Raw genomic sequence first — 57671 nt, 5'->3', positions numbered from 1 at the left:
TGCAGCGGTGGGTCAGCAACTCCGCAAGGCTCGTCGGCGTGCCGTGTTCCCTCAAATAGTCCGGCGAAGCGCAGATCGACAGACCGATCGGACCCAGCGAGCGTGCGATCAGGTTAGCGCCGGGTTCGTTGCCCGATCGGAAACCGACGTCGATCTTCGCGGTAACCAGATCGGTGAATTGGTCCTCGAACAACAGATCGAAATGAATATCCGGATAAAGCTTCTGAAACTGCCGGATCAGCGGAATTAGCTGACGATTGCCAAACGAGTGTGAGGCGGCGATCCGTATCAGTCCCGCCACTTCCTGCTTGCTGTACTGGGTCTGGTCCATCGCCTCGTCGAGCAGGCGCAGCCCTGCATCCGCGAGTTCGTAAAGTCGGCTGCCCTCGTCGGTGAGGCTCACCTTTCGTGTGCTGCGGTTCAACAGCCGTACCCCGAGATGATGCTCGAGCTGGGCAATGGCGCGGCTCACGGCCGGCGGCGTCAGCCCGACGGCCAACGCGGCCTGCGTAAAACTGCTGGTACGTGCAACGCTGAGGAATATTGATAAAACGCGAGTCTGATCCATGAAAATGCCAGTGTTACCGTTTTACAAACACATGTCGGTAGCCATGATAAATCGGAAGCGCCAACCACGGTTTTCAGCCTGGTCCGGACCCCACTCCGGCACGAGAAATCCGCTTGGCGGCGCGGCGCAGTAAAATGGCGCTCATTCCCCGGAGAACTCGATGTTTATTTGCAGAAACCAGCCCTGCGGCGCGCAGTGGCATCCGTCCGAAGTCGAGGTCCGCAACGAGGGGCAGGGCTATTTGTTCCGCTGCCCGCTATGCGGCTCGCGAAACTATGTCGAACGCGTCACGGCGGAGGACGGCACGGTCGCTTACCAGCAGCCGCGCGCCTGAGCAATGACCGATACGAACTCCAACATTCCGCTCAATAACAGGGCGGGCGCGCCGCGCGCGACCGAAACCAGCGGCAAGCCGGCCGCCGGAGCGCAATTCAGCACCCTGCCGCTCTCACCCGCGGTGCTCGCCAACCTTGAACAGCTCGGTTATCTGAGCATGACGCCGATCCAGGCGGCCACGCTGCCGTTCGCGCTCGCCGGCCAGGATTTGCTCGCGCAGGCCAAGACCGGCAGTGGCAAGACGGCCGCGTTTGCGCTTGCCCTGCTCAACCGCCTGAATCCGCGGAATTTCGCGGTGCAAGGGATGGTACTTTGCCCGACCCGCGAACTGGCCGACCAGGTCACGCAGGAAATCCGCCGTCTTGCACGCGCGGAAGAGAACATCAAGGTGCTCTCGCTGTGTGGCGGCACGCCGATGCGTCCGCAGATCAACAGTCTCGAACATGGCGCGCACGTCGTGGTCGGCACGCCGGGCCGGCTGATGGATCACCTCGAACGCGGCACGCTCGAGCTCGCCGCGCTCAACACGCTGGTGCTCGACGAGGCGGACCGCATGCTCGACATGGGTTTCTTCGACGATATCGCCACCGTCGCCCGGCAATGCCCGAGAGAGCGCCTGACACTCCTGTTCTCGGCGACCTACCCGGAAGGCATCGGCAAGCTGAGCCAGCAGTTCCTGCGCAACCCGCGCGAGGTCAAGCTCGCCGAGACGCATGCCGATACGAAGATCCACCAGCGCTTCTATGAAGTCCGTGACGACGAGCGGCTGCATGCGGTCGGCCTGCTGCTCAATCACTACCGCCCGGTTAGCACGCTCGCATTCTGCAACACAAAGCAGCAGTGCCGCGACCTTGTCGACGTACTGCGAGCGCAAGGCTTCGAGGCGCTTGCCCTGCATGGCGAACTCGAACAACGCGAACGCGACCAGGTGCTGATCCAGTTCGCGAACCGGAGTTGCTCGGTTCTCGTCGCAACAGACGTGGCGGCACGCGGGCTCGACATCGCACAGCTCGAAGCGGTGATCAATGTCGACGTGACGCCAGACCCCGAAGTGCACGTCCACCGGATCGGCCGCACGGGCCGGGCGGACGAGGAGGGCTGGGCCCTGAGCCTGGCGAGCATGAACGAGATGGGGCGCGTGGGCAATATCGAGCACGAGCAAGGACGCGAAGTCACCTGGCAACCGCTTGCCGAACTGACGTCGGCGAGCAGGGAGCCGTTGACGCCGCCGATGGTCACGCTGCAGATCCTCGGCGGTCGCAAGGAGAAGATCCGGCCTGGCGACGTGCTGGGTGCGATGACGGGCGAAGCGGGACTCGATGGCGCGCGGATCGGCAAGATCAATGTGACCGAGATGTCGACCTACGTCGCGGTTGAACGCGGCATCGCGCGCGAAGCGTTGAGCAAGCTCTCGTCGGGCAAGGTCAAGGGCAAGCGGGTGAAGGTCAGGCTGCTGCAGGACGAGTGATGTCGCTGCAGCACGACTCGGGCGAGATCAGAACGTCGGTGGTCGCGGGTGTAGTCCGGACATCGAGAGCGACGGTGCCACCGGTTTCGCCGGCGGCTGATGCCGCTTCCTTGCGTGGTCGGAAATCCTCGAGGGCCGGCCATACGCGGTTGCGTCCGAAGGCCTTGGCGCGATAGAGCGCTTCATCGGCTTTACGTACGAGGGACTCACGCGTTTCGTAGTACGGCGAGATCGAGGCCACGCCGATGCTCACGGTTACGCGTCGTTCGGGCTCGCCGGGCTCCTGGAGCAGCAGTATGCTGATCTGTGAACGCAGGCGCTCGGCCAGTATGACGGCACCTTCGAGTGTGGTGTTCGGCAGGATCACCGCAAACTCTTCGCCGCCGTAACGCGCGGGGGTATCGGGCGGACGCTTGCACGCACGGCCGATCGCCTTGGCGACGACCTTCAGGCATTGGTCGCCCGCCTGATGACCGTGGAGATCGTTGTATTGCTTGAAATGATCGACGTCGAGCATCAGCAGTGAGATCTCGAGCGCGTTCTCGCGGCGCGCACGGCGGTATTCGCGATCGAGCGACTCGTCGAAGAATCGCCGGTTGTAGAGTTCGGTCAGACCATCACGATGCGCAAGTTCGCTCAGGCGCGCATTGCTTTCTTCAAGCGCTTGCTCGACGGCCTTGCGCTCGGAGATGTCGCGGGTCGAACCGATGAACTCGATCAGGCCGCTCACCTCTCCCAGGGTGCCGGACTGTACGGCCCGCAGGCTCATCTCGACCCAGACTTCCTCGCCATCCTGCCTGAGCGCCCGATAGTTGAAGGTCTCGCGTTCGAGGCCCAGACGCACGCGTTCGAACGCGGCGCGCACCCGGGCGAGATCGCCGGGCGCGACGAGCGCCCACTTCGGCATCTCGAGCAGCGCGGAGGCTTGATAGCCGAACAGTTCCCGCACGGAAGGCGACACATAGGTGAGCCGCATCGATGAATCCATGCGCATGATCACGTCGGACGAATGTTCGGCGAGCGTGCGAAAGCGTTGTTCGCTGGCCTTGAGCTTGTCGGCGAGCCGCTGTCGCTGCAGTTGCAGGGACGACAGCGGAAATGTGAAGGCGAGCGCGGCAGCGAAGAACACCTGGAGCTGCTGGATCCGTTGTGTCACCTCGTCCATGCCCATGAATTGTCCCGAGCCATGCACGGTGAAGATGATCGCGATGACCATGCTCGCGGCGAGCCCGATCACGGCACCCGAGAATCGGGCGTTGAAAATCGCCACGCCGAGCGCAAGATAGATCATATAAAGCAGGGGTGCATGCTGCTGGGCAAACACGGCGACGGTCGTCACCATCAGGAAGGCCACGGACAGCACCGGCTTGAGCAGCCGGCGCGAGCGTAGCGTGCCGAGGTCGCTGGCGCCGCGCAGCACCATCGTGAGCGGGGCGAACATCGCGATGCCGAGCGCGTCGGCTGGAAACCAGCGCAGGAAAGTCGTGAGCGGCGCTGTTCCCGTATTGAAGTACAGCACGCACGCGGCGACCAGCGAGGCGGTGGCCGGTGCGACGACGATCGCGCAGAGTGCGAAGCGCAAGATCCAGAGGGGTTCGCCGAACTGGCGTTTGCTTACATCGGCCGAGCGGCAGCTGAGCACGGCCACCACGGTTTCGAGCGTATTGCACAGGGCGAGCAGCCAGGCGGAGAGCGCCGAGTCGCCGACAGCCACGCTGGCGAGCAGATTGCCGAGCAGGGACAGGCCGATCACGTGTGCCCATCTTCGCGGCTGGATGGTCAGCAGCATGCCGAGCACGACGCCGTTGGCCGGCCAGATCACCGCGAAGCGCTCGTGCGGCGGGGTCAGCCGCATGCCGACAAAACAAAGGAGAGCGATGGCGCCGGTAAACAGAAGGGCGCGTGCCAAGGCGTGCCAGTGCGGTTCGAGATCTGACTTGATCCGGTCGATGCGCAGGGTGTTCATGTGTGTCCTTGCCCGGCCGCCGACGTGGTGAGGACGGGATGCCGGTTATTCGTTTTTTTGGACTTTCGGACCTTGGCTGCGGGCGGACGGTCGTGCTCCCCCGTCGTCGTCCGCGCTTTCGCTTCAAGCAAAAGTGACTGCATCTTGAAGGGTCAGATTACATTTTAAAAGGTGGAACAGATGCCGACTTCGGGCTCAAATCGATCTTGATGAGGGCGCTCTGCATTGTTTAGCCACTAAACGCAGACTTTGGGAAAGGAGGCCGGAATTCTTTTGGTCGATGATGCGAAGGTTGTCGCGCGAACGCCTCTCGGAAGTGTCCATTGCGCACATGACACCACCGCAATGCGACAATGTTATTTAGGCATTCACTAAAAAGAAAAGCGTCGGCGAAGGCACACTGCTTCACACCGTTTGGGCACTCGAGGTCATGGTCAAGGAATACGTCCGTAAGCAGATTGAAGGGCAGGTGCTCGGCATTTCGATGCCCGCCCGCGCTCCGCTCAAGCTCGATTTCCTGAACCCGCCGGGCGATCCGGGATTGTTCGGACCGGGGTCCGCATGCTGGGAGGTGCATGGCGACTTCAGCGCGATGTTGATCGGCGGGATGAGTGCCCTGCTGCTACAGATGCTCGATCCACTGGCGCTCGCGGGTGTGCTCGGCCACTCGAATTTCCGGGAAGACATGCTGGGGCGCCTGCGCAGGACGGCGCAGTTCATCGCGGGCACGACTTACGGCAGCACAGTCGATGCCGAACGCCTGATCGCGCGCGTGCGGCAGATTCATCTTTCTGTAACGGGGGTGAGCACAGATGGGCGGCCGTACTCGGCAAGCGATCCGGACTTGCTGACGTGGGTGCACGTCGCTGAGGTCCACAGCTTCCTGCAGGCACACCTGCGCTACAAGAATCCGCATTTCCCGAGGGCCCGGCAGGATCAGTACTTCGATGAATATGCGCTGATCGCCGAACGCCTCGGCGCGCGTCATGTGCCGCGTTCGCAGCGGGCGATCGAACGCTATCTGGAAGAACGGCGCGCGGCGCTACATTGTGACGCGCGCACGCTCGAGGTCTACGACATCGTGATGGACGCCCCGGCGCCTGGGGCTTCGTCGCGTGTGGTCACCTGGATGGTCAAGCGAGCCGCGGTCGACTTGTTGCCGGTATGGGCACTTGAGCTGTTCGGTCGGAAGCCGTTGAACAGGGCGGCACGTGCCGGCCTGCACACGGCGACGCGGCTCTCCGTGCTGCCGATCCGGTGGGCTGTGCGCAACGGTGCGCCCGCACTCGCACGGCGCCGCGTGCAGGGGCAGGTCGAGGCGCGAACCGGAGCCTGAGGCGCGCGCTGAACGCGAAGCCGTCCTTCAGATCACCATTTCCGACGCATCGATGACGACCGGCACGGCCAGCTTCGAGCGGATCGAACCGGCAGGCGCCGTGGTCGGCAGGCAGTGCAGGGCAGTTTCGTCCTGACCTTGCAGCAGGGGGCAGCGTTCGAACATCTCCGCGACCCATTCGACGAACACACGCACCTTCGACGACAGATGTCGGCTATGCGGATAGACAGCGGAAATCGGCATCGGCTGCGGTTTCCACTGTGGTAGCACTTCCTTGAGCTGGCCCGAGCGCAGGTAAGGCAGCGCCATGAAACGCGGGGGCTGGATCAGGCCATAGCCGTCGACGCCGCATGACAGGTAAGCCTCCGCATCATTGACGGCGATCGTGCTCGGAATCTTGATCTCACAAGCCTGGCCGTTGACCATGAAGTCCATGTCGAGCACCCGGCCTGTGCGGCTCGAAAAGTAATTGACGGCGGTATGGTTCTGCAGATCATCGAGCGTTTGCGGTTCGCCATGACGCTCGAGATAGGCGGCGCTTGCGCACGTCACACCCTGGAACACGCCGATGCGGCGCGCAACCAGGCTGGAATCCTGCAGCGTGCCGACGCGGAGCACGCAGTCGACCCCTTCCTGGATCAGGTCGACCGGCTTGTCACCCATGCCGATCACGAGCTCGATGTCCGGATACCGCTCGCGAAACTCGCCCAGCGCGGGAATCAGCATCAGCCGTCCGATGCTCGGCGGCATATCGACGCGCAGGCGTCCGCGCGGTTTCTTGCTGCCTTCGTGGAACAGGGCCTCGGTTTCGTCGAGGTCCGCGAGAATCCGCACACATCGCTCGTAGTACGCAGCGCCGTCGGGAGTGAGGTTGAGGCGGCGCGTCGTGCGCTGCAGCAATCTGACCCCCAGAAACGCCTCGAGATTCTGAATCGTCGTCGAGACAGAGGCGCGCGGCATGTCGAGCGCATCCGCGGCGCGCGAGAAGCTATTGCTGTCAACGACACGCGTAAAAACCTGCATCGCTTGCAGACGGTCCATATCTTTTACTCCAGGATGCTTGTGACGCACAGGAATAACGGCGTCCCGCACAAAGCTTAGCCCAATGATTGTTCGCGGCAAGCGAATTGTGTTGCCGGAGTAGGGGCATTTATCATTTTTCCCGCTGAATGCAGAATGCGACGCATCGCAACATGAGGATCGCGTTTACGCAACCCCTCGATGGATTCAGCCACCATGGATCGCCAGCTCAAAGTCGAAGACGTCCGGATCGCAGGCTACGCGCAAGTGATCACATTGCGCGTGTACCGTCCTGTGCCACACCGCAAGGGCCTGCCCGTGGTGCTGTATTTCCACGGCGGCGGTTTCGTTCGCGGCTCGCTCGACGAGGCGAACGTGACCGCCTCGCGGCTTGCGCTCGACACGCCCGCCCTGGTGGTCTCGGTCGGTTATTCACTGGCACCCGCGTTTCCGTTCCCCGCCGCGCCTGAAGATGCCCACCGCGCGGCACGCTGGGCCTATGCCAGTGCCCGCTCCTACGGTGGCGCGCCGCAGCGCATTGGCGTGGCGGGTCACGATGCCGGGGCGAACATCGCAGCCAGCCTGACATTGATCGCGCGTGACCGCGGTGAAGTCCCGATCCACGCACAGGCCCTGCTCGCGCCGCTGATCGATCCGAGCATGACGCGCATCGCCGACGAAACCAAGCTGCGCGAGGCCGATACCGATGTGTCGGACTGCGCGCGCTGCTATCGCGCCTACTTGCCCGAGGCCTCGCAAAGGCTGCATCCCTATGCGGCGCCGCTCGAATCGACCCGCCTTGGCGGCTTGCCGGCCGCATTGATCGCGAGCGCCGAACACGACCTTCTGCATATCGAGGCAGAACGCTATGCGAGCAACCTGATCGCGGCAGGCGTGCCGACCCAGGTCCGCCGCCACCGCAGCGTCTCGCACTCGAAGCTGCCGTCACTGCCGGCGGTGCTCGAGGAAGTCTGCGCCTTTTTCAGGCAACGCCTGGGGATCACGCCGGCGGCGCCCGTTGCGCAATTTCAACAATAACCAACGATAACCCGGCACACTCGCCACGGAGCTTCAGACCATGTTATTCAAAGGCAAGCAACTCTTGATTACGGCCGCTGCGACACTTGCCGTCGTCGGTGTCGGCGCCTTCACCGCTCTTCATCTGGATCGCACATCCACGGCACAAGCCGCCCAGCCGATGCCTGCCGCGGAAGTCGATGTCGCGCCGGTTGTCGCACGCACGATCACGGATTGGCAGGGCTATTCGGGCCGCCTCGAAGCGATCGACAAGGTCGACATCCGGCCGCTCGTCTCGGGCACGATCGTGTCGGTCTACTTCAAGGACGGTGCGCTCGTCAAAAAGGGCGACCCGTTGTTCACGATCGATCCACGCCCTTATCAGGCTGAAGTCGACCGGGCGGCCGCGCAACTCGCCGCCGCGCAGGCGCAGAACAACTATGCATCGACCGATTTCGCGCGTGCGCAGCGTTTGATCGGCGACAACGCGATCGCCAAACGCGACTTCGATGAAAAGGACAACAACGCGCGCTCGGCGCTCGCAAATCTCAAGGCAGCCCAGGCCGCGCTCGAAACGGCGCAACTGAACCTCAGCTATACGCGTGTCGTCGCACCGGTCGCGGGCCGCGTGTCGCGTGCGGAAATGACGGTCGGCAATATCGTCACGGCGGGCGCGAACTCCGCAGTGATGACTACGCTCGTGTCGGTCTCGCCGATCTATGCATCGTTTAACGTCGACGAGCAAACCTATCTTCAGTACCTCGCCCATGACGGCAAGGATTCCGTGCCGGTGCATCTCGGCCTGGCCAATGAAGACGGCTATTCGCGCGATGGCGTGATCGACTCGGTCGACAACCAGCTCGACACGACCTCGGGCACGATTCGCGTTCGCGCGCGCTTCGACAACAAGGACGGCGCACTGCTGCCGGGCCTGTTCGCCCGCGTCGAAGTCGGCGGCGGCACACCGCATCCGGCGGTGCTGGTCGACGATCGCGCGATCGGCACGGACCAGGACAAGAAGTACGTCATGGTCGTCGACGCCCAAGATCACGCTCAATACCGAGAGGTGCAGCTGGGTACGCTGCACGAAGGGCTTCGCGTGATCGCCTCGGGCCTCAAGCCCGGCGAACGCATCGTCGTCAACGGTCTGCAGCGTGTGCGCCCCGGCGATCCCATCCGACCCAATGCAGTGCAGATGGCGGGTGCGCAACCCGCCGCACGAGGTTCCTGAGCCTATTTGAATAGTCGTGCGGGTTCGCGGCGCGCATCGGCGCCGCGAACCCGCACCACGAACAGGCGACGCTCTTTGAGACGGTCCCGAGGTGTCACGAAGGTGGCGCCGGGGGCAGTGTCGCCGTCATTCAGGCAGGAACCCAACTTAGCAATACCAGCTCATACAGGCGGGCAATGCTGTGAACCTATCCAAATTCTTTATCGACCGGCCGATTTTTGCCGGCGTGTTATCGGTGCTGCTGTTGCTGGGCGGCATCATTTCCCTGTTCAAGCTGCCGATTTCCGAGTATCCCGAAGTCGTGCCGCCATCGGTCATCGTCAATGCGCAGTACCCGGGCGCGAACCCGAAGGTGATCGCTGAAACCGTTGCATCGCCGCTCGAAGAGCAGATCAACGGTGTCGAGGACATGCTTTACATGCAGTCCCAGGCGAACTCCGACGGCAATATGACGACGACGGTGACCTTCAAGCTCGGCACCGATCCGGACAAAGCCCAGCAGCTCGTGCAGAACCGCGTGTCGCAGGCGCTGCCGCGGCTGCCGGACGACGTCCAGCGGCTCGGCGTGACGACCGTCAAGGCATCGCCGACGTTGACGATGGTGGTCCACCTGATTTCGCCGAACGACCGCTATGACATGACCTATCTGCGCAACTACGCGTTGATCAACGTCAAGGACCGGCTTGAACGGATCCAGGGCGTCGGGCAGGTCCAGCTCTGGGGTTCGGGCGACTATGCGATGCGCATCTGGCTCGATCCGCAAAAAGTCGCGCAACGCGGGCTGAGCGCGACCGATGTGGTCAATTCGATTCGTGAGCAGAACGTGCAGGTCGCGGCGGGCGTGATCGGCCAGTCGCCGATGCCGTCCAATGTACCGCTGCAACTGTCGGTCAATACACAAGGCCGCCTGCAGACTCCCGAGGAATTTGGCGATATCGTGCTCAAGGCGAGCTCGGATGGTGCCGTCACGCATCTGCGCGACGTCGCGCGCGTCGAACTCGCCGCATCCGAATATGGCTTGCGTGCGCTGCTCGACAACAAGCAGGCCGTCGCGATGGCGATCAACCAGCAGCCGGGAGCCAACTCGCTGCAGATCTCCGACGAAGTCCGCAAGACAATGGCCGAGCTGCAGAAGGACATGCCGCCGGGTGTCGAATACAAGATCGTCTACGACCCGACGCAGTTCGTGCGCTCGAGCATTCACGCTGTGATCCATACCCTGCTCGAAGCGATCGCGCTCGTCGTGATCGTCGTGATCATCTTCCTGCAGACATGGCGCGCTTCGATCATCCCGCTGCTCGCGGTGCCGGTGTCGATCATCGGTACGTTCTCGCTGCTGCTCGCGTTCGGTTTCTCGATCAACGCCTTGTCCTTGTTCGGGATGGTGCTGGCGATCGGGATCGTCGTCGACGATGCGATCGTGGTGGTCGAGAACGTCGAGCGAAACATCGCCTCGGGACTGAGTGCGCGTGAGGCGACCCATCAGGCGATGCGAGAGGTCAGCGGACCGATTATCGCGATCGCGCTGACGCTCGTCGCCGTGTTCGTGCCACTCGCGTTCATGTCGGGGCTGACGGGTGAGTTCTACAAGCAGTTCGCGATGACCATCGCGATCTCGACGGTGATCTCCGCGTTCAATTCGCTGACCCTGTCGCCCGCGCTTGCCGCGCTATTGCTCAAGGCTCATGACGAACCGAAGGACTGGCTCACGCGCGGCATGGACCGCATTTTCGGTGGCTTCTTCCGTGTGTTCAACAAGGTGTTCCACCGTGGTTCGGAGAACTACAGCAAGGGCGTGACCCGTGTGATCAACCGCAAGGCGCTGATGATGGGCGTCTATGCCTTGCTGCTCGGCGGCGCAGTGCTCATGAGCAAGATCGTGCCGGGTGGCTTCGTGCCCGCGCAGGACAAGGAGTACCTCGTCAGTTTCGCGCAACTGCCCAATGGCGCATCGCTCGACCGTACGGAAGATGTGATCCGCGAGATGAGCGAAATCGCATTGAAGCAACCGGGCGTCGAAAGCGCGGTCGAGTTCCCGGGCCTGTCGGTCAATGGTTTTACGAATTCGTCGAGCGCGGGGATCGTGTTCGTGACGCTCAAGCCATTCGACCAACGCAAGGGCAAGGCGCTGTCTGCCGGTGCGATCGCAGGTGCGCTGAACCAGAAGTACTCGGCCATGAAGGGCGCGTTCATCGCGGTGTTTCCGCCACCGCCGGTGCTGGGCCTCGGTACGCTCGGCGGTTTCAAGATGCAGTTGGAAGACCGTGGCGCACTCGGTTATCGGGCTCTCGACGCGGCTACGCGGGCATTCGTGAAGAAGGCCTCGCAGACGCCTGAACTGAGTCCGACCTTCTCGAACTACCAGATCGACGTACCCCAGCTCAATGTCGACCTCGACCGCGTGAAGGCCAAGCAGCTCGGCGTGCCCGTGACCGATGTGTTCGACACGATGCAGATCTATCTCGGCTCGCTGTATGTGAACGACTTCAACCGCTTCGGCCGTGTGTATCAGGTGCGGGTACAGGCGGATGCACCCTTCCGGTCACATGCGGAAGACATCGGCATCCTGAAGACGCGCAACCGCGATGGCGAGATGGTGCCGCTGTCGTCGCTCGTGAAGGTCACGCCGACGTTCGGTCCGGAAATGGTGGTGCGCTACAACGGCTATACCGCGGCTGACATCAACGGCGGCCCGGCGCCGGGCTTTTCGTCGGGCCAGGCGCAGGCTGCCGCCGAGAAGATCGCGGCTGAAACGCTGCCGCGCGGCATCAAGTTCGAATGGACGGACTTGACCTACCAGCAGGTGATCACCGGCAATGCGGCGTTCTGGGTGTTCCCTATCAGCGTGCTGCTCGTGTTCCTGGTTCTTGCCGCGCTGTATGAAAGCCTGACGCTGCCGCTTGCCGTGATCATGATCGTACCGATGAGCCTGCTGTGTGCGCTCACGGGTGTGTGGCTGACCGACGGCGACAACAACATCTTCACGCAGATCGGCTTGATGGTACTCGTGGGGCTGTCGGCGAAGAACGCGATCCTGATCGTCGAGTTCGCACGTGAGCTTGAAATGCAGGGCCGCACCATCGTCGAAGCGGCCATCGAAGCGAGCCGTCTGCGGCTGCGCCCGATCCTGATGACGTCGATCGCTTTCATCATGGGTGTGGTGCCGCTCGTGCTGTCGTCGGGTGCGGGTTCGGAAATGCGCCATGCGATGGGTATCGCGGTGTTCTTTGGGATGCTGGGTGTGACGCTGTTCGGCCTGATGCTGACACCGGTGTTCTACGTGTTGCTGCGCAAGCTCGCTGGCGGCGAACAACTGGTCGACAAGCATGGACACAACCCGCATATGCGTGGCGTCGATGCCTCGTTCGACGGTGCGCGCTGAAGCGCGCTGGAAACATCAAAACGAAAAAGCGCGATACGAATCGCAAGGCTGATGCATCGTGCGGCGCGCGGAGCTGACCGCTGGCCGCCGCACGACGCGCAAGGAAAAAGATGATGAACGACATACAGATGAAACGATGGGCGGGTGGTGTGCTGCTGCTTTCGGCATTGCTGGCGAGCGCCGGCTGCTCGTTGACGCCGGACTATGCGAAACCCGATCTCGGCTTGCCGAGCGCCTTCAAGGAAGCGCCGCTGAGCCCGCAGGACGCGGGTACCTGGAAGACCGCGGTGCCGTCCGAACAGCTTGCGCGCGGCGAATGGTGGGCCGTGTTCGACGATGCGACACTCAACGACCTCGAGGCGCAGGCGATGGCCGCGAACCAGAACATCGCGGCGGCCGCGGCCCGCGTCAAGGAAGCACGCGGTCTGCTGCAGGCTGCGCGCTCCGGCTTTTTCCCGACGCTCGACGGGGGATTCGGACCGACCCGCGAGAAAGTCTCGTCGGCTTCGCTGGGCCTGACGCAGGATCAATCGACCGCACCATTGACGCTGTGGCGTGCACAGGCATCGGTGTCGTATGAGGTTGACCTGTTCGGCCGTGTCGCGGCAAACGCCGCCGCTTCGAAGGCGGATGTGGAGCAGAGCGAGGCGCTTTTCCGCTCCGTGCTGCTTGCGCTTCAGGCGGATGTCGCCGAGAACTATTACACGCTGCGTGAACTCGATGCGGAAGCCGATGTGTTCACGCAAACGGTGGCCCTGCGCGAACAGTCGCTCAAGCTCGTCCAGCATCGCTTCGACGACGGCGACGTCAGTGAACTCGATCTCGCGCAGTCGAAGTCCGAACTGGCGACGGCACGCGCGGATGCACTCGGTGTCGCACGTCTGCGCGCGGCTTCGGAGCACAGCCTGGCCGTGCTGCTCGGCAGGACACCCGCTCAATTCTCGATGGCCGCGAACCCGCTCGAGGCGGTCGACGTGACCGTGCCGGCCGGCCTGCCGTCGTCGCTGCTCGAACGCCGGCCCGATATCGCCGCGGCCGAACGTGCCATGGCTGCGGCCAATTCGCGGATCGGCATTGCGCGCGCCGCGTATTTCCCGTCGCTGAGTTTGACGGGGGCAGGGGGCTTTGAATCGAGCACGCTCGGTGAACTGTTCAACTGGTCGAGCCGCGTGTTCCTGCTCGGGCCGCTTGCAGGCACCGCGCTGACCATACCGATTTTCGACGGCGGCGCTCGCAGCGGAAACCTTGCCAATGCGCGCGCGCAGTATGAAGAGGATGTCGCGAACTATCGGCAGCAGGTGCTCGTGGCGTTCCAGGAGGTCGAGGACAATCTGTCGAACCTGCGTCTTCTCGAAGATCAGGTCAAGCAGCAGGACCAGGCCGTCGCGGCTTCGTCGCGTGCGGCGCAGTTGTCGCAGACGCAGTACACCGAGGGTACGGTGACCTACCTCAACGTGATCGATGCGCTGCGCACGGTGCTTCAGGCGCGGCGTGCATCCGTACAGCTCGTCGGCGCGCAGATGGTGTCGCGGGTGGACCTGATCCGCGCGCTCGGCGGCGGCTGGGAAGGCTCGCCGATCGTGCAGGTCGATCCCGCAGCGTCGATCGCGCCGAAGGTCGTGGCGCGCTGAAGACCCGGAGATGCATAGTCTGCTGGCGCACGGTGTGTCAGCAGGTCAGCTCAGAACAGTACGGATTCAAGTCGAATGAAGCGGGGCAACGGTGCAGTGGCGCCTATTCCTTCGCCGCGGCAGCGTTCAACAGTTTGTTGGCCGCGATTGGAATACGTGTGTCGTCCCATTCGGCGAACCACCTGAGTTCCTTGTCCGTGAAAAAGCCGCCACGATTGCGCAACGCATACTGCACTACGTCGGTGATGTGATTGCGGATGATCTCCGGCGCGTCGCGATCGTGAAGGATCGAATGGAGTGCCTCGAGCGTGGACATGGGGGTCTCGATAAAAAGGCTGGATAGGCACAGACCCTATATCGGAGATGCCCAGCGGACAAGTGATCAATATTCGGCGTGCATTCCGGGCGGCGCGAAGCCGCCCGGAACATTGCGCCCCGGACGTTGCATCCGGGGTTTCGTCAGACCTTGACCGGGAACGGGTTGCGTTCGTCGAAGCCTTGTTGATGCCAGTACGGATAAACCGGCCGCACCCGGCTCGCTTCGTCGAGCGTGGCGATCTGCTCGGCCGTGAGGTTCCAGCCGACCGCGCCAAGGTTCTGGCGCAGTTGTTCCTCATCGCGCGCGCCGATCAACACGGTCGCGACCGTCGGGCGCTGGAGCAGCCAGTTGAGTGCGATCTGCGCGACGGTCTTGCCGGTTTCCTCGGCCACCTTGTCGAGCGCATCGACCACGCGATAGACATGCTCATCGGCGACCGGTGGTCCCATGTCGGCGGTCTTGTGCAGACGGCTGCCCGCATGCAGCGGTTCGCCGCGGCGGATCTTGCCGGTCAGTCGGCCCCAGCCGAGCGGGCTCCAGACCACCGCGCCGACACCCTGGTCGATGCCGAGCGGCATCAGTTCCCACTCGTAGTCGCGGCCGATCAGCGAGTAGTAGGTCTGGTTCGCGACATAGCGCGGATAGCCGTAACGATCCGACACGTCGAGCGACTTCATCAGGTGCCAGCCCGAGAAGTTCGATACGCCGATGTAGCGGATCTTGCCCGCGCGCACGAGGTCGTCGAGCGTCGAGAGGACTTCCGTCACCGGGGTCTTCGCATCGAAGCCGTGCAGCTGGAACAAGTCGATGTAGTCGGTGCCGAGGCGCTTGAGCTGCTCCTCGACACTGCGAATCAGGTGAAAGCGCGATGAACCGACGCTGTTCGGGTCGTCGCCGAAACGAAAGGTCGCCTTGGTCGAAATCAGGACCTTGTCGCGCTTGCCCTTGATCGCTTCGCCAAGCACGGCTTCGGACGAACCGCCCGAGTAGATGTCGGCGCTGTCGAACATGTTGACGCCCGCGTCGAGGCAGATGTCGATCAGGCGGCGCGCCTCGGCGACGTCCGTCGCGCCCCAGGCGTTGAAGAATTCACCTTTGCCGCCGAATGTGCCGGTGCCGAAACTGAGGGCCGGCACTTTGAAGCCGGACGCACCCAGATGACGATATTCCATGAAAGCTCCTTGAAAGTATGCAGGTCTGTCGAGGGTCGAACAGGAGTGATGCTGGCAGGACGGTCACGTGTCGTGTGTGCCGGGCGCGCTCGAACGCCTCCTCGAAGTGCAGGGAGGCGGTCGATTCCGGACCCGCGCTTCGGCTCGCTTCACGATGATCACGTCGATTGTAGCGACGTGCGAACAAACTTGCTTGAGGTGGCACGAATCCCCGCTAGCTTCGATGCGGCTTACGCCGACTCCGGAGCGGGCGCGGGGCGGGAGGCAGGTTTGCCCGGTTTGTTTTATCAGCGGTAATAGTGTGTTGCGCGGACGGGCGCCATTGCGAAGTCCATTCGCGGAGATAATGCACTTACTCGGCAATGATACCGATTGATTCCTGCGCCTAAACCAGATAGGAAGCTGCGACATGAAGAAGAGAACCGGTCAGCGCGACCCATGGTCGCACATCCTTGCACGCTTGTGCCTGATCACCTCTGCGGCTGCGAGCGGGCCTGCGATCGGCGCGACCATCGACATGGATGCCGACACCAAGGCGACGGTAGCCCTGGGCGCACGTGCACGTGAAATGAGCGAGCGCATGACGGTGCGCACGGCTGAGCGTAGCGTACCGGCCAGCGTGGCGCGGGCCGAACTCAGCGCGTCGACCGATCGCATCGTGCGGGCCGCGATGGCGCGCGTCGAGTCCGCGCTCCCGCCGCCCACGCGTTTTGTTAAAGTACTCGACAGGCCGAGCGAGCGGACTGTCACGATCTCGTGGCGCGAGTCGACACTGTGTCACTATAACGACCAGATCTGGCGGGCGGGCATTGCGAAGCATGCGGGCACGTGCGCGGCCAGCGGCATGCATATCGAACGCGGCGATTCCGTCTATCGTCCGATCCCGACCCGGCCTGCGCCGATCAATGCGAACGCAATGATCCTTTCGGCGGCGATCGCCGACCAGGCACTCGTTATGGAATAGTGCAAGCAGATGACAAGGACAGTTCCAGTCAATGTAGCCGCCGCGCTCACGCTCGTGCTGTCGTCTGCTCTGCCGTCGATCGCGCATGCGCTGGCACTCGACGATGCACTCTCGTGCGGTGAACACGCGCATGGCTATATCACGTCGCTGCAAACGCGACAGTTGATCCCCGACCATCCCCTGCATGTCGAAGACAATGCGATCAATGTGTTCTGGCCTGCACGTGATGCGGCCCTGACTGCGTTTGGCTTCAAGGTCTACGCCGTGATCGGTTATGAGCGGGACGACCCCACGTTCACGAGGGGAAGCGGCGAACCCATGAAGGGATCGCTCTATGGTGTCGTTGTCAGAGGTGGCACCGTCGCGGTCGCGAAGGCCGTGAGCGATGCCGGCAGCCCCGCCGAGAGCAAGCACGCCGGTCCCTTCCTTACTGCGATTTACTGTAGCGCTGAGTAGCCTTCTCTCTGTGGCCATTTCTCTGTAGCCACGTCTTATTCGCCTGTTCCCAGTAGTCTCTTCGCAGCTTCCCTCGTTACACAGTTTTACATATACGTCGAAATATTTCCGGGCTTCGGTGCTCGATGTGTAACTGTCATTGCGCTATTTCTTAGTCGCGAGTGCACGGCGCGTGGTGCATGAATTCTCTTGTAAGGTGTTGTGAGTTGTTGTGAGGCAACACTCGTTCGCCGTGCAACCGGACAATAACCCCAATCTGAGCGCACGTACTCAGCAACATGCCGGCAAGGTGACAAGCCTCATTCGCATTTGTTCCCGCTAAATGGCGCCGACTGTGTGAAGTCGCCAAAATCCGCTTGTTTATAGGGGTTTGCGCGTATTACGCAGGGTTGCAAAAGGGGTGTGTCGCGCTTCGCGGGAACCTTTTTTAGAGGTTCGAAGATGAACAGGTCTTCATGTAAGGGCGCGTTGCACGCCTCGATGTCGATCAGGCAATGTCGATTCCTGATTTTGAAATTCGCTCTTTCAAAATGTGCGCATAGTGCGCGCGATGCGTATCTCTAAACTCCAGCCTGGATCAACGGCCCGCACCGTCGGCAACCTTTGTGCGACGAGTGATACCCGTGGCACTCCCCTGTTGTTCCGCACTACCCCGAACTGTACTGGAGTTAAAAGGCATGAAAAAGACACTTCTAATTGCTGCTGCTGTCAGCGGTACATTTGCGATGACTGCGGCTCACGCTCAAAGCAGCGTGACGTTGTACGGCACGCTCGATGCAGGCCTGGTGTTCGCGAACAACGAAGGCGGCCATCAGAACTGGCAGCAAAGCAGCGGCGCGCTCACGGACAGCGTGTTCGGCCTGCGCGGCAATGAAGACCTCGGCGGCGGCCTGCATGCGGTCTTCCGTTTGGAAAGCGCGATCAACGTGAATAACGGCGCGACCTTCTACAACAACTCGCTGTTCGGTCGTCAGGCGTATGTCGGTCTCTCGAGCGATCAGTACGGTACGATCACCCTGGGTCGCCAGTTCGACTCGATGGTCGACTACCTTTCGCCGCTCGCCATGACCGGCGTGGACGGCTTGGACGGCGGCAACAACCTCGCGGCTCACCCGTTCGACAACGACAATCTGGGCAGCACGTTCTCGATCAACAACGCGGTCAAGTACACGAGCCTCGACTACAACGGTCTGCAATTCGGCGGCCTGTATGGTTTCAGCAACCAAGCGGGCGGCTTCGGCAACAACCGCGCATACAGCTTGGGCGCTTCGTACAAGAATGGCCCGCTGAATTTCGCCGCAGGCTATATGGAACTCAACAATGCGCCTGGCGGCAATACGACCGGCGCGGTCGCCCAAGGGACCACCAATTCCGCCATCACGGCGAGCACGCATCGTGAGTTCGGTGCTGGTTTGAACTACGCGTTCGGCCCGGCAACCGTCGGCTTCGTCTGGACCCACACGCAGCTCGAAGATATCTCCAACGTGACCCTCGACGGCGAGAGCCAAGCCGTCGCCGGCGGTACGAACCTGCGTCTGGACAACTTCGAACTCAACGGTCGTTATGCGTTGACGCCGGCGTTGAGCCTGAACGGTGCCTATACGTTCACGGACGGTCACGAGACCGGCACGGCGAATAGTAGCAGCCCGAAGTGGCAGCAAGGCACGCTCGAAGCGGATTACTCGCTGAGCAAGCGTACCGATGTGTATGTCGAAGGCGTGTACCAGCATGTCAACGGTGGTTCTGGCGCGTTCGCGAATGCCGCAATCAACACGCTGACGCCGTCGTCGACCGACACCCAGGTCGCTGCCACGGTGGGCCTGCGTACCCGCTTCTAAACCAGACGGGCGGTGCGCCGGGATCGCGCTGGTTCAAGGCGACCCGGCCATGGCAAACGCGAATACCGGCCGTCCTCCACTGGACGGCCATCGATTCGCGAGCAGTACATAGCAGCAACGTCAAGACGACTAGCAGTCAAGATGCCCCTCGCGGATCGGCCGGTTCGCGAGGGGCATTTTCTTTCATTTACGTTTCGTATTTCCCTCGTCGAATGGAGGGGCGGAGCCGGAGGTCGGTTGCCGCCAACGGCTATATATCGTAGGATACGTCGCACTCCCGAAAGCCGTGTGGCGGGGTTTGATACAAAGGAACAAACATGCTGAAAATGCTGCGCTCGCTCATCTCGATCGTCGGCGCGGGCATTGCATTGCTGGGTGCGGTCGCCGCACATGCCGATACGGTCAATGTGATGTATGCGGGCTCGCTCGTCCATATGATGGAGCAGCGCGTCGGACCGGCCTTCGAGAAGGCGACCGGCCTCACGTTCCAGGGCTATGCGGGCGGCGCGAACCAGTTGGCGAGCGAAATTCGCGGCAAGCTGCGGCGGGCCGACGTATTCGTCAGCGCGAGCCCCACGGTCAATGCGAGTCTCATGGGGGCGGCCAACGGCAACTGGGTCAGCTGGTATGCGGCCTTCGCCGAGTCGCCGTTGCTGATCGGCTACGATCCGCACAGCCGCTTCGCCCAGGCGCTCCTCACGCAGCGCTGGGACAAGGCGCTGACCCAGCCGGGCATCCGGATCGGACGCAGCGACCCCAAGCTCGATCCGAAGGGCGCTTTCACGATCCAATTGCTCGATAAAGCAGAGCGCCTGTATAAAGACCCGGGCCTGTCGGCACGTATGGTCGGCGACCCCGAGAACTCCGCGCAAGTGATGCCTGAAGAAACGATGGTCGGCCGGCTGCAATCTGGTCAACTCGACGCAGGCTTCTTCTACTCGACGGAAACGACTGATATGAGGATTCCGGCCGTGCGCCTGCCCGCGGATTTCGACAACATCAAGGCGAACTACACGATCACGGTGCTCAACGGCGCGCCGAATGAAGCCGGCGGCCGCCGTTTCGTGGCCTTCCTGCTCAGCGATGCCGGACGCCAGTTGCTTCGCGACTCGGGTATCGATGTCAAGACGCCGCAACTGAGCGGTGATGTCGCCACCATCCCGGCCGATTTGCAAACTGTGCTTGCGCGGCCTGTCGGCCCTTGATGACTTTGCCGCGGCCGCTGCGATGGTTGGGCGCGTTGCTCGCGCTCTATCTGGTCGCGCCGCTTCTGACGGTCGTGCCCCAACTCGCCCAGGCTGACTGGAGCGCGCTCGGGCAACGCACGCTGTGGCAGGCAACCGAGGTGTCGTTCGCGAGTGCGACGCTGGCTACCGTGCTGATCGGCCTGGGTGGTATTCCGCTCGGCTATTACCTGGCCCGGCATGCAAGCCCTGCCAGCCGGGTGCTCGGCTTCGTCGTGCAACTCCCGCTCGCCTTGCCGCCACTGGTCGCGGGCGTGCTGCTGCTGTTCCTTGTCGGGCCCTATACGGTACTCGGCCGCTTGGCGAGCGCGGCGGGCCTGCCGCTGACCGACTCGTTCTCGGGTGTCGTGCTTGCCGAGACCTTCGTGGCGGCGCCGTTCCTGATCGTCGCCGCTCGTTCCGCGTTCCTGTCGGTCGACCGCGATCTCGAACATGTCGCCGCGACGCTCGGCTATCGCGCATCGGCTCGTTTCTTCAAGGTCTCGCTGCCGCTCGCATGGCCGACGATTCTCGCGGGTCTGTTACTCGCGTGGTTACGTGCGATCGGTGAGTTCGGCGCGACCGTGATGGTGGCATATCACCCGTACACCTTGCCGGTCTACACGTTCGTGAGCTTCAGCAGCGAGGGCCTGTCGGCCATGCTGCCGATCTTGCTGCCGACCTTGTTGTCGGCGCTCCTGATCATCGCGGCGGTGGCGGTTTTGCGATATCGGCATGGGCGCGTTGCAAGCGACGGCCATGCAGCCCGCCGCATTCTTGCGCATACCGAAGCACAGATGGCCGATCGGCAGTCTCTGCCACGGACCGTGATGCCCGAGGTGGACCTCGATTTCCAGCTTCGGCATCGCTATCGCGCGTTCGAACTCGACCTCAAGCTGAGCACGCGCGCACGGCGTATTGCCGTTCTTGGCCCTTCCGGATCGGGAAAATCGTTGAGTCTGCGCCTGCTTGCAGGACTCGCAGAGGGACACGATAGTATCGTCGCGATCGACGGTGCGCGCATCGACTCGCATTTGCCTGAAGTGCGCCAGATCGGCTATGTCCCGCAGAACTATGCGCTGTTTCCCCACCTGCGGGTCGCCGAGCAGCTGCTGTTCGCACCGGATGCCATGCCGGCGCGCGCGGCGTATTGGGCGCAGCGATTCGGTCTGATGCCCTTGCTCGAGCGCTTGCCTTCGCAGTTGTCGCTCGGTCAGCAGCAGCGCGTTGCGCTCGCACGCGCGCTCGCCCGGCCGAGCCGCCTGTTGCTGCTCGACGAGCCGTTTGCGGCACTCGACACGCCCTTGCGTACGCGCCTGCGACGGGCGTTGCGTACCCTTCAGCACGAGTTCGACGGCACGACGATCATTGTGACGCACGATCCCCAGGATGCCGCCGAGCTGTCCGACGAGATCGTCGTGATGGATGCGGGACGCCTGCTTCAGCACGGTCCCGCAAGCGAACTCTTCCGGCGGCCTGCCTCGGTCGAAATCGCCGGCTTGCTCGGTGTCGAGAATGTGTTCGAAGCACACATGACGGAGCGTGGCAGCGTCATGATCGCGACTCAGGGCCATGCCGGTCTGGAGATCGAACCGTGCAACACACGCCTGGCGGCGGACACGCGCTGTCTCGTCAGGATCCCGGCCCGTGCGATTCGTGTGACTTCACACGGCATGGCCGAAGCGACCATCGAAGACCGCTTTGAAATGCCGAACCGGGTGCGTGTCGTACTGCGTGTAGGGGAGCTCATGCTCGACAGCGTCCAAGCCCATGTCGAAGCGCAGGGGGAGGCGAATGCGCATGCCGCGATCGGCAGCACGGTGCGGTTCTCGATCGATGCGTCCCAGGTCGACATATGGACGAATCCGGCCACGCCCGGGCTTGTGTCGCCCGCTCCAGCCGGGGCCGCCACGACTCACGCTACGCGTGCGGTTGCGACCAGCAGCGTACGGTGATTTGCGTGCCGCTTTCCGATGGCACGGCCGACGCATCGCCGATCTGCATCGTGTAGTTGTGCAGCCGCAGGATCGCGGCGACGACACTCAGGCCGAGTCCCGACCCGGGCAATTGGGCAGTCCGTTCACTCCGGTAGAAACGCTGCGTGACGGCTTTGCGCTCGTCGACCGGAATGCCCGGTCCGCTGTCGATGACGTCGATGCGCGGTCCTTGCACGTCGCGGCGCAGGTTGATCTGCACCACGCCACCCGTCGGCGTGAACTTGATCGCATTGTCGATGAGGTTGCCGAGCGCCTCGAACAGCAAGGCCCGATCCGCTTGAATCGCCGGGACCTCGCTGACCAGCGACAAGAACCGCAGTCCCTTGTCCTCGGCGAGCGGTCCATAGAGGTCGGCGATCTCCTCGACCAGCGAGCGCAGGTCGAATGTGCTGAAACCGCTGCGCCGGTGCATCGTCTCGATCTCCGAGATGCGGAGCATCGCCCGGAAGCGGTTGAGGGCAATGTCGATTTCGCGCAGCGCGCGGTCGAGCGGCTCGGCGGCCGGGCCGGGATTGAGCTGGCTCGCACGCGTGAGCATCGTGCGCGCCCGGCTGAGTGGAGACCTGAGGTCGTGGGCAATATTGTCGCAACTCGATTTGATCTCGCCCATCAGCCTTTCGATTTCATCGAGCATATGGTTGACGATCTGGGCGAGGAGGTCGATCTCATCGCGGCCCGAGGACGGCAGCCGCCGCTGGAGATCGCCGGAGGCAATCTGGCGCGCGACGATCTGAAGGCGACGAATGCGATCGCTTTGCCGGATGCCGACGATGATGCTGCCCCCGAAAGCGGTGAGCAAGGCGAAGCATCCGCCGTAGACGAGCGCGTCGAGAATCGACGAACGCAGCTCCCTGACTTCACCCAGGTCGCGCGCGACCATCAGAACATTGCCCGACGGCATGGCGGACGCGGTCGCGCGCGCGAGCGGAATGGCCACGCCGAAGGTCGTGGTCAGTTGGTTGATGGTGTACATCCGCCCGTCGACCGGCAAGGTGTACGGACGAGCGTCGATATCGCCCGCGATCAGCTTGCCGTCGGGCGCGAACAGCGCGACGTAGTTGATGTGAACATGCGTGTGGTAGAGCCGCTGCACGATCTCTTGCGGCACCGTGTCCGGCGGGATGGTCAGGAAGTAGCTGGCCTCGGCACTCAGCATCGCGTCGGCCTGCTCGGACATATAGCCGGCCGACTGCCAGTAGATGAACGCGACCAGCGCGGCGCCCGACAGCGAGAAAATGGCCGAATACAGGGCCAGGAGCCGGAAGGTCGAGGTCCGCCAGCGGCTCATGTCAGCCAAGGATATAGCCTGAGCCGCGCACAGTCTGGAGTTGGGGTTCCGCACCGACGGGGTCGATCTTGCGCCGCAGCCGGCCGACGTGGACATCGATCAGATTGGTGCCCGGATCGAAGTGATAACCCCAGACCGCTTCGAAAATCATCGTCCGTGTGAGCGTCTGGCCGGGATTCTTCATCATGAATTCGAGGACCTTGAACTCGGTGGGCAGCAGCGAAAGCGTCTGGCCGTCGCGCGTCGCCGTGCGGGTCACGAGATCGAGTTCGAGCGGGCCGACCCTGAGCAGCGTCTGGCGCGGTTCGGCAGCGCGCGCGCCGCGGCGCAGCAGCACTTCGAGCCGCGCAATCATTTCGTCAGGCGAGAAGGGCTTGGTCAGATAGTCGTCGCCGCCCGCGCGCAAGCCCCGCACGCGTTCGTCGACATCCGACAACGCACTCAACATCAGGACAGGGGTTTCGATGCCGGCGCTGCGCATGGTTTTCACGATGCTCAGGCCGTCGAGACCCGGCAACATCCGGTCGAGCGTGATGGCGTCGTACTCGCCGCTGACGGCGCGTGTCATCCCGTCGTGGCCATTGTCGACCCACTCGACGTCAAAATTGTGCTGCCTCAGTGTCGAGACGATTTCCTGTGCAGTGACTTCATCGTCTTCGATCGTCAGGACTTTTCCCATGATCGCCTGTTTGCCTCCTGGTTGGCGAGCCTGGCCGCGATAAAGTCCAATTTTACTCGGTTGCCGCGTCAAGCCCACGCTCGTGTTTTAGGCTACGCCGTTTCCGTGTCGGCAGTTTCCTTGCCATAGCAGACGTCAGCCCGATCCGCTTGATCCGTCCGATCCGCACGATCTCCGCGATCCGCGCCCTCGCGGCGCTCACGGAAATACTCCACGGCGAATTCGATGAAGCTGCGGACCTTGGCCGACAGATGACGGCGTCCAGAATAGAGAATCGCCATTTGCCGCTGAGGCCCTTCGACTTCGCACTCCGGCAACACGACAGTCAGGCGGCCCTGCGCGATATCGTCGCTTACAAGGCTTTCGGGGATCACCGCGATGCCCATATGGGCGAGTGCCGCTTCGCGCACGAGCACACTACTTGACGCGGCGAGCGCGGGCTCGACCTCGATGCGTTCGATACCCGACGGGGTACGCAACTCGAGTGGCTGACGGCCCGTGTCGACATGGGCGAGCAGACTGTGGCCCCGGAGGCTGGCGGGATCGGCCGGTGCCCCCGCGTGTTGGAGGTAGCCGGGCGAGGCGACCAGCACCGGCTTGATCGGCGCCAGTGTGCGGCTCACCATCGTCGCCGAGGCCGTCTTGTGATCGGCGACGAAGCACGCGTCGTAGCGGCCTTCGACGATATCGACCTGCGTGTCCACGAGGTCCACTTCAAGCCGCACCTCCGGATAGCGGCGCCGGTAGTGCGCGAGCAAGGGGGCCAGTTCGGTCATGGAGAACGAGGTCGGCGCCGCGATGCGCAGGGTGCCCTTGGGCTCGCGCACCGAGCGGTTGACCTCGGCCTCGACCTCGTCGAGTTTGTCGAGCACGGCGCGCACGCCTTCGACATAGGCCTCGCCTGCTCCCGTGACGGAGACGTTGTGCGTGCTTCGATGCAGCAGCCGGACGTTGAAGTGTTCTTCGAGCATCGCAATGCTGCGCGTTACCGCAGGCCGCGAAATACCCATCTGCTCGCCAGCAAGCCCGAAGTTTTTGAGTTCGACGACCTTCAGGAAGACCCGCATTGCCTGAAGTTGATTCATTGCATTTCCTGCCGATTTGATTCAAGACACCACATTGTGGTTTGTTTGTCTTTACGCTACTAAGCACATAAGAATGAAAATTTTGTTAATAAGGGTCGCGAAATCGGGCAAACCCCGGTGCCGTGCGCCATACAGGTCAGATCATGCGGATTCGGCACGCTCGCGTCCGAATCCGAAATTCGGCCTAAAGCACGCCGCAGGACTGCCGATAACCGGTTAGAGCTCTCAGGAAATGACACTGCCACCGTGCGATCAACATCCAGTCAATCGAAATCGAAACGCGGCGCCCTCGTGTCGCCGGTTCGCAACAAGGCCATGCTGCTGCCGTTGCCGCTGGGCCTGTTCAATCATCTTTCGATGGAACACCACCTGAAGCTCGAGGCCTTGTACCGCGGACGCGGCGAGGCTGTGTTCATGGGCACGATGGCCGAAATCCTCTTCGTGTCCTGCTTCATGGCCGAAGACGGCTACGGCGACGGCAATGAAGCGCTCATCGTCACCGCCCAGGACCATCTGGTGCGTGCGCACCAGCACGGCTCGAATACGGGCGTCTGGGCGTTCGACGGCACGGCCTACGCCGCCTTCTGCAAACTTCTGACGCTGCACGATGAACAACTGCGGCAGGCGCCAGCCTATGCGGTGTTCAAGGCCAATGAGCGGATGCTTCAGTCCATCCGCACGGAAAACCAGGCATTGAGCCGCGCCAAGGCGGCCATGCTGGTCGCCGAACCTGCCTGAGCGGTTCCACGGGCCGCTCGGCGTGGGTCGTGGCGGCGCACACGCCGGGACACTTCACCCGATGCAAGGCCCATCGGAATTGCCGACTTTAAGCACGGGCTTCCAAAGAACCTGCAGGTTTTCCAGAGACTCGCCGTTAAGCAAGGCGAGCATCAGTTCGCTGATCTTGATGCCGATTGCGTGCGGCTTGGCCGACTCCGTGGCCGTCACGTTGTAGCCCATCAGCGGATCGGGCGGCCTGCCGTCGTTGATGATGATCGACATCTCGCTGCCGATCGCGATGCCCATATCGAGAAGGGCGCGTATCGCCCCCACGCCGCAGATCTGATTGTCGACCACGACGGCTGTCGGCCGCGGACTGCACGCGAGCAGACGCATCATTCTCGTATGGCCTCCCACGCTGTTGAGCTCGCCGTCGACCCTGTATTGCGGGTCGGCCGCCAAGCCGGCATCTGCCATGGCACCGAGATATCCCTTGCGTCCCTGTTGCACGAAAAAGAGCTCAGGTGGCCCGCTGAGCAATGCGATACGTCGATGCCCAAGGCTGACCAACCGGTCTACCGCGATCCGCACGCCAGCCTCGGTATCGAGATCGAACCACGCATAGGGGCCGGGCAGGTTGCTACGGCCATACGCAACGAATGGAATGCGCTTCTTCATCAGATACTGCAGGCGGGGATCTTCGAGCTTCGTGCGTGCGACGACCATCCCGTCGATGCGGCGTCCCTCGATCATGCGCTCATAAGTGCGAACCTCATCGCCCTGTGAAGCCGAAGCGATCATCAGATCCATATCGGCCTTGCCGAGCGCTTCGGTCATGCCGCCGACCACTTCAAGGAAATACGGATCGCCGAGATCGGCCGCCATCAGGGGATAGATGATGCCGATCGCGTCGGCACGCCCAGTCGCCAGGCGCCGAGCCACGGGATTGGGGCGATAGCCGGCCGCGGCCGCGGCGGCAATGACACGCTCGCGGGTCTGCGCGCTGACTTCCGGATAACCGTTGAGCGCGCGGCTGACCGTGGTCTGGGACATCCCCAGGTTTTGGGCAAGATCTTTTAGGTTCATCGACCCCCCGTGACGAACGAGGAAAAGTAAACGTCATGCGGATGCCACGGATTGACGGCCTCGGTTGTCTGCCGCGTTAATTGCACTCGAATACTACCCGCAACCTCGATGTGGTCAAAGCGCTTTGGACGAGAGCCGTCCTGTTGTTGATTTGATTCCTCACTCGTGCTTCGACGACCGCTGAAACTGCATGATCCGCAGGCTTCGGGACCTCCGATCGCATCCTCGGCCGGTTGCTTACCCATTTACCCTGAGGCAGCGACAAATCCCTTGTGTTGTTCGCGGCCGGTGCTAGATTGAATTCCAAAGCGCTTTGAGAGAAATTGCAATCGCTTTGGATCTAACCAAGAATGCCAAACGACCAAGAGGATCGGGAATGAATGACCGTGCCGCAGCGACCCTCGAGCATGCGAGCCTGAAACCCGCCGAATGGTGGCGCGGCGGCGTGATCTATCAGATCTATCCGCGCAGTTTTCTGGACAGTAATGCCGACGGCACGGGCGACCTTGCGGGCATCACGAGCAAACTCGAATACGTCGCAAGTCTGGGTGTCGACGCGGTATGGCTTTCGCCGTTTTTCCGTTCGCCGATGAAGGACTTCGGCTATGACGTCTCCGACTACCGCGACGTCGATCCGATCTTCGGCACGCTGGCGGACTTCGATGATCTCGTCAGCCGTGCCCATGAACTCGGACTGAAGGTTCTGATCGACAAGGTGCTCAGTCATACCTCCGATGAGCATCCGTGGTTCCGCGCGAGCCGCGCGGACCGCGACAATGCGAAGGCGCACTGGTATGTATGGGCCGACGCGAAGGCCGACGGCTCGCCGCCGAACAACTGGCTGTCGATCTTCGGCGGTTCGGCCTGGCAATGGGACAGCCGGCGGCGGCAGTACTACCTGCACAACTTCCTGAGAAGCCAGCCCGACCTGAACTTCCACAACCCGGATGTCCGGCGGCAGATCCTCGAGGAAGTGCAGTTCTGGCTCGATCGCGGTGTCGACGGTTTGCGACTGGACACCGTGAATTTCTATTTCCATGATCTGCTGCTGCGGGACAACCCGCCCAAGCCGATTCAGAAGCAGGGCCTCGACGCGGTACCGCTGTCGAACCCCTATGCCTTCCAGCAGCATATCCACGACAAGAGCCAGCCCGAGAACATTGCGTTTCTGAACGAGTTGAGAAAGCTGCTCGACCGCTATCCCGCGACCACCACGGTGGGGGAAATCGCAGACGACGATCCGTTCGGCACCATGGCCGAGTACACGCAGGGGACCGACCGGTTGCACAAGGCCTACACTTTCAGCCTGTTGAGCAACGATTTCAGCGCCGCCTATATCCGCGAGATCGTGGAAGCGCTCGAGGCACGTATCGGCGGCGGCTGGCCCTGCTGGTCGATCGGCAATCACGACGTCACGCGCGTGATGACCCGATGGGGCGGTACCGATAGCCCGGCCGCCCTGGCGAAGGTCTTGATGGCGCTGCTGCTGAGCTTGCGGGGCAGCGTCTGCATCTACCAGGGGGAGGAGCTTGCACTCACGGAAGCGGATATTCCCTTCGAGCTCCTGCAGGATCCCTATGGCATCAACTTCTGGCCCGAGCTCAAGGGGCGCGACGGCTGCCGCACGCCCATGCCGTGGAAAGCGCGCGCCGAACACGCAGGATTCTCGAGCGTTCGGCCGTGGCTACCCATTCCGGCCGAACATCTTCCCAACGCGGTCGATGTGCAGGATGCTGATCCCGGCTCGGTGCTGAACGCCTACCGGAAGTTCCTGGCCTGGCGCCGTGAGCATCGCGCGTTGAGCAAGGGCACGATTCGTTTCATCGATGCGCCGGAGCACAGCCTCGCATTCATCCGCGAGCATGAGCAGCAACGTCTGCTGTGCGTATTCAATCTGGCGTCGCAAGCCTTGTCGATTCCACTCGACGAGCCGTTCGAACTTGAACCGCTGAAGGGTCATGGCTTCACTTCGGAGAGGCGGCCGGGCCGGATCGATCTGCCTGCGTATGGCGCGTTCTTTGCGCGAGTGTTGGCGAACCGGGAAAGTGTTGGATGACAAGCGGAGTTTGACTTCAAATTAAACAAAGGGTGCGGCGCAAGCGCTGAGCCCACGAGACTGGAGGCACAATGACCTTGCGCAAAATCGCCACCCTTGGGTTGGGCGTTCTTCTGGGCACGCTGCTACACGCCGGTGCCGGCTTCGCGGCGACCGTCACCATTTCCTGCAGCGCGACCGGCCACGATCTCGCGATGTGCACGCAGGGCGCCGAGGCCTGGGCGAAGCAGACCGGCAATCAGGTCAAGGTGGTGTCGATGCCCTCGACGGGCCAGCTTGCGCTGTACCAGCAACTGTTGAGCGCCGGCTCGTCGGACATCGACGTCTTGCAGATCGACGTGGTGTGGCCGGGCATCCTCGCGCAGGATCTGATCGACCTGAGCAAGTATGCGGGGAACAAGACGGCCGGGGATTTTCCCGTGTATGTCAAGAATGCCACCATCGGCGGCCGGCTGGTCGCAATGCCCTGGTTCGCCGATGCGGGCGTGATGTTCTACCGCAAGGACCTGCTCGAAAAATACGGCGTCAAGGTGCCCGATACCTGGGAGGCACTGACCGCGGCCGCGAAGAAGATCCAGGACGCCGAGCGTGCCGCGGGTCATGCCAAGATGTGGGGCTTCGTCTGGCAGGGCCGCAACTATGAAGGCCTGACATGCGATGCGCTCGAATGGGTGCAGAGCCACAACGGCGGCTCGATCGTCGATGCCTCGGGCAAGGTCACGATCGACAATCCCGGCACGGTCACCGCCCTGAAGATGGCGCGTGGATGGGTCGGCACCATCAGCCCCGAAGGCGTCCTGAACTATTCCGAGGAGGAGGCTCGAGGCGTATTTCAGTCGGGTGACGCCGTCTTCATGCGCAACTGGCCCTATGCATGGTCGCTGGCCAACAGCAACGACAGCCCCGTCAAGGGCAAGGTCGCCATCGCGGTGCTGCCCAAGGGCGGCGAGGGCGGACGTCATGCCGCCGTATTGGGCGGATGGCAGCTCGCGGTGTCGAAGTACTCGAAGAACGCCGACGCGGCCGCGAGCCTCGTCATGTACCTGACGAGCCCTGCGGAGCAGAAACGCCGTGCCATCGAAGGCGGGTACGCATCGACCATCGAGGCACTGTATAAGGAACAGGATGTGCGCGATGCGATCGGTCCGTTTGCCGATTCCCTGTACGACAATCTGGTCAATGCCGTCGCCCGTCCTTCCGCGGCAACCAAAACCCGCTACAACCAGGTCAGCACCGAGTTCTCGGGGGCTGTGTATGCCGTACTCTCCGGCAGCACCGATGCCGCGGTCAGCGTGAAGAATCTGGACGCCAAGTTGCGCGGCTTGAGCCGGGGAGGCAAGTGGTAGGGCCAAAGTTCGCCAGGGGGCATGACGCGGCGTTCGATCTCTCGCGCAAGCGGGGCAGCCGGGCTGCGCGGCATGCCTCCCTCACGCGCGAGCGGGTACGATCCGCGTGGCTGTTCCTCGCACCGATGCTGCTCGTGCTGGCGCTCGTCGCGGGCTGGCCCTTGTTGCGCACGATCTGGTTCGGCTTCACCAACGCCAACCTTGCGGACCTTCGCCATGCCGACTTCATCGGTGTGGCCAACTACCTGAGCTACGACAACGGCCAGTGGACCGGCTTGCTCGCGGATCCGGGCTGGTGGCGCGCGGTCTGGAACACGGTACTGTTCGCTGTCGTTTCCGTCACGCTCGAAACCGTGTTCGGCATAATCATCGCTCTGGTGCTGAACACCCCTTTCCGGGGCCGCGGGCTCGTGCGGACCGCGGTGCTCATCCCGTGGGCCGTTCCCACCATCGTATCGGCGAAGATGTGGGGATGGATGCTCAACGACCAGTTCGGGATCGTGAATCACGCGCTCCAGGGACTCGGCATCCTGTCCCATCCGATTGCGTGGACGGCGGACCCTCAGCTCGCGCTGCTGGCCGTGGTGACGGTGGATGTCTGGAAGACCACGCCGTTCATGGCCCTGCTTATTCTCGCCGGACTGCAGATGCTGCCGACCGACTGTTATGAAGCGGCGAAGCTCGACGGCGTTCATCCCGTCAAGGTGTTCTTCCGGGTGACCTTGCCGCTGCTGCGCCCGGCGGTCATGGTCGCCGTGATCTTCCGTGCACTCGATGCCTTGCGCGTGTTCGACCTGATCTACGTGCTGACCTCGAACAGCCCGGACACGATGTCGATGTCGGTCTACGCGCGCCAGCAGCTCGTGGATTTCCAGGAAATTGGCTATGGCTCGGCCGCGTCGACCGCGTTGTTCATGGTCATCGCCTTGTGCACCGTCGCAGCTATCGTGGCGAGTCGCATGCGCTTCGACAACGAAGACTAGGAGACCGATCACGATGAAAAAAGCCTTCAGTGTCTGTGCGTTCTATCTGCTGGTCGCGGTGATCGTGCTCTACGCGGTGTTTCCGTTTTACTACGCCATCGTCTCGTCGCTCAAGCCGGCCTCGCAACTGTTCCATGTCGACTACTTCCCGGTGTTCTGGGATTGGCACAACTACGTCTCCGTGTTCAGGGAGCAGCCTTTCGCCAACAATATCCTGAACTCACTGCTGGTGTCGTTTTCGGTGGTCGCGCTGTCCACGCTGCTCGGCGTGACGGCGGCCTACTCGCTGGGGCGTGTCCGGTTCCGGGGACGCCGCACCCTGCTCATTACCGTGCTTGCCGTCTCCATGTTCCCGCAGGTCGCCGTGTTGTCGGGGATGTTCGAGCTGATCCGCTTGCTCGGTCTGTACAACAACCTGGCGGGCCTGTCGTTGTCGTACATGATCTTCACGCTGCCGTTCACGGTGTGGGTGTTGACGACGTTCATGCGCGACTTGCCCAAGGAACTTGAAGAAGCCGCGCTCATGGACGGGGCCGATACCTGGACCATCCTGACGCGCGTATTCATGCCGCTGATGCTGCCGGTGCTCGTGACGACCGGCTTATTGGCGTTTATCGCGGCATGGAATGAATTTCTGTTCGCTCTGACGTTCACCTTGACCAACGAGCAGCGCACCGTGCCGGTGGCGATCGCGCTGATCACCGGCGGCAGCGCCCACGAATTGCCATGGGGCAACATCATGGCCGCCTCGGTCATCGTGACCGTGCCGATCGTCGTGCTGGTGCTGGTGTTTCAGAAGCGCATCGTCTCCGGGCTGACTGCGGGAGCGATAAAGGGCTGAGAGGAGGACGGCGAGTCCAGGGGCTTGAAAGGGGGCGAGGTGTAGGGCTCGAACTTCGGCACACATCGCCGGGACGACCGCGAGCCCGCGGCTACCCATGCAAGCAGGCTCGGGACGTTTCGTTCTCGCCCCGGCGGTTTGAGTCGATCGCTCCCCGCTCCAATGGACCGGGGAGCGCTTCTTCGGCCGATCAGAATATATTGCGGAGCCCGATCGCGATACCCGTCTGGTTGCTGCGTCCCGGCAGTTCGACCGTTCCCGCACCCGTCACCTTGTTGAAGTCGACCGTTCCATACACCTCAGTGCGCTTGGAAAGCGAGTACTCGGCAAGCGCGACCCCCGTGTAGCGGTTGCCGCTGCCGAGCACGCCGCCGCCAATCGAAGCGTTCTTCATGTGATCGTAGTAGAACGCGCCGGTCAGCCGCAGCGCCGGCGTCGCTTGCCAGGTCACGCCGGTGTAGGGACCATCGTCGATACGTCCGGTGTTCTTCAGGTCGTCGATGCTTACCGCGATAGGCTGCTGGGCCAGCGTGCTGTCGACGAAGCCGGTGTCGTCCTCTGAATGCAGGTAGCCGAGATAGAGGTTCACCTCGCTGAACGTGTACACCGCGTTCGCGTTGAAGACAGTCTGCTTGTGGTTCGAATTGTCGCTGTTCTGCTGTGCGCCGCCGCCGAAACTCAACTGACCGATGGTGTAGGACAGCGTCACGCCATACAAGCTGCCCGCGCCCATATGGCCGGGGATCTGCCCGGAAAAACCTCCGGGGCCGGTCGCCGTGCTGTCGGTGCCGAATGAATACATCGCGTCGATGCTCAAGCCCGCGAACGAACCGACATATTTGACGGCATTGTCGGCATAGAGGCCGGCGCCGAGTGCGACCGGCAGCCATGCATTCTCGAAGTAATTGCCGACCGTGAGCGGGTCATAGGTATCGCCCAAGGTATCGAACAACGGCGTCTTCTGGCGCCCGAGTGTCACCGTGCCATACGGGCCGCTCAATCCGACATAAGCGTTGCGATTGAACAGGCGGCTGGCACCGGTGCCGTCCTGCAGGTTGATGCCACTTTCGAGATCGAAGATCGCGCTATAGCCGCCGCCGAGATCTTCAGTGCCGCGCATGCCAAAACGACTGTTGGTAATGGCGCCATTCGTCATGAACAAACGATTGTCGTTGGCCGCATTTGTATTTGTCAGATATCGGACGCTTACGTCCGCCACGCCATACAAGGTCACCGAACTTTGTGCGCTTGCATGCTGACATGCAAGCGCCAACCCGGCGCAACTCAAAGCACCGACGAATTTCAGCTGTTTCATTCTGTCTCCTGTACTTAAATGGCGCTCCATCCGGAACGGAAGGGCAGCGATCGTTGCTGTAAGGGCGAGCAAAATGGCGCATTGAGACGAGCGGCTCAATAGCCGCTCGATCCGTAGGCGCACTCAAATCCGAAGGCCTGGTCCAGGGCCTTCGTAGTCAACGGGCAGGTTCGAAAATGACAACGACACTATAGTCAGCCGAAAGCTCATTGGGCAATAATCGGTATCGATCAGTGACACATAAAACAACGGCTGCCACGAGGATTTGCCCTTCAGTTTCGATTTGATGTAATAGACCGGTGGCTTTCTTCCGAGGCTCGGCTGGGAGTAAACGACAGTGGCTGGGAAAAATCTGTTTGAGATAGCGCCGAATCCGGCTGCGTTCTGGCGGGCATTGCGCCGTATGCGGGGCGGGGAAATGCTCGCTTGTCGGGATTGTTGATCCGTCGGGCCATTATCGTGCGTGGCCATCGGCCAGTTGAGTGGGCTCAAATGCTTCGCTTTCGACCGATCCACGTTCAATGGTCAGGCGCGCCATGGCAACGGCGGCGGTGTGTGGTCCGGAAACGAACCGGCCACGGGGCAGGTGCTGAGCACCCCGATCGGCCACATCCTTGTCCCGACATTCAAGATCTGTTCCGCGGCAGTGCGGGGACGACGACGGACAGAGCGGGGTTGACCGGTTATGAGAGCACCCGAGCGGATCATTACCGCCGAAATGGGACCTATCAGCGTCCTGTCGATGGCCTTCCAATTGGGGAGGCTCCATCTGGCTTGTAAATAATGGTTACGCTTCTCTGGCGAATTTATTCGCATCCGTGTTATTGTTAAAGGGTTAACCAGCACTTTTCAGGATTTACCATGGCTACATATAAAGAACTCCTCGCGCAGAAGGCTGCGCTCGACGCACAGCTGACGCAGCTTCGCGAAGTCGAACGCGGCGACGTGATTGCCGACATCCGTCAGAAAATGGTCGATTATGAGATCAGCATCGAGGACATTACGGGCAGCAAGGCGAAGCGCGGTCCGAGCAAGAGTGGTCCGGTGGCCGCAAAATACCGCGATCCCCAAACGGGCGTGACCTGGTCGGGTCGCGGCAAGCCACCGGCTTGGATCAAGAACGCTGAAAACCGCGATTCGTTCCTTATTAAATAAGATTTAATCGCTGTTTTGCCAGGCGACTGCGCCCGCCAAAGCGACGCGTGAATTCGGGCCCTGCTTGGGTCCCGAATCGGGTCTCGATTTGGGTCTCGATTTGGGCCGCTAAATGGCAGACGTCGGGGCCACGGTTGCCTGCCATCCGGCATCGGCCGGTCTGACTTCCGGCCCAGGGGTGGTTCGTTGCCTGACTGCTCTTGTGCGAGCGCGCCTCCATCCCGTGCGCCCGGCACGCGCGACAGTCATCCCGGCACGCAAAACGGCATTGAATCCGGCAAGAACCATCGGCAGCGTGAATGCTTTGCCCCGCCATCACTTCTTTGCTCATCCGAGCATCCCGCATCGATTCGATCGCAGGTGCTGCATCTCATACTGACTTCAGCGTCAGTACACCTCACTTCTCAATGTCGCTCTCGCTTTTCCTCGAGGAAAAGCCATTGGGGTGGAGACTGCGGCAGGGCCATGTGCGCGGCCAGGAAGAAAGATGAGTACTATCTGGGTGCGAAACAGGTCGACGGCCGTCATCAAATCTATACTTTGATGCTCTTGCCACGGCTTCGGCTTTTCACGGCTTCGACTTTTATCCAACACTCGAAACGGACCCGCGTCATGAATACCAAAGCAGTATTGACTCTCAGCGATGTCACCCAGATTCTCGCGGCTGCGCGTGCGGAAGCGCAGAAGCACCAATGGCCCGTTTCGATTGCGATCGTCGATGATGGCGGCCATCCGCTCGCGCTCGAGCGTCTCGACAACTGCGCGCCGATCAGTGCGTATATCGCGATCGAGAAGGCGCGTACGGCCGCACTCGGCCGGCGCGAATCGAAAGCTTACGAAGATATGATCAACGGCGGCCGCACGGCATTCCTGTCGGTACCGATCCTGAGCGGTACGCTCGAGGGCGGTGTCCCGCTGGTCGTAGACGGGCAGGTGATCGGCGCCATCGGCGTGTCGGGCGTCAAGGCACCGGAAGACGCGCAGATTGCGCGCGCCGGCCTGGCAAGCGTCCAGGCTTGAAAGATTAGGAATCCACCAGGAAGGAAAGAGGGAAAGTCATGAGTGAACGCATCCAGCACAACGGCCTGCAAGTTGCCGCAATCCTGAGTCGCTTTATCGAAGACGAAGCGCTGCCCGGCACGGGCATCGATCGCGCTGCATTCTGGCAGGGCTTCGACGCGCTGGTCCACGATCTTGCACCGAAGAACCGCGCGCTGCTCGCCGAGCGCGACCGCCTCCAGCAAGAACTCGACACGTGGCATGGCGCCCATCCGGGCCCGATCCGCGATATGGCAGCCTACCGTCAGTTTCTTGAAGGGATCGGTTATCTGCTACCGCAGCGTGCACAGATCAAGGCCAGCACGGCGAACGTGGATCTCGAGATCTCGACCCAGGCCGGCCCACAATTGGTCGTACCCGTTTCGAATCCGCGTTATGCGCTGAATGCGGCGAACGCACGTTGGGGCAGTCTCTACGATGCGCTGTATGGTACCGACGCGATTGCCGAGACTGAGGGCGCACAGCGCGCCGGTGCATTCAATCCGGTCCGCGGTCAGCGTGTGGTCGCGCGCGGCCGCGCATTTCTCGATCAGGCCGCTGCGCTCGCCGGCGCTTCGCACGTGGATGCGACGGGCTATGCGGTCAAGAACGGCAAGCTCGAAGTCGGCACGGCCCAGGGCCCGCGCGCGCTGGCCAATCCGGCCCAGTTTGCCGGTTATCGCGGCGATGCGGCCGCCCCGTCGGCGATCCTGCTCAAGAACAACGGCTTGCATTTTGAAGTGACGATCGACCGTACCGCGCCGATCGGCAAGACCGATGCGGCAGGGGTCAACGACATCATCGTCGAATCGGCGGTCTCGACCATCATGGATTGCGAAGACTCGGTCGCAGCAGTCGATGCCGAAGACAAGGTCCAGGTCTATCGGAACTGGCTGGGCCTGATGAATGGCAAGCTCACCGAGGAAGTCACGAAAAACGGCAAGACGTTCACGCGTCGCCTGAACCCGGACCGCGAATACACGTCGCCCGACGGTTCGGCACTCGTGCTGCACGGCCGCTCGCTGATGTTCATCCGCAACGTCGGCCACCTGATGACGAACCCGGCGGTGCTCGATCGCGACGGCAACGAGATTCCTGAAGGGATCCTCGACGCGGTCGTCACGAGCCTCGCTTCGATGCAGGACCTGAAGCACAAGAAGAATTCGCGGACCGGCTCGTTCTATATCGTCAAGCCGAAGATGCACGGACCGGCCGAAGTCGCATTTGCCGACGAGCTGTTCGGGCGGGTCGAGACCTTGCTGAACCTGCCGGCCAACACGCTCAAGATGGGGATCATGGACGAGGAACGCCGCACGAGCGTGAACCTCGGTGCCTGCATCGGTGCGGCCGCCGCGCGGGTGGCGTTCATCAACACGGGTTTCCTCGACCGCACGGGCGATGAAATGCACACGGCGATGGAAGCGGGTCCGATGCTGCGCAAGGGCGACATGAAGACCGCGGCATGGATCACGGCCTATGAACGCCACAATGTGCTGGTCGGCCTGAACGCGGCCTTGCGCGGGCGCGCGCAGATCGGCAAGGGGATGTGGGCGATGCCCGACCTGATGGCTGCCATGCTCGAACAGAAGATCGCGCATCCGAAGGCCGGTGCGAATACGGCGTGGGTGCCGTCGCCCACCGCGGCGACGCTGCATGCCTTGCACTATCACCAGGTCGATGTCGAAGCGATCCAGCGCGAGCTCGAGAAGGTCGATCTGGCGGCTGCACGTGACGGTTTGCTCAACGATCTGCTGAGCGTGCCGGTTGTCGAGTCGCCGAGCTGGGGACCCGACGAGATCCGTCAGGAAGTCGAGAACAACACGCAAGGCATTCTGGGTTATGTCGTGCGCTGGATCGACCAGGGTGTCGGCTGCTCGAAGGTGCCCGACATCCACGACGTCGGCTTGATGGAAGACCGTGCGACGCTGCGGATCTCGAGCCAGCACATCGCCAACTGGCTGCGTCATGGCATCGTGACGGAGCAGGCCGTGCGGGAAACGTTCGAGCGGATGGCCGCGGTGGTCGACAAGCAGAATGCGGGTGATCCTCATTATCGGCCGATGGCCGGACACTTCGATACGTCGGTCGCTTTCAAGGCGGCCTGCGCGCTCGTGTTCGAGGGACGTGCCCAGCCCAACGGTTATACCGAGCCGCTGTTGCACAAGTACCGCCTTGCATATAAGGCGAAGTAATTGGCCTGATGGTGCCTGACGGTGCTCGAGGTCGAGTTTGGGCGAACCCGGTGCCGTGACACGCGGGTGTCGTGCTGCTCGACGACAGGGTGGGATGAAGGCCAGAATCTGCCTTCGTCCCGCCCTGTTATTCTTCCGATCACGGTACTCGTCATTTCTGCCGCGAGTGCGGATCACCCATCTGTGGAACCGGGTAACCCTTGCTCCATAGGGGTTTCCGTGCCCGCTCGGGGCCGCGGCGAGTCACTCCGGCTCGATCCGATGAGCAGACGGGAATTGCCCCTTCTCATCGGCTTACACTCATAAAAATAACGTGCTACGCTGCGGGAAATTTTTACGGAATGCTCAGTTCCCTTTGCCGTCGAGTCGTCTCGACTCAAGCATGGGGTATCGCAACGCGCCTGCATCTACATACCGTGACAATCCGTGCCCTTAGATTGGTTCGGAGGGGTCCCATGAGTGGTGAACTCGATTATCCGGTGTTGTACGCTCATTTCGGCACGGCTAGCCCGTGCTGGCGGCTGTCGAGCGACAGCAATGCACTGCAACTGGCCGCCGTCAGCGGGCCGGCGACCGTTTCGGTTGCGTTAAACGCCGAGCAGGCCGCACGGGTGCGGAGTATGACCGGTGTCACCTCGCACATCGTGCTCGATATCAGTCTATTCGGGAATCCGCTCCAGCTGCACCTCGTCGGTAAGAAGATCAATTTCACGGAATGGGCGGGGACGGCTTCCGCCTATAACGACACGGTCTCGGTCGCGCGCGATCTGGTGCATGGTCTGTCGTTCGCGGAACAAGTGGTTTCCGAAGTGAATTCACTTGTCGTGATTCTCGATCAGCACGGCAATATCCAGCGCTTCAACCGGCTATGCGAAGAAGTGACCGGCGTGCGTGAAGAAGACGTGGTGGGCAAAAATGCTTACGCCATGTTCATGTCGCCTGAGCAAGGTCAGGCTTCGAGCCAGAATATCAGCGGCTTCTTCCGAAGCGGCGAGGCCTACGAGGTCGAACGGCTTATCAATACGATTGCGGGTCCGCGGCTTTATCTGTTTCGCAATAAATTTGTCCAGAGCGGCAGTGGGGTCGACGAGAAGTTTCTGATCTGTTCAGGCACGGACATTACCGAAGAACGGCGTGCGCAGCAGCGCCTTTCGGAGCTTGCGAATACCGACGCGCTGACGGGCCTGCCGAACCGCAATGCGATCCATGACCAGATCCGCCGAGCCCTGGCCGTCGAGGGGTCGCCCCCGGTCGGCATCCTGTTCCTCGATCTCGACAACTTCAAGCGCGTCAACGACCACTACGGCCATGTGATCGGCGACCGTCTCATCAAGGATGTCTCCGCTGCCATCAAGGCTTGCCTTGGCGATCAGGATATCGTGGCACGGCTCGGTGGCGACGAATTCATCGTGCTGGTCCAGGGCGCCTGCATGCCGGATCTCGAGGCCTGCGCGCAGCGTATCCTCGATCGCCTGCGCATTCCGTTCAACCTCGGTCTGATCGAGGTCTATACGGGTTGCTCGATCGGGATCGCGCTGAGCCCCAATCATGGCGATACGCTCGAAGGACTGATCCGTTCCGCCGATACGGCGATGTATGTGGCGAAGGACCAGGGCAAACGTACCTATCGCGTGTTCTCGCCCGACATGAACAAGAAGGTCGCCGAGTACATGTGGCTCGATACCAACTTGCCGCGTGCCCTCGAGGACAATCAGCTGACCCTCCACTACCAGCCCAAACTCTGCCTTGCATCGGGTGCGGTACTCGGTGTCGAAGCGTTGCTGCGCTGGAATTCACCGGAACGCGGGCTCGTATCGCCGCTCGATTTCATTCCTTATGCGGAGGAGTCGGGCATGATCGGCCCGCTCGGCCGCTGGGTCATGCAGACCGCCGCCGCACAGGCGCGCCGCTGGAGCGAACACGGTCTGGACATCCGCGTCGCGATCAACGTATCGGCGCGCCAGTTGGCCGACACCGCGATTGTCCATGACCTTGCCGGCGCACTCGAGACAGCGGGTCTCCATCCCTGCCTGCTTGACCTCGAACTCACGGAAAGCTGCCTGATCGAAGACGAGGACATGGCGCGCGGATTGATCACACAGTTCCGCACGATGGGCGCACAGGTCCACCTCGACGATTTCGGCACGGGTTATTCCTCGCTGTCGCAGATCGCACGGATCCCGCTCGACATGATCAAGCTCGATCGCAGCTTCGTGCGGGGCATCAATACGAATGCGAAATCCCAGGCGCTGGTGCGCTCGATGGTCGCCGTCGCACAAGCGCTCAACTTCGCGGTGATCGCCGAAGGGGTGGAGACCGCGGCTGAGGAAGAGTTTCTCAGGAAGATCGGCATCGACCATGTGCAGGGGTTCCATTATGCGAAACCGATGACCGCTGACGCATTCGAAGCATGGATGGCGGAGAAAGAGAAGCTCAGACTCATCGCCTGAGCTTCTGCATGCTGCCAAATACCTCTAGCTGCCCAGGCCGGTGAAACGGCCTGTTCCCGGCGGGCAAAGAACCAACCCTCTACCAGACAATCTACGATCGGCTTGCATGGTATCAACCGACATGGCGTAGTTTGGCGGTGCGCCTGTTTTGGAGCATGACCAGCCGCTCCATGAATGCCAGATCTTTTTCTTCGATCGTAAATGTGGAATGGACCCAGTCCTCGGTGATATCCATGAGTTCGGCCCGGGTAACTGGATTGACGCGCTGCCGCGCGCGCAACATGGCTCGTATGCCATTGAGCTTGGGTTTCATGCTGTCGACAAAAGTCCGGGTCGCGAGAAAAGCCTCGCCCGGTTCAAACAAGCCGTCTACCAAACCCTTTTCGGCATGCCATTCGGCCAAATGCGATTCGCCGCTGCTGATTAAATCCTCGGCGAGTTTCCGAGTGGCCTTGCGCGCGACGAGCGAATAACCGCCCATTCCCGGAAACAGGTTGAAAGCCATTTCGGGAAAGCCCATGCGCGCGTCCTTTTGCGCGAGCACATAGTGATGGGCGAGTGCCGCTTCGAAGCCGCCGCCAAGCGCCGAGCCTTCGACCATCGCAACCGAGATCGCCCCCGTGCCGAAGCCCGTGTAGATTTCGTAAAGACCATCGATGCACGAGCGCGCATACGCCATCAGGGGTCCTCGATGGCCCGCGCGGATCGTTTCGGCAAAAAAGCTCAGATCGCCGCCGACGTTGAACAGCGTCGGCACGAGCGAGCCCGTGACCCAGAAATCGAAGGGCAGGCCGGACTCCCGCGCGCAGCGCGCGAGGGTAATGATGTCGGTCACCAGTTCCTGGCTAAAGCAAGGCCTGGGGTGCGCACGCATCATCATCCACATGATGTTGCGGCCTTCTTCATAATACGCGGAGATTTGCGACAGATTGCCGGCTTCGGTAAAAGGACGGCATGCAGGATGATTTTTTAGGTTCATCTTTTCAGTCCGGTTAGTACCACGTTTCAGGGGTGAAACACCAACAGCCTAAGCCAGAAATAAGTGCCTGACTGCCACGTCTGGATAAACGGGGGTTAATAGACGCGCGTAGGCAACGTGCGCCTGAAACGTGCGGCACGGTGGTGTCCTTCTGCTTGATTCAAGGAAGCCGGGGATATAGAGACGTACGCGGATCACCATCCCCTTTCTTTCTGGAGTGATCGCGCAGTTACTGGGTGAGCGTAGCCGTTTGAAGCGAAACAGATCGTTTGCTTGCGCACGAAACAAGCATAAAAATGTGCGCGACTGAGCGATACCGAACATGCGGCGATGCGGCCGCGTGCGATCCGGGGTGACTTATGCTTTCAGTTTGTCAGCTTTGTCGGCGATCTGCTCGTGGCGTGGACACATATGACGGCTGTCCTGGAGGCGAGGCGAGGCTGTGCGTGGGGGGAGGGACGGCCTGTGCGAGTGCGATGCGTTTGCCAGTTCCCGCGTCCCGGATATTGAACCCTTGTCGCTCCGATTCGAGCGGGGCCGGAGAACTGGCAAATGCGTGGGTCAGCGTTCAGCGTTCAGCGGGCATTCAACGACACGTTGCTGGCAAGTGCGCCGACCTCGCTCGAGGAGCCTGCCGCCAGCAGTGTGTAACTACCGGCATTGACTTTCCATGCATGGTGCTCAGTGTCCCAGGTCGCGAGACGCTGTGAAGGAATGGTGATGCTGACCTGCTGTGTTTCACCTGCGCCAAGCATGACCTTCTTCCAGCCGACCAGCCGCTTGGGCGGCTCGCCAAGCCCCGCCGGCAATTTCGCATACACCTGTGCCACCTCGGCCCCGGCGCGGCGCCCCGTGTTCGTCACGCTGAAGCTCACGGTCACGTCGCCTTCGGGCGAAGCGTTCGATTGCATGGCTGAGTACGAGAATGTCGTATAGGACAGCCCGTGCCCGAACGGAAACAGTGGCTCGATCAGTTTCGCGTCATACCACCGGTAACCCATCAGCAGGCCTTCGCTGTACTTGACGTTGAAATCGACTTTCGAAATCTCCGGCTGGGGCAGATCGGCATCGCGCATGGGAAACGAGATCGGAAGCTTGCCGGACGGATTGACGTCGCCGAACAGCAGATCTGCGATGGCTTGTCCCCCTTGTATGCCCGGATACCAGGTTTCGAGGACGGCATGCACATTGGCGATCCATGGCATCAGAACTGGGCTGCCGTTTTCGAGCACGACCACGGTGCGCTTTGATTTTAGGGCGACGACGCCGATCAACTCATTCTGATCGTAGCGCTGATTGCCCGGATCGGCACGGAAGTCGGGCAGGCTCAGGCTGGCAAGGTCACGGGTCTCGCTCTGCGCTTGCGTGGCGAATACGATGGTGACATCGGCATTGGCGGCGGCCTTGGCCGCTGCGGTGAGGTTCCTGCCGTCGAGGTAAGACACCGTCGCGTTTGGAGCCTTCGCTACGATCGCGAAGAGCGGTGACGATTTGTACCAGGTCGCACAACCGAACGGGACTATAGAGACGCAATCGTCGACCGCGTTGCCGTCATAAGGCCGCACACCGCCTGCTCCGCCGCCCGAGAGCACACCCGCATCCGCATGGCCGCCGATGACGACGATGGACGAAAGGCCGGCAGCCGACAGCGGCAGCACGGCTTGCGTACTATTGGCCGGCGCATCGTTTTTCAGCAGGACGGCTGTCTGCTGCGCGACTTTCAGTGCCATCGCGGAGCCGGCGGCTTCGTCGATTGCCCCTTGCGACGGCGGTGGGGAATCGAGCAGGCCCACCTTCGCCATCACGGCCAGCTTTCGCGAGACCATATCGTCGAGTCGCGCCATTGGCACACTGCCCGACACGACAGCATCCGTGAGCTTGTCGCCGAAATAGCTCATGCCGAGCAGGGCAGCAACCGATGAAACACCGGCGGGAGCGCCGGGCTGTTCTTCGTCGAGCCCTGCGAGCGCGGCGGCTTCGGTGCTGTGTGTCGCGCCCCAGTCTGACTGCACGATCCCCTTGAAGCCCCACTCCTTCTTCAGGATGTCGTTGAGAAGCGTGGGGTTTTCGCAGGCGTATATTCCGTTGACCTTGTTGTGCGAACACATGACGTTGCCGGGCTTGCCTTCCTTGATTGCGATCTCGAATGCGAGCAGCTCCGTTTCGCGCAGCGTGCGTTCATCGACTACGGAGTTGCTGACAGAGCGATTTGTTTCCTGGTTATTCAGTGCATAGTGTTTGACAGTCTCGATCACTTTTTTCGACTGCGTACCCAAGGTGCGCGCGGCACTCAGTGTGCCGGCGAGCACGGGGTCTTCTCCCAGGTATTCGAATGTGCGGCCGTTGCGCGGCTCGCGTGCGAGATTGATGCCATTACCGAGGCCCTCCGCGAATCCGAGTGCGCGCAGTTCGGTGGCGATGTGTGCGCCGTATTCCGTTGCGAGTTGCGGGTCCCAACTCGCGGCCAATGCAATGGGAGCGGGCAGAGGCGTCGAACGGCCGCTCGGCGTGTTCACGCCTGAGGAGGCATCCGTGGCGGCAATTGCCGGAATGCCCAGTCGCGGGATGCCGGGAATATAGCCGGTACCGAGCGGTGTGCCCGGCGGAACCGTACCCAGGCCGAGAACCGGGATGCCAGTGCCGTGAACGAGCTGAATCTTCTCCGAGATCGTGAGTTGCGAAACGAGAGCCGCGGCGCGTTGAGCCGCAGCGTTCTCGAGATTGTCCGGCGAGATCCTGTCCGGCGGGATCCCACTATTGGTTGAGCCGCGTACCGAAGTCGCGACATCGCCCGACGCGGGACTGGAGTCACTACCGCCACCACATGCGGCAATCAGTACCGTGGCACAGCACGCAGTGGCGACCAATGTGCGCTTCGAATACAAACACAACCCCGAATTGATAAAAATGTTAGTCATCCTATCCTCATTTAAGACGTGACCGTACCAATAATTGGGCTTTTAAGCTGCCGGAAAATCCATTGCCCAATCTTCAATAGACATCAACGACGCACAGCCAGTGAGTGCGCCCGATTCCGCTCCAGGAGGTTTCCGCCAGGCGAGTAGAGGCGGTGAATTGTGAAATAGCTTAAGCAGCCTACTTTTAGTAGAGACTTTGCTGTACTAATTAGAGAACTCTAATGAAGAAGCGATGCAGTCATTTGATCTCAGGGAGCACGACTTGATCGCCTGGGCTAAGTGAATGCGCGGATTGATCGCTCTGCATCGAGCATGGAAGACGTGACGATGACCGGCGGGGAAGAATGATGGTACTTGGGCAGAAGACCGTATCGGCCACGCTGTATCGATGGCTTCTCGCGGAGCGACAGGGTTACGACCGACATGCGTTGAGCAGGGCGATCAGCATCGATGAAAGGATCATCGATGCCCCGCGGGGGAGGGTCAGTGGCGACAAGCATGTGCGCTTGCTGAAACTGACTGAGAACTGGCCTCTGACCGATGAGGCCTTGCGTCCTGACGTCGCGGTGCGACTATGGCCGTTTCCGGAACTGGCGGGTGTGGTGTGCAATAGCGGCACGTTGCGCGAGGCGTTGTGGCACTACGTCAAATATCGGGATTTGATCGGCAACGTCGATTGGGTGTTGGTGCAGGAAACGAGCGATCGCATGGCGTTCGACTACGTGCTCGAAGGCGTGGATCGTGCGACGAGTTGCGCGCTCGGAAACTTCGCGACATTGGCGGGCATTGCGCGTTTCTACGATCCGTCTTCCCATATCGGCGAGTTACGGATAACCGGCGCGCCGCTGGACAGGCATGCGTCATGGAACGAAACGTTTCGTACGCGAGTCACGTATTATCAGTCGCACAACCAGTTGGTACTTTTCTCGAACAGACTCGATGAGCGGTTCGAGCGTTTCAATGGCGTGCTCGCCGGAATTCAGCAGCGTGCCGCAACGTGCCTGCGCGAACAGATTCGCGACAGCGGATCGTTTGCGAAAACTGTTGCACAGCATCTGCGCGACTGGCTGCACGATGGTTCAAACGATCAGTCCACGGCAAGCTTGCAACAGCGCCTTTGCGATGAACTCGAGATCTCGCGCTGGACGTTGTTGCGGCGGCTTCGTGCTGAAGACGTCCCGTTCCAGGACTTGCTGATCCAGGCGCGTATGGGAGAAGCGCGTGCCTTGCTCCTGCATACGAGTCTGCCAATTAGTGAGATCGCGGATCGCGTGCACTTCGGATCGATCAGTGCGTTCAGCCGGTTCTTCACGCGAACGGCCGGCATGGCGCCGAGCCGGTTCAGGGCCGAAAAATGGCATGCGTCAACGAACGATGAACTGGCATAGATGGGCTCGGCCTGACATGAGGGGTGACGTGTATGCCCAGCCCTATTGCGAATGCGCGGCTCATCGAGGCCTGGCCTTTACCCGCTTCATGAGCGTCGTGATTGCCGGTCGAGCAATAGTTCGAACACGCGCAGTTTTTCTCCGTCGGGCAGGGTCTTCCATGCCTTGATCTCCTCGCGCGTCCTCATGCAGCCATTGCAATAGCCCGTCTGTGCATCGAGCTTGCAGACATCCGTACAGGGCGAGCCGACGGGTTCAAGTGTTTTCGCGAGGGCGATCGAAGAGTCGAGTGCGGTGATCATCGTGAGAAAGCAGGGAAGGTGGGATCGCTGAACCAGGTTACCGCTATGCCGCCGTGCCGGTGGCCGTGGCTCGCAGTTCGCCCGGAGCATCCTTGAACAACGAGGCCGCGAATGCGGGATTGGACGGCCAGTAGGCATGCATATAACTCGCGACGATCGACCCGTGATGGAAGATGGCTTCGCCGCGCAGATGCGTGACTGGATGCATCGCATGGCCCACGGGCTCGAGCGGTGTCACGAGCCGGGAGTAGTGAAAGGTGTGTCCCGTCAGGGTGCCGAGACGGCCGTGTTGCTGTTGCATGCCGAGCGAGACGAAGCGCGCCGCGAGTGTTGCATCGCCCGGCATGAGTCCGAGCATGGGCGTTGTCCTCCCTACCTTGTCGGTGAGCGAATCGAGCAGATAGAGCATGCCACCGCATTCGGCGACGATGCGCCGGCCCGCATTGGCATGCGCGCGGATCGATGCGGCACTGCGATGATTGCGCGCAAGCAACGGCGCATGGAGCTCCGGATAACCGCCAGGCAGGTAGAGTGCGTCCGCGTGCGCGGGTACCGGCTCGTCGTCGAGCGGCGAGAAGTACTCGATCTGCGCGCCGAGTGCCGCGAGGAGATCGAGATTCGCGGGGTAGATGAACGAGAATGCATCGTCTCGCGCGACGGCGATGCGCAGGCCGGCGAGGTGCGGCACGCGTGCCGCACGCGGCGCGGCGGCCGGATGACCGAACTCGACAGGAGGCGGCAGGTCGGCAAGCTGGGTGCCGGCAAGCGCATCCGCGGCGCGTTCGAGGCGCACTTCGAGGTCGTCGATCTCATTGGCCTGCACGAGACCGAGGTGCCGGTCGGGCAATTCGATATGCCGATCCGCCGGCACATGTCCGAGCCAGCGAATATCGGATGGCAGGCTTTCGCGAACCATGTCCGCATGGCGCGGCGAGCCGGTGCGATTGGCGAGTACGCCATGAAATGGCAGGTCGGGCCTGAATCGCGCGAGTCCGAACGCGATCGCTCCGAAGGTCTGCGCGAGCGATTGCGCGGAGATCACGGCGGCGACGGGAATGCCGAACGCGGCTGCGAGATCGGCGCTGCTCGGCGTGCCGTCGAACAGACCCATCACCCCTTCGACGAGAATCACATCGGCCGTTTGCGCGGCCTCCTCGAGCAATTGACGGCAGGCGGCTTCGCCGACCATCCAGAGGTCGAGCGAGTAGACCGGCGTACCGGCCGCGCGGCCGAGAATCATCGGGTCCAGGAAGTCCGGACCGGTCTTGAACACGCGCACGCGGCGCCCCAATCGCCGGTGCAGGCGCGCGAGCCCGGCGGTGAGCGTCGTCTTGCCCTGGCCGGAAGCGGGTGCACTGATGAACAGTGCTGGGCAGGCCGTCATCGTCTAGAACTCGACACCGCGCTGAGCCTTGACGTGCTGCTCGCGGTACGGGTGCTTGACGAGGCGCATCTCCGTGACGAGATCGGCTGCCTCGATCAGCTTGTCGGGGGCATGGCGGCCCGTCACGACGACGTGCAGCATCGCGGGTCGCCGGCTGAATACATCGAGGACCTCGTCGATCGACAGGTACTCGTACTTGAGCACGATATTGAGTTCGTCGAGCACGACCATCTGGTAGTCGCCACTGAGGATCATCCGCGCGGCCGATTCCCAGCCCTTGCGTGCGGTCGCCATATCGGCGTCGCGGTCCTGCGTGTTCCAGGTATAGCCGTCGCCCATCGTCACGAAGTCGCAGTGAGCCGCGCTGCCGAGGAAATCGCGCTCGGCCGTGTGCAGCGCACCCTTGATGAACTGCACGACCCCGAGTTTCATGCCATGGCCGAGCACGCGCACGGCCATGCCGAACGCGGCGGTCGTCTTGCCCTTGCCGCTGCCCGTGTTGACGATCAGCAGCCCCTTCTCCTGGTCGGCAGCGGCGAGCTTCTTTTCGAAGCCTTCCTTGCGGCGTTGGGTCATGCGTTGATGCGATTCCGGGTCGGTCTTCATCGTGGTTGCCTGGTTCGTGGTGCTGTGATTCGTGCAGTGGTGCAGGGTCTGGTGTGGGGCTGGTGCAGGCCTAGCGCGGGTCTAATGCCATAGCGTGCCGGTCAACTCCGAGACCAGCTCCGCGACCCGCTTGCGCGACGCGTGGTAGCCGATGAACACGAGTTGTGACTCGGCGTGTGCCACCGCGCCCGCGCTGGAGGAAACATCTGTATGGGCGAGTCGGTGCTGATCATCGTCGGCGTCATGGTCATGGTCATGGCTGTGCTCATGTCCATGGTCGTGACTATGACTGTGGCTGTGCTCATGCCTATGGTCGTGACTATGACTATGGCCGTGCTCGTGCCCATGGTCGTGACTATGACTGTGGCTGTGCTCATGCCCATGGTCCTGACTATGACTGTGGCTGTCATCATGCCTATGGTCGTGACCATGACCGTGCTCATGTTCATGTTCATGCGAGTGCGCGCCATCACCGCGATGCGCATGATCATGCGCCTGCGCATCATCATGCTCATGGACCACCGCAGCCGATCGAATCGCGCCGATCCGGCTGCGCACCCCCTGGATCAGCACCGGCCGTCCATCGCCGGCCGTGTGCACGAACCCCTTGATTCGCATGACAGGCTCGGCCTGCGCGGTTTTCGCGAGCGCGGCGAGCAGCGTCGCCTCGGTCTGCGGCGCATGCGAATGCAGCACGAACGATTGCCAGCCCGGATCGTGCTCGTGAAAATGCTTGTGGCTCAAGAGCCCGTGCGTATGCGGCGCGAGCCCGGAATGGCTGTGCCCGTCGAGCCTGCGGCTCAGCACGGGCGAAGCCTGCAGCGAGGCGACCTGGGTATAGACCTGGCTACTCGTGGCACCGCGCGCATGGCTGTGCCGCCCCTCGCCGGGCTGATGCAGGCGAAGTCCCAGCGCGAGCCGCGTATCGAGCCGTGCACGATGGGCGAGTTCGATAAAGCGAACGTTCGGCGCGAGCCGGCGAATCCGGGTTTCGGCCTCGATCAGCGCACGCTTGTCGAGATCGTCGATCTTGTTGAGCACCACGACGTCCGCATGATTGATCTGCAATCGGAAGAGCTCGGCCACCGAGGCGGCGGTGGCGGCGGTTGCGGAAAGCGTCGTGCTCGCATGAGACTCGGCGTTCTCGACGCCGACGGGATCGAACTGCCCTGTGAGCAACAGCGGCGTATCGACGACGGCAAGCGTCGCATCGAGCACGAAGCGCTCGGCGAGCAGAGCGTCGCTTTGCAGACGCTCCATGACCGCGGTCGGCACGGCGAGTCCCGAGGTCTCGATCACCACATGGTCGATGAGATCTCGGCGCGCATGAAGTTGCGCCATCAGGGGCATGAACAGCGCATCGTCGCCATAGGCGAGCAGGCCATTGGCGACATCCTGTACCTGGACCTCGGTGCCGCGCTGATGATCGCGCAGCAGCGCGCCGTCGATCGATACCTCGCCGAACTCGTTGACGACGATCGCGAGACGCCGCCCCTTCGTTTCATGAAGCAGGTTCGAGAGCAGCGTCGTCTTGCCCGCGCCGAGAAAGCCGGTGACGACGGTAACGGGAAGGGGTGCGCGGATCATGGTGCGGGGGTGCCCTTGAGATGGGACAGGACCGCGGCGAAATCGCGGACCACATTCGGATGATCAAGCGCGGGGCGACGGATCGCAATGAACGGAATGCCGAGCGCACGCGCGGCCGAAGCCTTCGCGGAATACCCGCCGGCTTCACCGGACTCCTTGCTGACCACGCAGTCGATCTCGAGATCGCGCCAGAGCGCTTCGTTGAATGCCTGGGAGAACGGCCCCTGCATCGCGATCACGTGGTCGCGCTGGATGCCGGCGGCGAGCGCCCGTTGCAACTGTGCTGGGTCCGGCGTCAGGCGCAAGTACCAGTCGCGATGCGCGGCGCCCGGATGCCGGAGAAAACTGTCGAGCTGAGTCACGCCTGTCGCGAGAAAAATCCGGCTGCCGAGTTCGACCGCGAGATGCGCGGCGGACTGCACGTCGTCGCACTGCTGCACGGGTGCGTCGCACGTGCTATCGGGCCGCTCATAGCGGATATAGTCGATGCCGAGCTCGTTCGCGAGACGCGTCAGCTGCCGGGTCATCTCACTCGCATGCGGGTGCGTCGCATCGACGACCGATCGGGCGCGGCACGCGCGCAGCAGTTCGCGGCGGCGCTCGATGCCGAGTCGACCGGTGATCACCGCGGCGCCGGGGACATCGCGCACGACGAGGTCCTCGCCATACTGGCTCGCGACCGAGACGATAACGCGCTGGCCCGAGGCGACCAGCAGCCGCGCGAGTTCGTTGCCGTCGCGTGTACCGGAGAAGACCCAGATCGCATCGAGAGGCAGGTCGGCACCCGAAACGGTGTCCTCCTCGCCCAGGGTCCGGAGATTCGCATCAGGCACGGGTTCGGGTGGCGCAAGCGTTCTCGATTGATCCCAGTCGCCATACCCCCGCGGTGTATAGATCCATTGACGCTTGCGTTGCGTGAAGCGGTTGCCGATCACGATGGTCGTCAGCATGTCGAATTGTCGCTCGGGCAGCGCGCCGAGCTCGACGATATCGACCTGCTGATCGGGCCGGTATGCATTGCGCACCACGCCGCACCACGTATCCGGACGCTTGTGCTCGAGCATCAGCCGCAGGATCTTGTGCACGCCGTCGGGCCGCTGCCGGCTCTGCACGTTATAGAGCACGACGGCAAGATCGGCCTGTGCGATATGGCTCGCGCGATGTTCGATCCATTGCCATGGGCAAAGCAGGTCCGACAGGCTCAGCGTCGCGAAATCGTGCGAGAGCGGCGAGCCGAGCAGTGATGCGCAGGCATTCGCGGCGGTGATGCCCGGCGTGACGCGCAGCCCGAACGTGTCGTTCTCGTCCATCAGCTCGAAAGCGAGCGCGGCCATCGCGTAGACACCGATATCGCCGCTCGAGACGAGCGCGACACGCTGGCCTTCCCGCGCATGTTCGATTGCAAGCCGCGCGCGTTCGCGTTCCTGCGTCAGCGGCAAGGTGTGAATCCGCTTGCCTTCGATCCATGGAGCGATCCATTGCAGATAGAGGTCGTAGCCGACAATCACATCGCTCTCGCGCAGGGCATCGGCGGCCTGGGGCGCGATCAGTTCGCGGTAGCCAGGGCCGACGGAGACGAGATTCAGAAAACCGCCTTTCATTCGAGCTTGATCCATTCAGGTGAGTCGTCGGCAATCGCAATCGCGACGCCGTCCAGCGTTGTCTTGTCGACGACGAGTCCGCCGCGTACCGACGCAAGCAGTGCGCAGGGTTCGCAGACGCCGTCCAGGCCGATATTCTCGCGAACCCAGGCCGAAGGCCGCGTTGTCCACGGCCGTGCGGCGAGCTGCGCGTGCGAGAACACGCGCAAAGGCAGTCCATATCGTTCGCAAAAAGCGAGAATGCCCGGTTCATCGGCCTTGAGGTCGACCGTCGCGACCTCGCGCACCGCATCGATGTTGCGACCGCGCATCGCGTGATGCACGGCCGCGTCGATCTGCTCGACGCTTGCGCCGCGCCGGCAGCCGATGCCGATTACGAGCGTCTTGAGCGCTTCGGTCGCGGTCGTGACGACGGGCACCGCGCCGGTCAGCCGGGCGACACGATAGGCAAGCGCGTTGGCGCCGCCTTCGTGTCCCGCCAGCAGCGAAACAGCAAACCGCGCCGATTCGTCGAGCAGGACCACAGCCGGGTCGCTGTGCTTGCTCTGGGGCAGTCCGTCGAGTATGCGCACGGCGATTCCCGAGGCCATCACGAGCACCCACTGCCTGAGCGAGCCGAATACATTGCGGAAGTGCTCCCGCTGGCTGACAGTCGCATCGCCTTCGTTCCATGGCGTGAAGAGCCGGCCATCCAGTCCCGCGCGCAGCCGTTCACCGAGCGGCAGCGCGTGCTCGCGCACCAGCCAGATGCCCGTCGTCTCGCGCGTGTCGTCTGTCATGCGGCCCGCCTCTTGCGCACGCTTGCGCGGCGGAAGCGATGCGTGAACGTCGCCGCATAGAGACTCGACTCGACACCTTCGGCTTTCGCGAGCGCATCGCCGACGAGCAGGAGGGTCGTGAGCTGCCACTCCTTGACCTTGACCTCGGAAACCAGCTTGCCGAGCGTGCTCCGATGCGAGCGTTCGTCTTTCCAGCTCGCGCGATGCACGAGCGCGACCGGGGTTTCAGGCGGATAGTGGAGCAGCAGGTCGGCAACGATCTTCTTCAGATGCGGGCCCGAAAGGAAGATGCACATGCTGGCGCGATGCCGTGCCCATTGTTCGATCGACTCCAATTCCGGCACGGCTGAGGCGCGTCCCGATACGCGCGTGAGCACGATCGACTGCGAGACCTCGGGCCGTGTGAGTTCGGCGCCGAGCGTGGCGGCCGCGGCGCTGAACGACGAAACGCCCGGTACGATTTCATAGTCGATGCCGAGCTGTTCGAGGCGGCGCATCTGTTCGGCCGTGGCGCCATAGATCGAGGGGTCACCCGAATGCAGGCGTGCGACATCGATGTCCTGTTCGAGCGCGCGTTCGTAGCAGGAGACCTGCTGTTCGAGATTGAGCTTGGCCGTATCGAAGATCTCGGCATCGGCGCGGCAATGCTCGAGTACATCGACTGGAACCAGCGAGCCTGCATAGAGCACCATGGGTGCTGCATTCAGAATGCGCGCGGCGCGCACGGTGATCAGGTCGGCGGCGCCGGGGCCGGCACCGATGAAATAGACTTTCATTGAGAGGTCTCGGGCTTTTGATGCCGTTGTTCGCGCGCGTGCCGGCGAATCAGCAGGGTCGACAGATAACCCGTCGCGGCGGCCGGCCGCGCGGCACCCAGGTCGGGGTAGAGCTGCTGGTCCGGCAGGCCGACGCGATGGCCGAATGCGCAGTGGGCGAGCAGGCCGAGTTCGGCAAGCAGGTCGATGACCTGCGGCAGGCGCTTGCCGATTTTCATGAGCACGACGACGTCATGCGACTCGATGTCGTGCCTGAGCGCGTCGATATCGTCGGGGCAGGGGAGGATCAGGATGCGCTCCTTGCCTTCGCCGAGCGGCCATGACAAGGCCGCGGCCGTGGCCGCGAAACTCGTCACGCCGGGAAACGTCCGGTGACGCAGGTCCGGTTCGAGATCGCGCAGGGCGGCGAGCAGATAGCCGTAGGTCGAGTACGTCAGCGTATCGCCGATCGTCAGGTAGGCAACCGTGCGTCCGGCGCGCAATTCCGAGGCGATCGTGCCCGCGAGTTCCGCATAGTGTTGCGCCAGTACCGAGCGATCGGGGTCCATCAGGAATCCGATCTCGCGAAACCGCGCGTGAGGCAGATCGAGATCGCCGAGGCATTGCTTCGCGACCGACTCGCTCGCACTCGTTGCACGGGGGACATAGATCAGGTCAGCCGAGCGCAGTGCCGCGACCGCCGCGACGGGGATCAGGCCGCTGTCGCCAGGGCCGACGCCGATGCCGAAGAACTGTCCGGGTATCGTCATGCACCTGCTCCCAGTGCCGTGCCCTGCATGTCGAAGAGCCGGACTTCGACCCGCCGCGCACGCGGCACCCGTGTGTGCATCAGGGCCGCGGCCCGCTGTTCGATCTCGCGCCACAAGATGGCCTGCAAGGGATCGCCTTCCAATATCTGCACGACATTCTCCACCGTGTTCGCCTGTTCGATCTGCGCGACGCGCGAGGCCGGCGCGCCGCATTCGGCGCTGATGCGTGCCACGGCCGACATCGCCATCGTGCTGTTGCTTGAATGTGTATCCCAGAAGCCGTCGAGCACCTTTGCGATCTTGCCCGGGTGACCGAGCACCCACAGGGTCTCGAGATGAGCGCCGGTTTCCTCGAGCGCCTGCTGGGCAAAATCGAGCGAGGGGCCCATGAAGTTTGCGATTTGAACAATACGTGCGTCGGAAAGACCGAGCACGTCGCGCGCATGGTCGCGGCCGATCTTGCCGGGCGTAAAGGCGATCGATGGCGGATCGTCGCCGAGCGCGACCCGAACGTAGACCTCGATCGACGCGATCCATGACGACAGGGACATCGGTTCAACGATGCCGCTCGTCCCGAGGATCGAGATGCCACCAACAATGCCGAGGCGCGGATTGAACGTCTTGCGCGCGATCACCTCGCCGCCGACGCAACCGATCGAGACATCGAAGCCGGGGTCGCCTCCGCCTTCGAGGACTTCGTCGACCGCGCGACGGATCATCTGCCGCGGCACGGGATTGATCGCGGGCTCGCCGACCGCGATGCGCAAGCCGGGTTTGGTCGCGGTCCCGACGCCCTGGCCCGCGAAAAAGCGCAGCGTGTGACAGTCGTTGATCGACACATCCGAGAACAGCGTCGCACCATGCGTATTGTCGGGATCGTCCCCGCCGTCCTTGATGACTTCCGCATGGGCGATGCCTGGTGCCGACCAGTCGACCGCGTGGATCGGTACGTTCAGGAAGTAGTCGGGATCGGGCAGGCTCACATTGACCGAACGTTCGCGCGAGCCGTGCAGGAGCAGGCCGAGCGCCGCCTTGACCGCCGCGGTCGCGCAGGTCCCCGTCGTGTAGCCGCGTCGCAGCCCGTTGGGCGCGAGCGTGGCGAGATCGTAGGGACGTCGCGCACTCATGGGAGATCTCGCCGGGTTGACGAGGGAGAAGTCGCACTCGAGGACTGCGCGGTCGAATCCGCGAGCGCATCGATCGCGCCGATCATCAGGGCATTGACAACCGTCGCGGCCCACGGCGAGCCTCCGCGTGTGCCCGTGTTGGTGATGCGCGGCACCTGCATCGTCTCGCGCAGAGCAGTCTTGCATTCACGCGTGCCGACGAAGCCGACCGGCAGGCCGATCACGAGCTGCGGGCGCCAGCCGTGCTGCTCGATGAGGCGCACGGTTTCCATGACCGCCGTCGGCGCGTCGCCGATCGCAACGACGACGTCGTTGCCGAACCGCTCCCATGCGCGGCGGATGCCGGCCGCCGATCGGGTGAGCCCATGCGTCTGCGCGAGCACGTGGGTTGCGTCGTCGTGAACGCCGCACCAGGTCTCGACTTCGAGTTGTGCAAGCACCGCCTGCTTGAGCCCCGCCTGGACCATCGTCACATCGGTGACCACGCGCCGGCAGCGCAGTAAAGCGCGCAAGCCGAGATCGGCGGCGCCGGGCGAGATGAAGATGTCGTCGACGATATCGAAGTCGCCGCTGGTATGGACGAGGCGCTTGAGCACACGCGCTTCGTTACCCGTGAAGGCTGACCAGTCACGTCCCTGGTCGATGATCCGCATGCTTTCGGCTTCGATCGGGTGGGGGACGTAGGGCTTGAATGTCTCAGCGGCGAGGCCGACACCATTCCGTGCACTCGCACTCGCCGAGCCGCCACCGCCGGCATTGCCACTGAGATCGATCTTCGCACCGGCTTCCACGTTGCTTCCTGCCTCCGCTCCTGCATCCGCATCGGTACTGCGGTCCGCCAGTCCTCTCACTTTCATATGATGAGCGCGCTGCGGCAGGCCGACCTGTTGTTCGAAGCCGATGATCTGTACGCGGTATTGGCACAATGCGCAGTTCATCGTGGCACGACCTTGCGCGCCTTCCGCCGCGCGTTCGACGAACACGTCAGCGACATACGGATGCGGTCCGAGGTACGACGCATCGAGAATATCGAACTCCGGATGGCGGGCCCGCAACTCAGCCGTGGCCGCGCGGATCCGCTTGACCAGAATGCCGTCGAACAGGAAGTAGGGCAGTACGACGATGCGCCGGTAGCCGAGCCGCACGGCTGTGCGCAAGCCGTCTGCGACCTTGGGCCTGGCGGTGCCGGCGTAGCAAGTCAGCGAGGTCCCGAAACCCAGCCCCTCCTCGAGCATGCGCGCGAGCTTCGAGATCTCCGAATTTGCATCGGGGTCCGATGTGCCGCGGCCGACCACGACGAGGCAGGCTTCGTTGCGCGGCACGGTCTCACCGGTGCGCGCATGCTCCGCGCCTTCGGCTTCGACTACGCGCTGCGCGCACAGCTGCAGCAACTGCGGATGCAGATCGAGTGCGGCGCCGAATGAAAATTTCGTTCCGCTGAAGCGCTGCTGCAAGGCCAGCAGTTCGCTCGGCATGTCGTTCTTCGCATGCGTCGCGGCAAGCAGGACGCCCGGCACCATGACGACGTGCCGGGCACCCGCCTCGATCGCCTGCGCTACCGCGACATCGATCGTCGGCGAGGCGAATTCGAGGTAGCCGTGCCGCACGATGCGCGAAGGCGCGCGGCGGCGGACCAGTTCGACCAGCGCCTCGAATTCCCGCACGCCGTCCGGGTCGCGGCTGCCGTGACCGGCCAGCACGATCGCATAGTCGCCGTGTGCGGCCTGCGCCGAAGGCAGGGCAGCGCGGGCGTCGGTTGACGTGGCGGAATCGGTGCGGCTCATGATGCGGCGGTGGCCTGGCTGGGGGCCGGGGTCGTGACCGAGGTTGCGGCCGCGGGTGTGATCGGGGTCGTGGTCTGAGTCGTGCTTTGAGCAGCAGCGGATACCGGCGCCGGCTCGATCTGGCTCGCCATCGGTGTGCGCGTGCGGATCAGCATGATGCTCATGTCCGTGAACTCACGCGTGCATTCGGCGAGCGTGCCGCGCCATTCCGCATCGCCACGCGTCAGATTTTCCCAGACCTCGACCGGGTGATCAGCCGACACGCCTTGCCCGAGCAGCCAGGCCGCGATGTCCTTCGGCATGAAATCCCAGGGGCGCGGGATCACGATCGCATTGCGCGCATCGGCGAGCACATGAACCAGATGGCGCTTGAAGGGTTCGAGATCGCCGCGCCGATGAAAGGTGACAAAGGTCGTTTCGTCGAAACAGACCTTGCCGCGCGAGGCCATCACTTGAGCCGACGAGATGCCTGGCAGCGCTTCGACGGGATGTCCGCATGCGCGTTCGACACGTTCGAGAAACTGGAAGCCGCTGAAATGGATATCGCCCATGAAGACGACGACGCAGCGCTTGCCCGCGTGATGAAGCTGTGCGACGACGTCGAGCTGGGCGACCTGGTCGCGGTAGCCCATCGTCACGATTTGCGTAGTCGCGGGGATCAAGGGGCGCACGACGTCGACCACCGCGTCGAAACCCGCGACGACATCGGCGTTTGCAATATGCTCCGCCGCGCCGCGCGTGACGAAATCGAGGTGGCCCGGGCCGACGCCGGTGCAGATGATCATGGCAAGTCCTAATCTGGTAGCGGGGTGGTGCGTTGCGAAGTCTTCATGCAAGGCGCTCCCGGATCGTAATCGCAAGGGTTTCGGCCGACCATTCGTCGAGCCGCCGGTATTCGGCATGCAGCGCTTGCGCGACGGCCCTGGCGCGGGCATGCCGGATCACGCCCTGCTCGGTATCGAGCACGAGCGCACTGATATGCGCCTGGGCAATCTGGTCAGCCAGCAACAGGGTATCCTGCCAGCCGTCGCCACGCATTTCATGGTCGTCGAGCGGCAGGTTCGCGCGTTCGGGGTCAGACGACGCGCTTGCGGGTCGGTCGCTGGACGGCACGTTGGTCCGACCGTCGTTGAACGACATGGTAGGCCGTTCGCTGTGAAGCGGCACGTTTGCCCGTCCATCGCTGAGCAGCACGAGCAGCGGTTTGAGCGTGGTGCCCGATGCGCCGCGCCCCGCGGACCGGCCGATCAGCAATTGCGCACCCAGTTCAAGCGCCTGTGCGAGCGGCGTCCGGCCGCCGGTGGGCAAATCCTGGAGCGCACGCTGCGCGAGTTCGACATTGCGCGTCGGCGGCAGGACGAGTTCGGCGCGCTCGCCGCGAAACGCGATCACACCGATCTCGTCACGGCGCCGATAGGCGTCCTCGAGCAAGCCGAGCACGCAGCCCTTGACGGCTTCCATCCGGCGGCGGGCCGCCATCGAGCCTGAGGCGTCGACGATCAGCAAGATCAGGTGGGCCTGCTTGCCGATGAG

At 62.5% G+C, this 57671-nt stretch carries 46 protein-coding genes (2 of these 46 cut by a window edge); 22 read left to right on the top strand and 24 right to left on the bottom strand.

Annotated features, from left to right (window positions below):
• Positions 1 to 568, bottom strand: the 5' portion of a protein-coding gene (locus HV670_RS17025; protein WP_175105971.1) for a LysR family transcriptional regulator. The gene continues 335 nt to the left of window position 1, outside the view; the window shows 568 of its 903 coding nt (coding positions 1-568); its start codon is at positions 566 to 568; its stop codon lies off the left edge, out of view.
• A gap of 160 nt (positions 569 to 728) precedes the next feature.
• Here HV670_RS17025 and HV670_RS17020 point away from each other — a divergent pair, with 160 nt between their 5' ends.
• Both HV670_RS17020 and dbpA read left to right on the top strand, forming a co-directional pair.
• The gene (locus HV670_RS17020) at positions 729 to 902 is read left to right on the top strand and encodes a hypothetical protein (protein ID WP_175105970.1); all 174 of its coding nucleotides are present in this window, start codon (positions 729 to 731) and stop codon (positions 900 to 902) included.
• Positions 903 to 905: 3 nt separating this feature from the next.
• Positions 906 to 2372, top strand: a complete 1467-nt coding sequence (gene dbpA / locus HV670_RS17015) for an ATP-dependent RNA helicase DbpA (protein WP_175105969.1) — start codon at positions 906 to 908, stop codon at positions 2370 to 2372.
• Here dbpA and HV670_RS17010 read toward each other — a convergent pair.
• Positions 2350 to 4338, bottom strand: a complete 1989-nt coding sequence (locus tag HV670_RS17010) for a sensor domain-containing diguanylate cyclase (RefSeq protein WP_175105968.1) — start codon at positions 4336 to 4338, stop codon at positions 2350 to 2352. The two genes, dbpA and HV670_RS17010, sit on opposite strands and share 23 nt — an antisense overlap.
• A 430-nt stretch (positions 4339 to 4768) precedes the next feature.
• Between HV670_RS17010 and HV670_RS17005 the strand changes: the two genes are divergently transcribed.
• Positions 4769 to 5674 (top strand): oxygenase MpaB family protein, encoded by a 906-nt coding sequence (locus HV670_RS17005; protein WP_175105967.1) that lies wholly within the window; start codon positions 4769 to 4771, stop codon positions 5672 to 5674.
• Positions 5675 to 5701: 27 nt separating this feature from the next.
• Here the strand turns inward: HV670_RS17005 and HV670_RS17000 are convergent, their stop codons facing one another.
• Positions 5702 to 6715 carry a LysR family transcriptional regulator gene (locus HV670_RS17000; protein ID WP_175105966.1) on the bottom strand — a complete coding sequence of 338 codons (1014 nt, stop codon included), beginning with the start codon at positions 6713 to 6715 and terminating at the stop codon, positions 5702 to 5704.
• Positions 6716 to 6910: 195 nt separating this feature from the next.
• Here HV670_RS17000 and HV670_RS16995 point away from each other — a divergent pair, with 195 nt between their 5' ends.
• The 4 genes from HV670_RS16995 (at position 6911) to HV670_RS16980 (ending at position 13955) form a co-directional block, all read left to right on the top strand.
• On the top strand, positions 6911 to 7732 hold the full coding sequence (locus HV670_RS16995; protein WP_246257553.1) for an alpha/beta hydrolase: 822 nt from the start codon (positions 6911 to 6913) through the stop codon (positions 7730 to 7732).
• A 40-nt stretch (positions 7733 to 7772) separates the two neighbouring features.
• A complete protein-coding gene (locus tag HV670_RS16990; protein ID WP_175105964.1) occupies positions 7773 to 8942 on the top strand; it encodes an efflux RND transporter periplasmic adaptor subunit in 1170 nt (389 codons plus the stop codon).
• A 181-nt stretch (positions 8943 to 9123) separates the two neighbouring features.
• Positions 9124 to 12324 (top strand): efflux RND transporter permease subunit, encoded by a 3201-nt coding sequence (locus tag HV670_RS16985; protein ID WP_175105963.1) that lies wholly within the window; start codon positions 9124 to 9126, stop codon positions 12322 to 12324.
• A gap of 110 nt (positions 12325 to 12434) precedes the next feature.
• The gene (locus HV670_RS16980; RefSeq protein WP_425511435.1) at positions 12435 to 13955 is read left to right on the top strand and encodes an efflux transporter outer membrane subunit; all 1521 of its coding nucleotides are present in this window, start codon (positions 12435 to 12437) and stop codon (positions 13953 to 13955) included.
• Positions 13956 to 14058: 103 nt separating this feature from the next.
• Here the strand turns inward: HV670_RS16980 and HV670_RS16975 are convergent, their stop codons facing one another.
• Positions 14059 to 14271, bottom strand: coding sequence for a hypothetical protein (locus HV670_RS16975; protein WP_175105962.1), 213 nt, complete (start codon positions 14269 to 14271; stop codon positions 14059 to 14061).
• Positions 14272 to 14414: 143 nt separating this feature from the next.
• Positions 14415 to 15446 (bottom strand): aldo/keto reductase, encoded by a 1032-nt coding sequence (locus HV670_RS16970; protein WP_175105961.1) that lies wholly within the window; start codon positions 15444 to 15446, stop codon positions 14415 to 14417.
• Between the two features lie 409 nt (positions 15447 to 15855).
• On the opposite strand from HV670_RS16970, the gene HV670_RS16965 reads away from it, so the two are divergent.
• From HV670_RS16965 to HV670_RS16945, 5 genes are all read left to right on the top strand, one after another.
• Entirely contained in the window at positions 15856 to 16410 is a 555-nt protein-coding gene (locus HV670_RS16965; protein ID WP_175105960.1) for a DUF3331 domain-containing protein, read from the top strand.
• A gap of 9 nt (positions 16411 to 16419) precedes the next feature.
• A complete protein-coding gene (locus tag HV670_RS16960; RefSeq protein WP_175105959.1) occupies positions 16420 to 16866 on the top strand; it encodes a hypothetical protein in 447 nt (148 codons plus the stop codon).
• 677 nt (positions 16867 to 17543) lie between these two features.
• A complete protein-coding gene (locus HV670_RS16955; protein ID WP_175105958.1) occupies positions 17544 to 18704 on the top strand; it encodes a porin in 1161 nt (386 codons plus the stop codon).
• Positions 18705 to 19030: 326 nt separating this feature from the next.
• A complete protein-coding gene (locus HV670_RS16950) occupies positions 19031 to 19909 on the top strand; it encodes an extracellular solute-binding protein (protein WP_175105984.1) in 879 nt (292 codons plus the stop codon).
• Entirely contained in the window at positions 19909 to 21882 is a 1974-nt protein-coding gene (locus HV670_RS16945) for an ATP-binding cassette domain-containing protein (RefSeq protein WP_175105957.1), read from the top strand. The genes HV670_RS16950 and HV670_RS16945 overlap by 1 nt, the downstream gene beginning before the upstream one ends.
• On the opposite strand, the gene HV670_RS16940 is transcribed toward HV670_RS16945, so the two are convergent.
• The 3 genes from HV670_RS16940 to HV670_RS16930 all read right to left on the bottom strand — a co-directional run bounded on the left by HV670_RS16940 (position 21848) and on the right by HV670_RS16930 (position 24976).
• On the bottom strand, positions 21848 to 23212 hold the full coding sequence (locus tag HV670_RS16940; RefSeq protein ID WP_246257555.1) for a sensor histidine kinase: 1365 nt from the start codon (positions 23210 to 23212) through the stop codon (positions 21848 to 21850). The genes HV670_RS16945 and HV670_RS16940 overlap by 35 nt on opposite strands.
• Position 23213: 1 nt before the next feature.
• Complete coding sequence (locus tag HV670_RS16935; protein WP_175105955.1) at positions 23214 to 23891, bottom strand: response regulator transcription factor; 678 nt, start codon at positions 23889 to 23891, stop codon at positions 23214 to 23216.
• Between the two features lie 92 nt (positions 23892 to 23983).
• A complete protein-coding gene (locus HV670_RS16930; protein ID WP_175105954.1) occupies positions 23984 to 24976 on the bottom strand; it encodes a LysR family transcriptional regulator in 993 nt (330 codons plus the stop codon).
• A gap of 315 nt (positions 24977 to 25291) precedes the next feature.
• Here HV670_RS16930 and HV670_RS16925 point away from each other — a divergent pair, with 315 nt between their 5' ends.
• Positions 25292 to 25714, top strand: a complete 423-nt coding sequence (locus HV670_RS16925) for a hypothetical protein (protein ID WP_175105953.1) — start codon at positions 25292 to 25294, stop codon at positions 25712 to 25714.
• Between the two features lie 54 nt (positions 25715 to 25768).
• On the opposite strand, the gene HV670_RS16920 is transcribed toward HV670_RS16925, so the two are convergent.
• Positions 25769 to 26782: a substrate-binding domain-containing protein gene (locus tag HV670_RS16920; RefSeq protein WP_175105952.1), complete on the bottom strand. Its 1014-nt coding sequence runs from the start codon at positions 26780 to 26782 to the stop codon at positions 25769 to 25771.
• Between the two features lie 376 nt (positions 26783 to 27158).
• Here HV670_RS16920 and HV670_RS16915 point away from each other — a divergent pair, with 376 nt between their 5' ends.
• From HV670_RS16915 to HV670_RS16900, 4 genes are all read left to right on the top strand, one after another.
• Positions 27159 to 28838 carry an alpha-glucosidase family protein gene (locus HV670_RS16915; RefSeq protein WP_217478447.1) on the top strand — a complete coding sequence of 560 codons (1680 nt, stop codon included), beginning with the start codon at positions 27159 to 27161 and terminating at the stop codon, positions 28836 to 28838.
• A 71-nt stretch (positions 28839 to 28909) separates the two neighbouring features.
• A complete protein-coding gene (locus tag HV670_RS16910; RefSeq protein ID WP_175105951.1) occupies positions 28910 to 30184 on the top strand; it encodes an ABC transporter substrate-binding protein in 1275 nt (424 codons plus the stop codon).
• Positions 30178 to 31167, top strand: a complete 990-nt coding sequence (locus HV670_RS16905; RefSeq protein ID WP_246257552.1) for a carbohydrate ABC transporter permease — start codon at positions 30178 to 30180, stop codon at positions 31165 to 31167. The genes HV670_RS16910 and HV670_RS16905 overlap by 7 nt, the downstream gene beginning before the upstream one ends.
• Positions 31168 to 31180: 13 nt before the next feature.
• Positions 31181 to 32008, top strand: a complete 828-nt coding sequence (locus HV670_RS16900) for a carbohydrate ABC transporter permease (RefSeq protein WP_175105950.1) — start codon at positions 31181 to 31183, stop codon at positions 32006 to 32008.
• Between the two features lie 190 nt (positions 32009 to 32198).
• Here the strand turns inward: HV670_RS16900 and HV670_RS16895 are convergent, their stop codons facing one another.
• Positions 32199 to 33323 carry a porin gene (locus tag HV670_RS16895; protein ID WP_175105949.1) on the bottom strand — a complete coding sequence of 375 codons (1125 nt, stop codon included), beginning with the start codon at positions 33321 to 33323 and terminating at the stop codon, positions 32199 to 32201.
• Between the two features lie 861 nt (positions 33324 to 34184).
• Between HV670_RS16895 and HV670_RS16890 the strand changes: the two genes are divergently transcribed.
• From HV670_RS16890 to pdeR, 4 genes are all read left to right on the top strand, one after another.
• The gene (locus HV670_RS16890) at positions 34185 to 34478 is read left to right on the top strand and encodes an H-NS histone family protein (protein WP_175105948.1); all 294 of its coding nucleotides are present in this window, start codon (positions 34185 to 34187) and stop codon (positions 34476 to 34478) included.
• Between the two features lie 612 nt (positions 34479 to 35090).
• Entirely contained in the window at positions 35091 to 35498 is a 408-nt protein-coding gene (locus tag HV670_RS16885; RefSeq protein WP_175105947.1) for a GlcG/HbpS family heme-binding protein, read from the top strand.
• 38 nt (positions 35499 to 35536) lie between these two features.
• On the top strand, positions 35537 to 37708 hold the full coding sequence (locus HV670_RS16880; protein ID WP_175105946.1) for a malate synthase G: 2172 nt from the start codon (positions 35537 to 35539) through the stop codon (positions 37706 to 37708).
• A 455-nt stretch (positions 37709 to 38163) separates the two neighbouring features.
• Complete coding sequence (gene pdeR / locus HV670_RS16875; RefSeq protein ID WP_175105945.1) at positions 38164 to 40158, top strand: cyclic di-GMP phosphodiesterase; 1995 nt, start codon at positions 38164 to 38166, stop codon at positions 40156 to 40158.
• 112 nt (positions 40159 to 40270) lie between these two features.
• Here pdeR and HV670_RS16870 read toward each other — a convergent pair whose 3' ends face one another.
• Together HV670_RS16870 and HV670_RS16865 are read right to left on the bottom strand one after the other, a co-directional pair.
• Positions 40271 to 41137, bottom strand: a complete 867-nt coding sequence (locus HV670_RS16870) for a crotonase/enoyl-CoA hydratase family protein (protein WP_175105944.1) — start codon at positions 41135 to 41137, stop codon at positions 40271 to 40273.
• A gap of 575 nt (positions 41138 to 41712) precedes the next feature.
• Positions 41713 to 44055, bottom strand: a complete 2343-nt coding sequence (locus tag HV670_RS16865; RefSeq protein WP_175105943.1) for a glycoside hydrolase family 3 C-terminal domain-containing protein — start codon at positions 44053 to 44055, stop codon at positions 41713 to 41715.
• A gap of 344 nt (positions 44056 to 44399) precedes the next feature.
• Here HV670_RS16865 and HV670_RS16860 point away from each other — a divergent pair, with 344 nt between their 5' ends.
• Positions 44400 to 45443, top strand: a complete 1044-nt coding sequence (locus HV670_RS16860) for a helix-turn-helix transcriptional regulator (protein ID WP_175105942.1) — start codon at positions 44400 to 44402, stop codon at positions 45441 to 45443.
• Between the two features lie 86 nt (positions 45444 to 45529).
• Here the strand turns inward: HV670_RS16860 and HV670_RS16855 are convergent, their stop codons facing one another.
• The 12 genes from HV670_RS16855 to HV670_RS16800 all read right to left on the bottom strand — a co-directional run.
• Positions 45530 to 45745 carry a DUF1289 domain-containing protein gene (locus tag HV670_RS16855; RefSeq protein ID WP_175105941.1) on the bottom strand — a complete coding sequence of 72 codons (216 nt, stop codon included), beginning with the start codon at positions 45743 to 45745 and terminating at the stop codon, positions 45530 to 45532.
• Positions 45746 to 45788: 43 nt separating this feature from the next.
• Positions 45789 to 47129, bottom strand: coding sequence for a cobyrinic acid a,c-diamide synthase CobB (locus tag HV670_RS16850; protein ID WP_175105940.1), 1341 nt, complete (start codon positions 47127 to 47129; stop codon positions 45789 to 45791).
• A 3-nt stretch (positions 47130 to 47132) separates the two neighbouring features.
• Positions 47133 to 47735, bottom strand: coding sequence for a cob(I)yrinic acid a,c-diamide adenosyltransferase (cobO, locus tag HV670_RS16845; RefSeq protein WP_175105939.1), 603 nt, complete (start codon positions 47733 to 47735; stop codon positions 47133 to 47135).
• A gap of 81 nt (positions 47736 to 47816) precedes the next feature.
• Complete coding sequence (locus HV670_RS16840; RefSeq protein ID WP_246257551.1) at positions 47817 to 49322, bottom strand: CobW family GTP-binding protein; 1506 nt, start codon at positions 49320 to 49322, stop codon at positions 47817 to 47819.
• On the bottom strand, positions 49319 to 50923 hold the full coding sequence (gene cobJ, locus HV670_RS16835) for a precorrin-3B C(17)-methyltransferase (protein ID WP_175105938.1): 1605 nt from the start codon (positions 50921 to 50923) through the stop codon (positions 49319 to 49321). The genes HV670_RS16840 and cobJ overlap by 4 nt, the downstream gene beginning before the upstream one ends.
• Complete coding sequence (locus HV670_RS16830; RefSeq protein WP_175105937.1) at positions 50920 to 51702, bottom strand: cobalamin biosynthesis protein; 783 nt, start codon at positions 51700 to 51702, stop codon at positions 50920 to 50922. Before HV670_RS16830 ends, cobJ begins: the two co-directional genes overlap by 4 nt.
• Positions 51699 to 52478 carry a precorrin-4 C(11)-methyltransferase gene (gene cobM / locus HV670_RS16825; protein ID WP_175105936.1) on the bottom strand — a complete coding sequence of 260 codons (780 nt, stop codon included), beginning with the start codon at positions 52476 to 52478 and terminating at the stop codon, positions 51699 to 51701. The genes HV670_RS16830 and cobM overlap by 4 nt, the downstream gene beginning before the upstream one ends.
• Positions 52475 to 53227 (bottom strand): precorrin-2 C(20)-methyltransferase, encoded by a 753-nt coding sequence (cobI, locus tag HV670_RS16820; RefSeq protein WP_175105935.1) that lies wholly within the window; start codon positions 53225 to 53227, stop codon positions 52475 to 52477. Before cobI ends, cobM begins: the two co-directional genes overlap by 4 nt.
• Positions 53224 to 54354 carry a cobalt-precorrin-5B (C(1))-methyltransferase CbiD gene (gene cbiD, locus HV670_RS16815; protein WP_175105934.1) on the bottom strand — a complete coding sequence of 377 codons (1131 nt, stop codon included), beginning with the start codon at positions 54352 to 54354 and terminating at the stop codon, positions 53224 to 53226. The genes cobI and cbiD overlap by 4 nt, the downstream gene beginning before the upstream one ends.
• Positions 54351 to 56138, bottom strand: coding sequence for a precorrin-8X methylmutase (locus tag HV670_RS31085; RefSeq protein ID WP_246257550.1), 1788 nt, complete (start codon positions 56136 to 56138; stop codon positions 54351 to 54353). Before HV670_RS31085 ends, cbiD begins: the two co-directional genes overlap by 4 nt.
• Positions 56135 to 56923: a cobalt-precorrin-7 (C(5))-methyltransferase gene (locus HV670_RS16805; RefSeq protein WP_246257544.1), complete on the bottom strand. Its 789-nt coding sequence runs from the start codon at positions 56921 to 56923 to the stop codon at positions 56135 to 56137. Before HV670_RS16805 ends, HV670_RS31085 begins: the two co-directional genes overlap by 4 nt.
• Before the next feature lie 43 nt (positions 56924 to 56966).
• Positions 56967 to 57671, bottom strand: partial view of a magnesium chelatase subunit D family protein gene (locus tag HV670_RS16800; protein WP_175105932.1) — the end only. 1545 nt of this gene lie beyond the right edge of the window; 705 of the gene's 2250 nt are visible here — the last part of the coding sequence; its start codon lies beyond the right edge, outside the window; the stop codon is at positions 56967 to 56969.

Source organism: Pararobbsia alpina, assembly GCF_902859895.1.
Taxonomy (GTDB): Bacteria; Pseudomonadota; Gammaproteobacteria; order Burkholderiales; family Burkholderiaceae; genus Pararobbsia; species Pararobbsia alpina.
The sequence above is the reverse complement of the archived record's forward strand: the minus strand, read 5'-3'. Positions and strand labels throughout refer to the sequence as shown.

Bases quoted from the DNA above. Each gene is read 5' to 3' on its own strand.
- HV670_RS17020 (WP_175105970.1), top strand. From the start codon at position 729: ATGTTTATTTGCAGAAACCAGCCCTGCGGCGCGCAGTGGCATCCGTCC.
- dbpA (WP_175105969.1), top strand. From the start codon at position 906: ATGACCGATACGAACTCCAACATTCCGCTCAATAACAGGGCGGGCGCG.
- HV670_RS17010 (WP_175105968.1), bottom strand. From the start codon at position 4,338: ATGAACACCCTGCGCATCGACCGGATCAAGTCAGATCTCGAACCGCAC.
- HV670_RS17005 (WP_175105967.1), top strand. From the start codon at position 4,769: ATGGTCAAGGAATACGTCCGTAAGCAGATTGAAGGGCAGGTGCTCGGC.
- HV670_RS17000 (WP_175105966.1), bottom strand. From the start codon at position 6,715: ATGGACCGTCTGCAAGCGATGCAGGTTTTTACGCGTGTCGTTGACAGC.
- HV670_RS16995 (WP_246257553.1), top strand. From the start codon at position 6,911: ATGGATCGCCAGCTCAAAGTCGAAGACGTCCGGATCGCAGGCTACGCG.
- HV670_RS16990 (WP_175105964.1), top strand. From the start codon at position 7,773: ATGTTATTCAAAGGCAAGCAACTCTTGATTACGGCCGCTGCGACACTT.
- HV670_RS16980 (WP_425511435.1), top strand. From the start codon at position 12,435: ATGATGAACGACATACAGATGAAACGATGGGCGGGTGGTGTGCTGCTG.
- HV670_RS16975 (WP_175105962.1), bottom strand. From the start codon at position 14,271: ATGTCCACGCTCGAGGCACTCCATTCGATCCTTCACGATCGCGACGCG.
- HV670_RS16970 (WP_175105961.1), bottom strand. From the start codon at position 15,446: ATGGAATATCGTCATCTGGGTGCGTCCGGCTTCAAAGTGCCGGCCCTC.
- HV670_RS16965 (WP_175105960.1), top strand. From the start codon at position 15,856: ATGAAGAAGAGAACCGGTCAGCGCGACCCATGGTCGCACATCCTTGCA.
- HV670_RS16960 (WP_175105959.1), top strand. From the start codon at position 16,420: ATGACAAGGACAGTTCCAGTCAATGTAGCCGCCGCGCTCACGCTCGTG.
- HV670_RS16955 (WP_175105958.1), top strand. From the start codon at position 17,544: ATGAAAAAGACACTTCTAATTGCTGCTGCTGTCAGCGGTACATTTGCG.
- HV670_RS16950 (WP_175105984.1), top strand. From the start codon at position 19,031: ATGCTGCGCTCGCTCATCTCGATCGTCGGCGCGGGCATTGCATTGCTG.
- HV670_RS16945 (WP_175105957.1), top strand. From the start codon at position 19,909: ATGACTTTGCCGCGGCCGCTGCGATGGTTGGGCGCGTTGCTCGCGCTC.
- HV670_RS16940 (WP_246257555.1), bottom strand. From the start codon at position 23,212: ATGAGCCGCTGGCGGACCTCGACCTTCCGGCTCCTGGCCCTGTATTCG.
- HV670_RS16935 (WP_175105955.1), bottom strand. From the start codon at position 23,891: ATGGGAAAAGTCCTGACGATCGAAGACGATGAAGTCACTGCACAGGAA.
- HV670_RS16930 (WP_175105954.1), bottom strand. From the start codon at position 24,976: ATGAATCAACTTCAGGCAATGCGGGTCTTCCTGAAGGTCGTCGAACTC.
- HV670_RS16925 (WP_175105953.1), top strand. From the start codon at position 25,292: ATGCTGCTGCCGTTGCCGCTGGGCCTGTTCAATCATCTTTCGATGGAA.
- HV670_RS16920 (WP_175105952.1), bottom strand. From the start codon at position 26,782: ATGAACCTAAAAGATCTTGCCCAAAACCTGGGGATGTCCCAGACCACG.
- HV670_RS16915 (WP_217478447.1), top strand. From the start codon at position 27,159: ATGAATGACCGTGCCGCAGCGACCCTCGAGCATGCGAGCCTGAAACCC.
- HV670_RS16910 (WP_175105951.1), top strand. From the start codon at position 28,910: ATGACCTTGCGCAAAATCGCCACCCTTGGGTTGGGCGTTCTTCTGGGC.
- HV670_RS16900 (WP_175105950.1), top strand. From the start codon at position 31,181: ATGAAAAAAGCCTTCAGTGTCTGTGCGTTCTATCTGCTGGTCGCGGTG.
- HV670_RS16895 (WP_175105949.1), bottom strand. From the start codon at position 33,323: ATGAAACAGCTGAAATTCGTCGGTGCTTTGAGTTGCGCCGGGTTGGCG.
- HV670_RS16890 (WP_175105948.1), top strand. From the start codon at position 34,185: ATGGCTACATATAAAGAACTCCTCGCGCAGAAGGCTGCGCTCGACGCA.
- HV670_RS16885 (WP_175105947.1), top strand. From the start codon at position 35,091: ATGAATACCAAAGCAGTATTGACTCTCAGCGATGTCACCCAGATTCTC.
- HV670_RS16880 (WP_175105946.1), top strand. From the start codon at position 35,537: ATGAGTGAACGCATCCAGCACAACGGCCTGCAAGTTGCCGCAATCCTG.
- pdeR (WP_175105945.1), top strand. From the start codon at position 38,164: ATGAGTGGTGAACTCGATTATCCGGTGTTGTACGCTCATTTCGGCACG.
- HV670_RS16870 (WP_175105944.1), bottom strand. From the start codon at position 41,137: ATGAACCTAAAAAATCATCCTGCATGCCGTCCTTTTACCGAAGCCGGC.
- HV670_RS16865 (WP_175105943.1), bottom strand. From the start codon at position 44,055: ATGACTAACATTTTTATCAATTCGGGGTTGTGTTTGTATTCGAAGCGC.
- HV670_RS16860 (WP_175105942.1), top strand. From the start codon at position 44,400: ATGATGGTACTTGGGCAGAAGACCGTATCGGCCACGCTGTATCGATGG.
- HV670_RS16855 (WP_175105941.1), bottom strand. From the start codon at position 45,745: ATGATCACCGCACTCGACTCTTCGATCGCCCTCGCGAAAACACTTGAA.
- HV670_RS16850 (WP_175105940.1), bottom strand. From the start codon at position 47,129: ATGACGGCCTGCCCAGCACTGTTCATCAGTGCACCCGCTTCCGGCCAG.
- cobO (WP_175105939.1), bottom strand. From the start codon at position 47,735: ATGAAGACCGACCCGGAATCGCATCAACGCATGACCCAACGCCGCAAG.
- HV670_RS16840 (WP_246257551.1), bottom strand. From the start codon at position 49,322: ATGATCCGCGCACCCCTTCCCGTTACCGTCGTCACCGGCTTTCTCGGC.
- cobJ (WP_175105938.1), bottom strand. From the start codon at position 50,923: ATGAAAGGCGGTTTTCTGAATCTCGTCTCCGTCGGCCCTGGCTACCGC.
- HV670_RS16830 (WP_175105937.1), bottom strand. From the start codon at position 51,702: ATGACAGACGACACGCGCGAGACGACGGGCATCTGGCTGGTGCGCGAG.
- cobM (WP_175105936.1), bottom strand. From the start codon at position 52,478: ATGAAAGTCTATTTCATCGGTGCCGGCCCCGGCGCCGCCGACCTGATC.
- cobI (WP_175105935.1), bottom strand. From the start codon at position 53,227: ATGACGATACCCGGACAGTTCTTCGGCATCGGCGTCGGCCCTGGCGAC.
- cbiD (WP_175105934.1), bottom strand. From the start codon at position 54,354: ATGAGTGCGCGACGTCCCTACGATCTCGCCACGCTCGCGCCCAACGGG.
- HV670_RS31085 (WP_246257550.1), bottom strand. From the start codon at position 56,138: ATGAGCCGCACCGATTCCGCCACGTCAACCGACGCCCGCGCTGCCCTG.
- HV670_RS16805 (WP_246257544.1), bottom strand. From the start codon at position 56,923: ATGATCATCTGCACCGGCGTCGGCCCGGGCCACCTCGATTTCGTCACG.